Here is a 57,671-nt window from a genome sequence, read left to right as displayed (position 1 = left end):
GCGAAACTAATGATTTTGGAATATGCAGAGCCTAAGCTTTTTGAAATATTATACAATTGGCAGATATCGAATCAAGGTATTGCTACCCAATTGGAAAAACTGGAAGAGATTTGCTGTAATAGAGGTGAGGTGAAATCAACTTTCGCTGACGATTTAAAAGAATGGAATAAACCGAAAATTATTAATTGGATGAGTAGTGAACCACTGCTTTCAAAAATAGACCTTCGAGATTATTACTGGATTTCAAGAGATAAATTATCGTCAATGCAAAGTAACTTATTGGTTCCACCAATAGTTAAATCATTGATGACAAAGTTAGAGCCAGAAGGGATGCCGGAGAAGTTAACTACTAAAATCCTCAATGAAGAATTAAAGGTACTGAACGAGAATTACCAGCTCGCATTTTTTAACCTACTAAAACAACGCATCGTTACTGAGCCTGATAAAAACAGGTATTACGAAATATTTACGTTGGCATTAAAAGAAGATTTTGACTGTAAATCTATTTACGTTGATGCTTTAACAAGTGCCGGACGGAAGTTGCCACCTGCGGTAATTGAATCTTTAAAACAGTTCACAGGAACGCATGCTGAGTTTAATCAATTTATAGAAAGTAAACAAAGAGGGAAAAAATAATGGGAACATCGAAATCTTATGAAGGGGCTAAAGGTAATCCCAATTGGTCCCATTTAAGCGGAAGTGTAACAAGAGCGTGTGATACAGGAACTATTTCTAACAATAGTCTAAGTAATGTTGCATCTAATTTTGCAAAATTCTTAGGTGGTTCAAATTATGGAGGAAGGGGAAGATCTAAAATCGGAGGACGAGCTGGTATAAGAACAGCACAAAGATTAGGTGGCTTTTTCGGAGATGTAAAATCCAGCGGATTTAGGTCTGCTCTATCTGGCATTGGGTTTGATGTAACCGATACTACAAAACCGAATGAAGCAATAAACTATTTATTAGAGTATTGTGCTGGTGTTGCATCGTCATTAGACGAAACTGCGGCTAAAGCTGCCGAAAGGCAATTACTTGAAGAAATAGGTAGTGAGGCAAAAGATTTTGAGGAATTAGCAAGAAACTTTGAGCAAAAGATAGAGGAATATGGCATTGAGGAACTTTTGGTAAAATACTATGCTTATTATATCTATGAACATCTCTCTATTGACTTTTATGAGAAATTAATCGAAGAAAAAGGGAAAGCAGCGACCACTAATTTTTATACGCAATTAAGAAAATACCTTGTTGAGAAGGTGAAAAATATTTCTCGGAACCGAGACCTTAGCAAAATTGATTGGGCGGGCAAAGAAGGCGATGAGTTAGTCAAAAATATTTTTGAAGATACACTTAAAGCATTTGAGAATTATGAAAGTTAATATTACTATTCCAAAAGTTGTTCGCAGAGGTGAATTTTCCAAAATAAAATTAGGATACGAAAATTCAGAAGGGAATAATATCTCAGTTTTGTTGAATATTGACTATGTAAATTTATGCAAATTCACCAATCAAAGAAGTGGTCTTGCATTTGATATATTTTTGATTGGTTGTTATGTGTATGGAATTGACATCTTATTGCCAAGAAAAGATTTCTCAACAAATGGGTGGTCGAGAGATATTAAAGTTGAATTTCCTGTTGAATCACCCGAAATATTTGAGAATGGGAAAACAGAGTTAGAACATTTACTTTCCTTTTTGACTGGTGATGAATGGAATATCTCATTTATTAAGAGAGAAGTCACTTCATTATATGCATTTAAACCACGTGCAAGAGTGTTTACAAACAGATATCGACAATCTTTTAAAAAAGTGAGTTTATTTTCGGGAGGACTAGATTCTTTAGTTGGGGTAATTGACCATTTATCAAATTCAAAAGATGAAATTGTTCTTGTATCGCATTATGATGCTACATTTAAAGGAGCAAAGTCTGACCAAGATAAAATTCACAAAATTTTGTCACGAAAATTCTCTCACTACCATTTTATACAGACACGAGTTGATTTATCAAGTTCTGATATAAACGGAAATGAAAGAGAGAATGAACCTTCATTAAGAAGCAGGTCGTTCTTGTTTCTATGTCAAGCCATTTTTGTTGCACATTCAATTGGAGACGGAATTGAGGTCTTAATTCCAGAGAATGGAACAATCTCGTTAAATCACCCCTTAACACCTTCGAGACGGAGTAGTTGCAGTACAAGAACGGCACATCCATATTATTTGACAAGAGTTGTTAGTTTCATTTCTAAGTTAGGGTTAAATCACCTTATAACAAATGATTACGAGATGAAAACAAAAGGTGAAATGTTGAAAAATTGCAATGACAAAGATACATTATTTGCTACATATCAACATTCTTGTTCTTGTGCTAAGAGAGGGCATAAAGTACACTGGGACATAAGAACTGCACCCCAATGTGGAGTTTGTATGCCATGTATATATAGAAGAGTGGCATTGCATCAAATAGGGAGGGATAATGAAAGAGTTGGAACAAATCTGTTTAACCCTCAAAAATATCAATTAGAAAATTTACCAGATGTAGCAGCGTTTATTGACTATATGGGAAGTCCACTCACAATTGAAGATATTGAAAAGAACCTTTTAATAAATGGAACATTACCACTAGATAAAGTAAATCAATATGCACAAGTAGTTAATAGAACCCGAGAGCAAATAACAGATTGGATTCGAGATGAAGGTAGTGTTGAAATTAAAAAGAAACTAGGCATTCAATGATAGACGTACATTGCCATTTTGATATGGCAAAAAAACCCGAGATATATATTTCGGATAATGAAAAAAAAAGGGTAATAACCATTGGAATGACAAATTTGCCTAGTCATTTTCAAATGGGAATAAACCATGTGAAAAGATACAAATATATTCGACTTGCTTTGGGTTTGCACCCATTGAGAGCAAAGGAACATGAGAAAGAATATTTAAAGTTTAGACAGTATGTTAATGAAACCTCATATATAGGAGAGGTCGGTCTGGATTTTTCGCGAGAAGGATTTTCAACAAAAGAAATTCAAGTTAAAAGTTTTGAGTTTGTTTTGGATTGCATAAAGACTAAAAATAAAATATTAAGCTTACACTCCCGACGAGCAGAAAAGGAAACCTTAGAAATGCTTATTGAAAAAGGAATTGAAAATGCTATTTTTCATTGGTATTCTGGTACATTGAGTACTTTGAAAAGTATTGTTAATTCAGGTTTCTTTTTTTCAATCAACTCTGCTATGATTCAATCAGACAATGGGAAAAAGATAATTTCAGAAATACCAAAAGAATTGGTTTTGACAGAAACTGATTTCCCATTTATTGAGAATTGTGACATTGCTAATGTTCATAATTATTTGTCGGAACTGTGGGGAATTTCTAATATTGAAGTTGATAACCTCATTAATTCTAATTTTAAAAGATTAATAAGAAAAATTAAAATCTGAGTTTGCTGATTTCAGTTACTTTGACCAATGCTAGATTGTACGCCTCTTATTGATTCTTTATCAAAATATTACCAGACATCACTCATACTTTTTGTATTATTGTAATTAAACCAATTTATTTTAGCCATGGAAGAAGAAAAAACCGTAGCGGAACTGACCATTTATTACAAAAAACAACGTTTGTCAAGCCTTATCTTTGATAAGCAGGAAACAGCAGATAAATTTATAGAGGGCATAACCCATTTCTTCAATGAAAAAGGAAAAAAGAGATTCTCTTTTAGTGGAGAGATTAAGACTGTTTACACACCTGAAAGCATTGTCGGGCAACTTCATGATTATACCGAAGGGAACGCCAAACCCAAAGGCACTATACTTGAAATGATGAAGATAATCGACGGGCTGAATTGATACTGTTCCTGTACATAAGAGTTGTGAAAATCCCTGAGAGAATGCTACTACATTATAGAATGAGCAGACTGATAAATGACAAGAAAAGACAAGGAATGACACGACAACCAATGTTCATCAGTCTGTTAACATGTTTGATAGGTTTGGAACTGGATAAAAGCCAGTTCAGCCTATGCAGAAACGTGAAAACAAGGATATTGAAGAAGCAACACAGAGGGTCAAAGAAAGGATGCCCCTGGAGAAAATCCGGCGTATCCCCAAATACAGGGATTTATCTCAGGAAGGTTACGAACAGCTTATCAAAGATGCAGAAACCGTTTCCCTGCTGATTATCAGGACTTTCTTCTCAGAAAGATAGCAATCCAGTTGGTTCAATATTTGTGGGGATTTTTCATCCTGAACCTTTAATTTTACATATTTTATTGCCATGAACGATTTAAGCCTTTTTAAACAATTTGCCCCGCAAGCTCCAAAACAATTTCAGGAGGGGAATAATGCGGTTATATATACCCGTGTATCATCGGCAGACCAGGAAGATAATACCAGTCTGGCATCCCAGAAAAAATTTTGTGAGGTATATGCTCAAAAAAAAGGACTAAATGTTGTCGGTTATTTTGGAGGAACATACGAATCTGCTAAAACCGACGACCGCAAAGAATTCAACCGGATGTTAACCTTTGTAAAACGGTCTAAAAACGTCAACTATGTAATTGTTTACTCGTATGAGCGTTTTTCCCGTTCCGGTATCGCCGGGGCTTCAATTGCTGATGATTTATTGAAAAAGTACGGGGTAATTACTTTGGCAACCACACAGGAACTTGACCCCACAACCCCTGCCGGTTCTTTCCAGCAAAAAATATTATTCCTCTTTGGGCAGATGGATAATGAATTAAGGCGGGATAAGATAGTAACGGGGATGAAAGAACGTCTGACAGAGGGATATTGGGTATGGAGTACTCCCCGAGGCTATGACAACCTGAACCCGGGAAAGGGAAAAGCGTCAGAACGTAAACTGGTCGTTAACCAGGAAGGGAAACTATTAAAGAAGGCTTTTGAATGGAAAGCTTATCAACAATTGCCCAATGTTGAGATTGCAAGACGGTTAAATAGAATGGGTATGAATATATCTGAAAAGCGGATGATAGAGTTATTTACCAATCCTTTTTACTGTGGGTTAATCGTTAGTAAAATGCTCCCGGGACAAGTTATTGAAGGAAAACACGAACCACTAATTTCCAGGGAACTATTTTTGAAGGTACATAATATCCGCCAGGAAAACCGGAGCCATAGTTTTGTACACGACAGGGATAATGATAATCTACCCCTGAAAGTTTTTGTGAAGTGTGACAAATGTCGACAAACATTAACTGGCTATCTTGTCAAAAAGAAGGGACTGTATTATTATAAATGCAACACAAAAGGTTGTAAGGTAAACCGAAGTGCCAAGGCTATGCATGAGTTGTTTAGAACAGTTTTAAAATCATTTAGAATTGAAAAGGAAGAACTCTATATTATCAAAATACAACTGGAAGAGCAGATGTCTGTCTTCTTCAAAACTCAAATCGAAGAAGCAAAATCATTTAAAAGCAGGTTGACGGAAACCGAAAGGAAATTGGAAGCTATTGAGGAGCGTTTTGTCATTGGTGAAATTGACCGTAGTCTTTACGATAAATTCAGATCAAAATATGAAAAGGATTGTTTTGAAATTAAACAGGAACTCAATAAAACCGGTGGATATAAATCGAACCTTGGAAAGGTAATAGATTTTGCCATAAAAATATGTCTCAACCCATTGTTATTATGGGAGAAATCAGATTTGAACAGTAAGCGGATATTTCAAAATTTGCTGTTTCCTGAAGGAATTATCTATAATCGTGAATCTGACCAATATCGAACTTCCAGGATAAATTCATTTTTTTCCATGATTCCGCAAATAGCAAGTGATTTAAAAGGACATAAAAACGGGGATTCCATCAAATTTGATAAAATCCCCGCTTGGGTGGAGAATAGCGGAATCGAACCGCTGACCTTTTGACTGCCAGTCAAACGCTCTAGCCAACTGAGCTAATCCCCCTAAAATGCGTTGCAAATATAAAAATATTTTTCTTTCAGTCTGCCAAAAAATTCTGGTAAAGTTTTTGCTATAAAACTATTAGAGTCCATGGAAACAGAAGGTGCTAATTACTAGCACATAATGCCGGCGTTCTTTGCTTATTGTGTCATTTAAAACTTGAAGCCATGAAAAGTAAAAAATCCGATGAAGCTAATCTTGAAAACAAAAAAGGAATGCTATTTCTATTTAGTTTGGTAATTTCTTTAAGTATTGTGTTGTTCGCATTTGAGTGGAAAACCAAACCCAAACCGGTTGTTATTCCCGACATGCCTGCAAGCACAGCAATTGAGGAAATTTACAGGCCACCTGTTACAAAAGAAAAAATAGAACTTCAGAAGCCTAAAATTGAAATTCAGGAGGTTGATATAATTGGAAACGATGAAAAAATAACAGAACCATTTCAATTTTCTACTTCTGAAATAGAAGAACCTCTTCTTGATTTCACCCAATACTTGAACAAATTGCCAGAAAATAACGAAGAAGAGGAAGCTACTGTTTTTTTAAGTCCAGAACAAATGCCTGAGTTTCCGGGTGGGGAACCGGCCTTACGAAAATATCTGGCAGGTTCTGTTCGTTACCCGGTAATTGCGCAGGAAAATGGCATTCAGGGAAAAGTTTATGTAACTTTTGTTATTAATGAGAAAGGAGGAATTGAAAATGTTGCACTTATAAGGGGAATTGATCCGCCACTCGACGAGGAAGCCCTTCGTGTTGTCCGGTCCTTGCCAGTATGGAAACCAGGAAAACAAGGAGGACGAGCAGTAAAAGTAAGATACACAGTACCAATTGTATTTGAATTAAGATAAAATTTAATTTCAATGTTTATAACTTGCATTTGATAATTATTTTTTATCTTTAAACCCCGTTTTAGCGGGAGAGAATTGATATATAAAACAAATAAAAATAAGTAGTATGGATTTAAAGAAGTCACCAAAAGCTGATTTGGAAAGCAAAAAGAATGTTTTCTTTATGGTAGGCTTGGTGGTTGCTCTCGGAGTTACTCTTGTTGCATTTGAATGGACAACAAAACCTAAAAAAGCTGATTCTTTAGGACAAATTCAAACACAAGAGGTAGAAGAGGAAATCATTCCTATCACTCGTGAACAACAAGTAAAGCCACCACCACCACCACCACCACCAAAAGTTGTCGAAGTTTTGAATATCGTTGACGACGATGTGGAAATTGAAGATGAACTGGAGATTGAAGACACAGAAGCTGACGACGAAACAGTTATCGACGTTGCTCCGGTGATTGAAACTCAGGAAGAAGAAGAGGAAGAAGAAGCTCAGGTATTCTTTATTGTTGAGGATATGCCTGAATTCCCCGGGGGAGAACTGGCGTTGCGTAAATACATTGCAAATGCCATTAAATACCCGGTAATTGCTCAGGAAAACGGTATCCAGGGAAAAGTTTATGTAACTTTTGTTGTTGATAAAGACGGTGGCATTTCTGACGCACGTATTGCAAGGGGTGTTGACCCTTCACTTGACAAAGAAGCACTGCGCGTTGTAAACACGCTTCCAAAATGGAAAGCAGGAAAACAACGTGGAAAACCGGTTCGCGTATCATACACCGTGCCGATTAACTTCGTATTGCAGTAAGAAATAAAAAAGATATTTTTGTGCTCCTGATCCATTTTTGGGTCAGGAGTTTTTTATGCTATAAACAGAAAATATGATAGAAACAGCACCTATAACAGAAAAAGCCGTAATTGTTGGGCTAATTAACCAGAATCAGGATGAGAAACAGGCTAAAGAATATCTGGACGAGCTTGAATTTTTAGCTGATACCGCGGGAGCTGAGGTGCTCAAAAAGTTTACCCAAAAACTTGATGTACCCAATGCTGCAACTTTTGTTGGTCCCGGGAAACTGGAAGAGATTGGAAACTACATCAAAGTGATGGAAGCGGATACTGTAATTTTTGATGACGAACTTTCGCCTACTCAACTCAGGAATATTGAACGAGCGTTGGACTGTAAGATCCTTGACCGCACCAACCTCATTCTCGACATTTTTGCCAAACGGGCGAAAACAGCTCATGCAAAAACACAGGTTGAATTGGCTCAATATCAATATCTGTTACCTCGTTTAACAAGGATGTGGACTCACCTTGAACGTCAACGAGGGGGGATTGGAATGCGCGGCCCCGGAGAAACTCAGATTGAGACTGACCGTCGTATCATTCTGGACAAAATTTCGAGATTGAAAGACCAACTGATAAAAATTGACAAACAAAAAGCCACGCAGCGAAAAAACCGAGGAAAACTGGTTCGAGTAGCCCTGGTTGGTTACACCAACGTGGGGAAATCAACCATAATGAATATGATGGCTAAATCGGAAGTTTTTGCAGAAAACAAACTCTTTGCAACCCTGGATACAACCGTTAGAAAAGTAGTTATTGTAAATCTTCCTTTCCTGCTTGCTGACACGGTTGGTTTTATCCGCAAACTTCCCCACGGCCTGGTTGAATCATTTAAATCAACACTCGACGAGGTGCGCGAAGCGGATATTTTACTTCATGTTGTTGATATCTCTCATCCAGGGTTTGAAGAACAAATTGACACTGTGAATGAAACATTAAAAGAAATAGAAGCAGCCGACAAGCCCACAATGTATGTTTTCAATAAAATTGATGCATTTACCTATGTTAAAAAAGACGAAGATGATTTAACTCCTTCAACAAAAGAAAACATTAGCTTGCAGGAATGGAAAAATTCATGGATGGCTAAAAACAATACGCCTGCCCTTTTTATTTCGGCCACCGAAAAAGAAAATATTGAAGAATTCAAACGGGAGTTGTACGAAGAAGTTAAAAAAATCCATTCACAACGGTTTCCGTTTAACGACTATTTATATGATATTACATGGGAAGAAGACTAAATTTTTTTCCCATTACTTCCATCTTTTTTCGGATTCAAACAAACCGAGTATAAATCCGTTCGCCTGTCCTTCAAATTTCGAACCGCACCAAAAGTGTGCAGCTCTTTTAGTAAATCCAAATCTACATCTGCTACCAAAATCATTTCTGTATTTGCCGTGGCTTCAGCCTTTATTCCGTTGGCAGGAAATGAAAAATCGCTTGGAGTAAACACAACCGACTGTGCAAACTGGATATCCATATTTTCTACCTTGGGTAAATTCCCCACCGAACCGGCAATGGCAACGTAACATTCATTCTCAATCGCGCGGGCACGGGCGCAATACCTAACCCGCGAATATCCGTTCTGAGTATCAGTAAGAAAAGGGACAAATAAAATATTCATTCCCTGCTCTGCTAAAATACGCGATAGTTCAGGAAACTCTACATCATAACATATTAACACACCAACCGGACCACAATCGGTTTCAAAAACCTGAATGGTGTCTCCGCCGGAAAGTCCCCAGGTTTTGATCTCATCAGGTGTTACATGCACCTTTTCATAGGTTTCATATGTTCCGTTTCGTCTGCATAAAAAACCGGTATTATACAACCTGTCATCTTTTATCAAAGGAAAACTCCCGGTAACAATGTTTATATTATACGAAATGGCAAGGCTTAAAAAACGCTCTCTTATTTCTTCCGTGTACTCTGCCAGTTTCCGAATGGCATCAGCATAACCAAGGTGATTGTAATCAGCCATCAGCGGCGCGTTAAAATATTCGGGAAAAAGCACGAAATCGCCATTATAACTGGCTACTGCATCAACAAAATATTCCACCTGGGTAAACAGTTCCTCAATATTTTTGTAAAGTCGCATTTGCCACTGAATCAGCCCCAAACGAACAACCGATTTTTGACCGCTTACTTTGTCTGATTGTTTCTCATAATAAATGTTGTCCCACTGCAGAAGTACGGCATATTCTTTTGATTCTTTATCGCCCGGCATATAACCTTTTAAGATTTTCTTTACATGAAAATCGTTGGAAAGCTGAAAGTTCAGAACCGGATCATTGATCTCCTGGTATTTTACTTTCTGAATATATTCTTTGGGAGACAATTCGCTTGCAAACTTGTAATAGTTGGGAATTCGCCCCCCAAAAACAATGGCTTTCAAATTTAATCTTTCGCAAAGCTCTTTACGGGCATCATATAATCTTCTGCCCAATCGTAAACCCCGGTAATCAGGCCGGATAAACACATCTATTCCGTAAAGCGTATTTCCCTTCGGATTATGCGTATTAAAACTGTAACGACCAATAATTTCTTCATAAGTGTGAGAATCGCCAAACAATTCATATTTTACAATAATTGAAAGTGCCGACCCAACAACCACTCCGTCAACAACCACTGCAAATTGTCCTTCAGGGAATATTTTCACCAGCTTCCGAATATCCTTTTTTTCCCAGTAATCGTCCTGCCAGTTGGGATAGGCTTCCATCGACGATTTATGCAACTCCTCATAGTCATCAATATTCAACTGCCGCAATTCTACTTTTTCTATATTTTCCATGCTTAAAAATTCAATTTGTTTGGCACTTTAAGATATAAAAAAAGCCCGGTTTCCCGAGCTTTATATAATTTGAAAGTTTTAAATTCCTTGATTATTTAACTTCGCCGTTGGCAATTAACCACTCCGCAATTTGAACTGCATTTAAAGCGGCGCCTTTTTTAATTTGATCGCCCACGCACCAGAAAGTGATACTATTTGGATCTGTAACGTCCTGACGAATTCTCCCCACATAAACATCATCTTTACCGGAAACAAACAGCGGCATTGGGTATTCTTTTTCCGCCGGATTATCGATAACAGTAAGTCCTTCAAATTTTCCAAATGCATCCTTTACTTCCTGAACAGAGAGAGGCTTCTCTGTTTCCACCCAAATTGCTTCAGAGTGTGCCCGGGCAACCGGAATACGAACACAAGTGGCACTCACTTCAGCATCGGTATGCATAATTTTTTTGGTCTCCCAGTTCATCTTCATTTCTTCCTTTGTATAATCATTTTCAAGGAAAACATCGATGTGAGGAATAATATTCATAGCCAACTGGTAAGGGAATTTATTGATTGTTACATCCTTTCCGTTTGCTACTTCCTGAACCTGTTGTTCCAACTCAGCAATTCCCTGAGCTCCTGCCCCACTTGCCGCCTGGTATGTAGCAACACGAACTCTTTTTATTTCTGACAGCTCCTCAATAGGCTTCAGTGCCACAACCATCTGAATAGTAGAACAATTCGGATTCGCAATAATATTTCTTGGCCGAACTTTTGCATCTTCAGGATTTACTTCGGGAACAACCAACGGAACATCGTCGTCGTAACGAAATGCGCTGGAGTTATCAATCATTATCGCGCCGTGTTTCGTAATTGTAGTTGCAAATTCCTTTGAAATACCGGCACCGGCTGAAGTCAGGGCAATATCAATATCCTTAAAATCGTCGCCATGCTTTAATTCCTTTACTGTTAGTTTTTTTCCTTTAAATTCATATTCATTTCCGGCACTTCTCGCCGAACCAAATAAAACTAACTCGTCGAGCGGGAAATTCCGCTCCTGCAACACCTGGAGAAACTCCTGCCCCACAGCGCCGCTGGCTCCTACAATTGCAACTTTCATCGTAAACTCTTTAATTAAAATTAAGTCTGCTTTATTAAATTAATTGCGGTAAAATTAGTATTTTGCCTGTAAATGCAAATGTCATGGTTCAGAATATCCTCAAATTCTTAACAATCAGTTTGCTCATCTCTCCCAATATGTCAAATTCACAGGAAATATGGAGAGAAAACTTTATGGTGCCCGAAAAAGGCGTTTGGGGAAGTAACGATGCCTCTTCAATAAAAACTGATTTTAAAGGAGTTTCAACCTGGACGCTTGACTACACAAACATCCGGTTAAAAGACTCTAACGACTATGCCAAGACGGTCTCCACATCCGGTGGGCGGTTTGAATGCAAAGATATTGACGGCGAAGTCGTTTGGAGTTCTGAAGAAATTGATATTTCGAATTTCGAGAATGTTTCGATCCAACTTACAGCGCAGGAGGTAGGAAGTGGCGAAAATAAATCGACAAAATATCTGAAAGCATATTACAAATTGAATTCAACTGCTGAAATTCCTTTTGAAATAAATGGTGAAAAATATGGAGGTTGGGGAACGGATACAGTTTTTCAATCAGGATTAAATGGCAACAAGTTACAGATTGTTGTACATATTTGTAATTTCTATTCTGCCGACAAAGTTATTCTTGACGAAGTAGTTGTCTCAGCCGAAGAAAAAGAATATCCTCTGGCGCAACCGGGGGATATTGTTATTAATGAAATTTTATTTAACCCGTTCCCTGATGGCGAAGATTACGTGGAAATTTATAATACTTCAGAAAAAGAATTCCCAACGAAAGACCTGTTTCTTGCTTCTCGCGACAACGATGCTCAACTTACCCAAATCTACAGTTTATCAGGAGAAAAATACCTTTTGCAAGCGTGGAGTTATCTCGCAGCAACAAGAGATACAAATGCTGTTTTCCCTTTTTATTTTATTGAATGTCCGGATTGTTTCCAACAAGTGACAAAAATGCCTTCGTTTAACAACGACGATGATGTTGTTGTGCTGTTAAACAAAAACATGGAAATTATTGACGAATTTTTTTATTCTGAAGATTTACATATTCCCTGGCTTGCCAATGTTGACGGCGTTTCATTGGAACGAATCTCAGTTTCAACAGAAACGAACCAGCCGGGAAACTGGACTTCGGCAAGTACAGAATCGGGTTACGGAACACCCGGTTATAAAAACTCACAAGCCGGAAATCCAGATATTTCGAAGCCCCACGTAACATTTGAACCCGAGGCATTCTCTCCCAACTTTGATGGATTTAACGATGAATACAAAATACGTTACGAACTTGACAAACCCGGCTATGTTGGAAACGTAAAGATTTTTGACTCAAAAGGACATTTTGTTTTGCAGCTTTTAAAAAACGAAATTTTAGGAACAACCGGGGAACTAACATGGAACGGGAAAGACGAAACCGGGCAACGTCAGCCTTTGGGAGTATATATAACTCTTGTTGAAATTTTTGATTCCAACGGACAAGTATTTCGGTTTAAAGATGGTGTGGTTTTAACTGATTTATTGGAATAAATTGAATTTTCCTAAATATATTTTAATAATTTAAATTATATCTATTTCAACACCTAAGAAACTTATGTATTGTTTTCTATCTTCACTTTATGCAAAAAAATCAGTTATACAAAGGAAGCCTTTCAACCATAGTTTTGAAATTATTAGCCGATAATGAAAAAATGTATGACTACCAGATTACCCGCAAAGTAGAGAAAATTACAGCAGGAGAGCTGGTTATAACTGAAGGAGCCCTTTACCCCATTCTGCATAAACTGGAAGCTAAAGGATTATTAAGTGTTGAAATTTAAAAAGTAAATAATCGCCCGAGGAAATATTATTTTCTCACTGAAACAGGAAAAAAAGAAACCGTGAATTTGCTGAATAAGATGAAAGCTTTTATCCAAAATATGGATGTTCTGTTAAACCCAAAACTTACTTAAAATGAACAGAACCACAACACCTGAAGAAACTAAAAAACTGTTTGAATTCTGCCATAAACATTTTGTTTATCACTACGATTTAAAGGTTGAGCTGGTCGATCACCTGGCTTCTTCCATCGAGGAGCAGTGGAAAAAAAATCCCGATCTTCTGTTTAACAAAGCATTACATAAAAGCTTTATAAAATTTGGAATAACAGATTTTAGTAAAATAAAAGAGCAAAAACAAAAAGAACTCACCCTGAAATACAACCGTTTAATTTGGAAATATGTCCCTGACTTTTTTAGCTGGCCTAAAATTAACATGCCCCTGGCTTTTACCCTTGTTCTGGCAACAATGTTTAAGTTGGTAAAAAACGACATCTGGATCATTGCGCCTTACCTTGGGGCTTTAACACTATTTGTGGTTTACTATTATTTTATCATTTTTCCGAAAAAATTTATAACAGAAAAAATAAACGGTAAGAAATTCTTGTTATTGGAACAATTAAAACGGTCGCAGTCGATGCCAATACTAATGGTTCAGATTCCCATTCAAATTCCAAATTTATGGAATATGTCGGAAATCGCATTCATACAAAACACACTGGGTATCTTAACTATTTCGTTGCTTATAATTATTTTTACGATATTGATGTTTGACGAACTATTTTATATCCCCGAAAAAATAAAAGAACATTTCAAAGAACAATTTCCGGAATTTGCTTTAAAATAAATGTAACTTTTAAAAAGAAAAGAAACTAACAACATAAACGATTTAGAAATTCAAAAACAAAAACACTCCTCTTACAATGAAACGAAACTTTTTTTACTTTGCCTGGCGCGAACTCACCCGATCGGCCTACCTGCGAAAAAATATGGCGGCCAAGGGGGTTTTGATTTTTTTAGCGCTTTACTTTTCTTTGGTTGCACTGGCAATGGGATTTAACCTGAGTGAACACCTTTCAGCAAATTTTCCGGATCAGTCGCAAATTTCAGCTTTCAACTCCCTCATTTTTATCTACGTAGGTTTTGAGTTGGTTATCCGAATTATGGTACAAAATCTTCCAACATTTGGATTTCAGCCTTTTCTGATTATCCCGGTAAAACGAAAACGGATTGCGCGTTACATGCTTAACAAATCGTTATTGCATTTCTTTAACTTTTTGCCCTTGTTTTTACTTCTGCCATTTACCTTTCGGTCGGCAGTACATGAACTGGAAACTCCCGTTTTATTTGCCTGGCTGGGCTCTTTATTCTTTATGATTTTTGTAAATCACTTTCTGGCCATTTATATTAAATGGCGAACCAACGAATCAGATTGGTTTTTCTATGGGTTCCTGATAGTGGCAGCCAGTATTTTTGCAATAGATTATTTTGAGGTATTTGACATTACCGCAAATTTTGGCAAACTATTCGATCTTATAGTCCGGAATCCGGGTTACATCGTTGTTTTTCCTCTTGCAATTATTGCACTTTATACGCTGAATAACAGGTATCTTCTTAATCGGTTTTATATCGACGAAATTTCGCAAAAGAAAAAAGAAACAAAAGCTTACGATTTCTCCTGGCTGAATCAAGTGGGTGAATACGGAAAAATGCTGTCGCTGGAAGTAAAAATGATCGCGCGAAACAAACGTCCGAGAACCAGTGCTATCATGTCAATCCTCTTTATTTTTTATGGACTGATAATCTATCAGGATGCCGATGTCAGAGAAATTCCTGAGGCTATCATGGCTTTTGGCGGGATGTTTATGACCGGAATTTTCAGCATGACCTACGGCCAGTTTTTTCCGGCATGGCACAGCAGATATTACCCTTTTTTAATGGCCCAAAATGTAAAAATGAAACAGGTATTACAATCTGCTTTTTTCCTGATGGCAGTTACCAACATTGTATTTTACCTCCTTTCCCTGGGCTACATGTATCTTTCACCCAAAGTACTTTATATTCATTTTGCAGTAATGCTTTATAATATCGGGGTAAATTCGTTTGTAATATTTGCACTGGGACTAAATAGCCGAAAATCTATAAATCTTGATGAGCGCGGCATGTTTAATTACCAGGGCATGGGTGCAACACAGTGGTTGATTGCTTTCCCTATTATATTTGGACCAATGGCTGTTTATGGATTACTTTCATGGACTATCGGAAACATTGGAGCCTATATTGTTTTAGGCAGTCTCGGATTAATTGGGATTATTTTACATCCACGTTTAATCGACTATTTCACAAAAGAATATTTAAAAAGAAAACACCGCATGATTGCGGCATATAAAAAGAGCTAGATGCCCCACCCCTCCAAAAGAGGGAGCGAAGCAATCCAAATTTTGAAAATTTTAATCTGAAAAATTAAACATCATGATACAAGTTAATAATTTACAAAAATCGTATAAAGAAACTGTTGTTCTGGATCTTCCGGAATTAAAAATTGAAAAAGGTGAAGTTTTTGGCCTTGTAGGAAATAACGGGGCAGGGAAAACCACATTTTTCTCATTGGTACTTGATTTAATTCGTGCCTCCAAAGGAAATGTAACCATTGATAATATTCCGGTTTCAAAATCGGAAGAATGGAAATCGCTGACCAGTGCCTACATCGATGAAAGTTTTACCATCGGCTATCTTACACCCGATGAATATTTCAACTTTATTGGCGAACTGCGCGACATGAACGCCAACGATATCGTAAAATTCCTTGAAGAATTTGAAGATTTTTTCAATGATGAAATTATCGGAAAAAAGAAATTTATTCGTGATCTTTCCAAAGGAAACCAGAAGAAGGCAGGTGTTGTTGGCGCACTGATGGGCAATCCTGAACTTGTAATCCTCGATGAACCATTTGCCAACCTCGATCCAACATCGCAGTTTAAACTACGGAAAATCATCAAAGAATCTGCTTCCGAAAAAGGAAAAACTTTTATGATCTCAAGTCACGACCTTGACCACGTTGCCGATGTTTGCACCCGTATTGTTATTTTGGAAAAAGGGAAAGTAGTACGCGATGTACAAAAAACTGAAACCACACTGGCCGAACTTGAAGAATTTTTTACCGGTGTAAAAGCCGAAGCTTCATTTCACGACGAACTGTAAAAACATAATTATTGATATCGTTCACTAAGGGTTACCATTGCGTAACCCTTTTTTTCTGAAATAAACTTAAGTTTATATTTTACATTTTTAACGCAACCTTTTACGTAGAATAATAATCTTCCAACTAAACTAAATCAAATGCAAACAAGAATCACCCTTACAAGCTTTCTTTTCTTATTTTCTTATTCAATCTTATTTTCTCAGGACTTTACTTTAGGAGTAGAAAACGGAATTAACTATTCCAACCTCCGTGGCGATATTTTCAATAACAACTGGCAGGCAAACCCCGGTCCTGTAAATGGTATTTTTGCAAAGTATTCTCTCGGCAAGTGGTTTACGCTTCAGTCAGGAACCAATTTTGTTTCTTTTACATACAGAAACAGGGATGGTAACGACTATTACTATTACACTGACGAATTCCATACAACCTATAGTTCAAGCAGTTACTGGAACCCCTCTTCCATAGCGCCAACGGGAGGATACTACTACTATCCGGAGGAAACAAGCCTGAATTTTATACGACTTCCTTTACAACTGAAATTTAAAACACAGGGGAAATTACATTTCGAAATGGGAGGAGGTGCTTATTACGCTTTTCTGGTTAATGACGAATACCGTGGCAAAGATAAAGACTTGTTTATCAATAAATATGGTAAAGAATCATTGCCCTCAATGACAGATTGGGGCTGGATTTTGTCGGCGGGGTTAAATTATTCTGTATCCAACCGGCTGGAATTGAACTTAAATGCTCAAACTACTTACGGACAGAAAGTTTACCTGGATGAAAATGAGGGAAAAAACGGAGCAACAGAAATCACCTTTGGCGTTGGATACAAATTATTTACCGGAACCAAAAATCAGAAACACGAAAAAAACGATTCTACACGTAGCAATATTAGTTTGCTTCCTCACTCAGGAATATTACTTTCAACTACGGCAAACCCGAAGTATCGCGACCAATATTCATCTTCTCTTGGTTTTTCTTCAGGTGTTTCGGTGAGGTTTACTCTTGACCAAAACGTTTCCATAATTTCAGGTGCCTGGTACGAAAGAAAAGGTTATGAATTGGATTATGTAGGAGACAACATCTTCTTATACATGGAGCCCAAAGAAGGTGACAGTTATGTTCCGATATCAACCAAGGTCAATCTTGACTATGTTACCATCCCGTTCCTTTTTGAATTTGATTTAGGAGGCACTTTTTCAAAAAAAATAAATTTTGGCTTGTATTATTCTTTTATGCAAAATGCAATGGTTAAAGGAGAAATAACAGAGACCTATTCCAGCACAACACAATATTCAATTCAAAAAAGGTACATCAATCACAATATAGACGGAAGGTTTAGGCAATCCGATTTCGGATTTGCAGGTGGAGTACGGTTTGAATATCCTGTATGGCAAAATACAGAACTCTTTTTTGGAGCTAACTGTGCTTTCGGATTTGAAGATATTCTTGATAAAGAATACGCGAGAGAACTTAATGCGGGCCAAAATCAAAAAATCCTGACATCGTCGTATTCCTTTGTGTTAGGTTTTGCTTTTCAAACCCCTCAAAACTAAACAAAAATGAAAAAATCAGGACTATTTGTTTTAATGCTGGTAATACTCGGTGCTTGTGAAAAATATCCCCTTTCAAACTCTGAAACACAAGAATGGTTGGGTTTTGGTGTTTCGGGGAACTATCAATCAGCCGAAGCAGGAAATTACCTCCCCGACAGTATTGGTATTGTTTTCGATAACCAGGCGGTATTGCTTAAAAATGGCAATACATTCAAAATAGAATTTGAGGTGGTTGAAGGTGGAGGGACGGTTGATGAACCGGTTCTGTATTCCAACTTCAGCTCCAACACACAAGGAAGATTGTTTACCAGATGGAAACTGGGCACCGATTCAAACAACCAGGTAATAAAAGCCACATTTTATGATTCGAACGGAAAATACCTGACAGAAACGCAGTGGTATGCTACTGCTTATTTTACAAACGACTGGAATTCAATTACCTCCACCCCTCTTTTGGGAATCCAGGACATGGTTTACGATACCATTCTTCAAAAATCGATGTTAATTTCAAACGGCCATCTTTATCAAAGTACTGATAAGTTTTACAAATGGACTCCGGTTGCTTTTCCTTTCTATACGAACGTAAAAGAGATGGAAATAAGCACAACAGGAGAAATTTTTGTAGCGGGCTGGGACGGAACCTTATATAAAACTGAAGATTGGGGAGAAAACTGGTCGGAACTGGAAAATCCAATTCCTGACAATCACTACAACTACGAACTCACAATTACAAAGGAAGATTATATATGGGCAAACAAACAGGATTATGGTGTGTACTGTTCAAAAGACAATGGACTCACCTGGCAAAAAGATACAGCCGGCCTTGAAAATCAGGAAAGACTGGGTCGTATTTATTCTTTTGCTGATTCAGCCCATATGGCAATTTCACATTATAATATGAAGATACTTCAAACCACTAACGACGGGCTTTCCTGGGAGCCGGTAAATACTCCTGAATACTCGTCAACAATGTTTATTACTGATGAAAACGAAATAATCGCACAAAACCAAAATGGTTTTAATCTGCACAAATCGGTTGACGGAGGGGAGACGTACAGAAAAGTATTTTCCACCAGTGTTGCTTATGGCACCACCTCCATACATTGTTACCACAAGTTTGGAGATGATTATTATGTACTGGCTCCCGGAGGCGGGGTGTGGAAAACAAAAGATTTTGAAAATTTTGAAAAACAAATTCTCTTCGACCGCCAAAGTTTTTTATTTTTCGACCACAGAGGGACAATTTATGCATGCGGACATAATTATTCCAATGCGCAGGAACCAACGCTAATTTACCCGGGAAAAGATTAATTACATTTGGTTTACTTTTTTCGTAAATTAGAGTTAAATTAATTTTATCCTGCATCCGTATGTCAAATGAAGAAACAAATAAAAAACAGGTAATTTCAAATATGGCGGCATTGTGTAGTCGATCGGAGCAGTGTTCTCCCGATATTTACAAAAAAATTATTGCTGCTGGATTAACCGATGAGGAAGCTGTTGAAATACTGAACTATTTAAAACAAGAAAAGTACATTGATGACGAGCGATATGTGAACGCATACGTTGCCGAAAAATTCAAAATCAATAAATGGGGACGGATAAAAATGAAATATTATCTCCGCATGAAAGGCCTGCCCGATGACGTTATTCAAAACGGATTAGAATCAATTGATGAAAAAAAATACATTGATCTTTTGCTAAAGACCATGAAAGAAAAAGCACGGAAAATAAAAAATAAAAGCAAGTTTGAAAAAATGGGGCAAATTATCCGATACACACAAAGCCGTGGTTTTGAACCTGAATTAATTCACCGATATATGAATATGATTTTGGAATAAACAAACAACTTTTTCAATTATATAAAGCCAGGATTCGGAGCAAAGTCCCTTGTGACAATTCACTAATTCCAAACGACTTGGAATAAACGTTAATATTATAGGTATCACCAGAACAAAAATCAATGGCTCCGGACTTCCGAATATAATGCTTTAACGTATTAAGGACACCTTCTTTTGTATATTCATCTCTATTTATCAGACATTTACCATACATTATCATTGTTGTCGCAGAAGAATCAAATTCGGTGGAAGTTCCAGGAAATTGCGAATAAACTTGCTTATATTTTATTTCGTCAAGAGTTTTGATGACGCTTTCTATTGTATGTGATATCTCTACATATATTTGCATCAGCTCCTGATTCCTATAAAAATTACTTGCTGCAAGCATAAACCACCCTATTCCTCGTCCCCAATTATTTGGACCAAGAGATATGTTGTTAGTTAAATTAATAGCATGAAACGGCAAGAACGTTTTTTGATCTAGACCAAACCGAACATAAAAACTAAGCTCAGAAAACGATAATTTAAGTGCCTCTTTATTATTAAAAAGCATTCCATATTCACACAAAAATGGACAAATCATTCCTAAAACATCCACCGGCAATTGATCACTAGGCTTATCCTCATTAAATCTGTACAATATAATCTGCATATCATTTCTAACTATAATCTGGGAACTCAATTTTGAATATATAGAATCTGCTGCTACCTTGTACTTGGAATCGCCAAAATATTCATATAATCTCAATGCAGCTAAACCTATTGGAGCCTGATCTACAAATTGAAAATCAAAGGATAAGCCTTTATCATTAATATAATATTTGTCAAACTGCTCCTTTACCTTTTCGATTAAAACCGAATCATTTTTACTAATCGAATACTCAACTAACCCAAGTGCAAGGAAAGCTCGCGGGTAGTAATATATTTTCGTTTTTCTGTCTACTTTTATGTTTTTTATTTTTGAAAGAAAATTCGTTTGTTTTTTCCATGGCATTTTTAAACGAGAAGAAGCAAACATTTGCAGAGCTTTCTGAACCACTGCTTCTTCAATCACATTTATCTCTTCTGTTTTGAAGTATTCATGATGGCTAAATTTTTTATCCAAAGTAGGTAAAATATCAATTGCAAATAATAGGATAGTGATAATCACAGAAAACACAGCAATTATACTTAGGACAAGGCTTAAAAGTTTTTTCATTTTTGGAGATTTAAGGTTAACAAATATATCATAAATATCTTTATTTATATTAAAAACCCTCTCCATTTAGAACAAATGACAATAATAAAATATTTAACACACACTAAAATTACAATAAACAGTCCTTTCTCTTTCAACAATAATACTAACAGCTATGCTTTTTGAATTATTCTATTTCAATCAAAGTGTCATTGTTCCCCAACCAAAACTTATAGAGGCTTCTTGCTTTTTTAATTAAAACGTTATGTTGTTCTTTATTGCGAAACGGAACAAAATTGTCAAGGAGCAATGACGTCATTAATCCGATTTTCTATTTAGGCCTAAAAAACAGACATAAATAATATACTGTAGTGCGTAAACTTTTGTACAACCTAACGTTCAACTTCTCGTTCGGAATAAAACAAAAAGGTACCGCAATACTAAAAAAAATTCTTCTTACCTTTGTATTCCAATTAAAGAAGAAGAGAAAACAGATGATTTTAAAAGAACAGGTAAAAGACATTACAGAGCGCCGGGATGCGCTGAGGAGGCATCTTTGACTACGATGCAAAACTAATTCAGCTACAGGAAGAAGAACTCAAAACACAGGACCCGGATTTCTGGAATAATCCAAAGGAAGCCGAAGCCCAAATGAAAAAAATCCGCGCGATAAAAGTGTGGACTGACGGGTACAAAGAGGTAAACCAGGCGATTGAAGATTTTCTGGTTTTATATGAATTTTTCGAGGAGGAAGAAGCGACCGAAGAAGAAACCGATAAAGCATTTGCATACACCCTCGAAAAAATAGAAGAACTTGAAGCCAAAAATATGCTTCGGAACGAAGAGGATCGTTTGGGGGCCGTTTTAAAAATAAATGCCGGTGCCGGCGGAACTGAAAGCAACGACTGGGCTGATATGCTTTTTCGCATGTACACCCGTTGGGCGGAGCAAAATGGCTACAAACTCAAAATTTCGGATATGCAGCCCGGTGATGAAGTAGGGGTAAAAAGCTGCACACTCGAAATTGAAGGCGATTATGCTTACGGATATTTAAAAAGCGAAAACGGTGTTCACAGGCTTGTCCGGCTTTCTCCGTTTAATGCCCAAAATAAACGTATGACTTCATTTACATCAGTGTATGTCGCCCCGTTAATCGACGACAGCATTGAAATTGAAGTTAATCCGGCAGACATTACCTGGGATACTTTTCGAAGTGGCGGCGCAGGCGGGCAGAATGTAAATAAAGTGGAAACAGGCGTACGTTTACGACATGCACCGTCGGGAATTATTATTGAAAATACAGAAAGCCGCTCGCAATTGGGGAATAAGGAGAATGCCCTTCGTTTGTTAAAATCACAACTTTACGAATTGGAACTTCGTAAACGCCGAGAAAAAACCATGGAAATTGAGTCGCAAAAAAAGAAAATTGAATGGGGCTCTCAAATCCGATCGTATGTTTTGCAACCCTACAAAATGGTGAAAGATATACGCACCAGTTATGAAACCGGAAATATAGATGCCGTTTTGGACGGTGAACTTGAAGGGTTTATAAAAGCCTATCTTATGCAATTTGGAGGAGATTAGTTTTATAAATCTCTTTTTTGTTTGAAATTTCATCAGGTTTTCTGATATTCGAAAAGTTACCAATAAGTTTTATAAAAATGTATTCAGATCAGCATTTCACAAACAGGGAAATAAGTTGGCTTTCGTTTAATGAGCGGGTTTTACAGGAAGCTGAGGATCCGAATACACCCTTATTTGAACGCATCCGGTTTATCGGTATTTTCTCAAACAATCTTGATGAGTTTTTCAGGGTACGTGTGGCGACTGTCCGCAGAATGGTCGATTTGGGAAAAGATGAAGAAAATTTACTTGGAAATTACACTCCAAGGGATTTGCATGATAAAATTCAGGAAATTGTTATTTCTCAGCAAAACAAGGTTCAGGAGATTTTCAAAAATATCTTTGAAGAACTCAGGGAAAATAATATCTTCCTTATAAACGAAAAAGAACTCAACCATGCGCATGGTGTTTTTGTAAAAAAATATTTTTACGAAACAGTGCTCCCCAACCTTGTTCCGATAATGCTGAACAAAAAAAATAAGTTTCCCTACTTACGCGACCGCTCAGCATACCTGGCCGTTAAACTTTCCCAAAAATCAGACCCGGAGGATTACGCTTATTCTCTGATTCGGATACCCGGCAGATCGGTGCCGCGGTTTCTTGTATTACCCAAAAACGGCAAAAAGAAATATGTGATAATGCTCGACGATGTCATCCGGTTTTGTTTGAATGATTTATTTTTCTATTTCGATTATGATGTTCATGAAGCTTACACCATAAAAATCACAAGGGATGCAGAACTTGATATCGACGATGATATCTCGAAAAGTTTTATGGAAAAAATGAGCCACAGTCTCAAAAAAAGAAAAACCGGCAAACCTGTACGTCTGCTTTACGATCGTGAAATGCCCGATGATCTGAGAAATTTTATTTTCAAAAAGATAAAAATTGATGCTGAAGAAAATGCCATTCCCGGTGGGCGGTACCATAACCATAAGGATTTTATGGAATTTCCGGAAATTGGAAAGAAAAAACACTATTATCCGAAGCTGCCACCTTTCCTGCATAAAGATTTACGCCCCAATACAAGTGTTCTGAAAATTATTCGCAGGAAAGATGTGATGTTACATTATCCTTACCAGACATTTAATCATTTTATCGATTTTTTGCGCGAGGCTGCAATTGACCCGCAGGTAAAGGAAATTGGAATTACAATCTACCGTGTGGCATCTAATTCGAAAGTAGTTAATGCACTTTTGAATGCAATCCGGAACGGAAAAGCAGTTACCGTTGTAATTGAGCTCCAGGCGCGTTTTGATGAAGAGGCTAACATTTTCTGGTCAAATAAGCTGCAGGAAGAAGGAGCCAATGTAATTAACGGAGTACCCGGAATGAAAGTACACAGTAAACTGGCCTGGGTAAAACGTAAAGAAAATAACACATACAAAAACTACGCATACATTGGTACCGGCAATTTTCATGAAGGAACTGCACGGGTTTACGCTGACGACGGGCTAATGACATCAGATCCCCGGCTGGCTGATGAAGTGGAAAAAGTGTTTGAGTTTTTTAAACACAACTACAAACAATTCAACTACAAACATCTGATTGTAAGCCCATTTTACATGCGCGATTTTTTCAACGAATGTATCGATCGTGAAATCGAACTCGCCCGAAAAGGGAAAAAAGCCTGGATGATTTTAAAAATGAACAGCCTGATCGCCCCACGCATGATGAAAAAATTGTATCAGGCAAACCAGGAAGGAGTAAAGATTCAATTGATTGTACGTGGTATCTTTGGTATGCAGGTGGGAATAAAAGGGCTGAGTGAAAACATTTCAGCAATAAGTATAGTTGACAAATATCTGGAGCATTCGCGTATTTTTTTGTTTGGAAATGGCGGGAACGAAAGAATGTTTATTTCTTCGGCCGACTGGATGCCACGAAACCTGAACAGGAGAATTGAAGTAGCCTGTCCGATTTATGATAAAGAGATTAAAGCAGAACTAAAGGAAATGCTTCAAATTCAGTTGAAAGACAATGTAAAAGCCCGTATTCTGGACCCGGAATTATTAAATAAATACAATACAGGAACTCCCGGAAAAAAATACCGTGCACAGGAAGACTATTATAATTTTATAAAAAGCAAACACCATATCGTCATGAAAATATATCATAATCCACGCTGTGCGAAAAGTCGGGCTGGGCTAAAATACCTGGAAGAAAAGGGATACGATATTGAAATAAAAAAATACCTCATCGATGGACTTACTGAAGGAGAGTTAAAAGAAATTATTTCGAAAACCGGAGAAAAACCAGTCACCTTTGTTCGCACACAAGAAAAAGAATACAAGGAAAACTACAAAGGCAAAAATCTTTCGGATGAGGAATGGATAAAAGTGCTGGCTGAATACCCGAGATTGCTTCAACGTCCGATTGTAGTGAATGGCAACAAAGCTGTTTTGGCAAATCCTCCCGAAAATGTCGAGGAAATAATTTAATTGATTTGCAGCCGCCCCTGCAATCCTTTAATTTCCGCTTCCAACTTGCTGCGCCGCTTAATCGCTTCTGAAAGTGCCAGTGCATCACGAACGGCTTCCTTGTCATAGGTTTCAAGAATAATGTAATAGTATTCTTTCCCAAGGAAAACTGCTTTCAGGCGCCGGTCAACATTACCGGATATGAACTCCAGTACGTCGTTGTATTTGCCATTCCGGTACGACACCTTTTCCCATTTTAGCTCCATAAAATCGCTGTGGTGGTTGTTTACATCTCCCAGAGGAATGGTATCTGTTTTGGCATCATCACCCTGATCGTACACCCGCAGCGCTACATGGTTCAACCAATGATCTCCGTAATAATTGCTACTTAAGTAAATTTCTCCCCGCTCATCAAGATGAACCTGAATATACGAACGATCCCAGGCGCGTTCAAAAGTTTGGCGTTTATGAATGTATTGTGTGTACCTGTCGAATTGTGTCTTTTCTTTTTTAAATCCTTTTTCCAGAGCAACTATTTGTACTTTTACCGAATCCAGTTCAGCTTCCTTTTTTCGAAGCAAATCAAAACCAACTTCACTTGCCAGATTCTTAGCAGCATTGGCAGAGTACATCGCTTCAGGATATAATTTAGGAATACTGTCTAAGTGAAGCAAAGCACTGGCGGTGTCATTTTTCTCCAGTAGCGATTTTGCCAGGTTAAGTTTCACCCTTGCTTTTTCTTCATCCGATGGCCCGCATGCAACAAAAACAGCAAGTAAAAAAAGTGTGATAACAGGAAATTTAAACCTCATTTTTTATTGTTTTGCACAAAATTACTATTTTATCTGAATAACGAAACAAAGGCTACAATGATTACTAATTCGGTCACTTTTTTTAAAAAACAGTCGGTTGAACCGCTCAGCGAATCACACAAATTAATCGTTGCGAGTTGGAAAATCAGCAACCCAAACAACATGGGGCATATTATTCGAATGGGACATAACCTAGGTGCGGAAAAGGTTCTTTTTATCGATGATAAGATTCAAAAACGCGAATCAAAAATCAGAAAAACAGCAGGTTTTTCTTTTGAACAACAACCCTGGGAAATTATAAACGAAGAAGAATTCTCATCCGTAATTTCCGGCGGGTATCAATTTGTTGTTTTGGAGACCTGTGAAAATTCCAAAAATATTTTCGAAGTTGAACTTCCTGAAAAAATGATTTTACTGGGCGGAAATGAATCTCATGGTTTACCTGAAAACGTTATTAATAAAAGTGAACTCCAAATTTATATTCCAATGCCCGGCGGTTGTAAATCGATGAATATTTCGCATGCATTAAGCGTTGCGTCATTTGAATGGTATAGACAGAACTTTAAGAAATAGGTGCTTTCTTCCTAAATTATGGTAAACAGAGGCTTTATTTCATGGAATATTTCTAAATTTAAAACAAAATAACGCGCCATGATCACCTTAACCCAATTGGAATACATTGTTGCGGTTGATACTTACCGACATTTTGGAAAGGCAGCCGAACACTGTTTTATTACTCAACCCACTCTTTCCATGCAAATTAAAAAACTGGAAGAAGATTTGGAGATAATTATTTTTGACCGAAGCAAACAACCTCTCATACCAACCGATGTAGGCCAGCGAATTATTGAACAGGCGCGAGTGGTTCTGAAACAAACCGATGAAATAAATAATATTGTTAAGGACCATAAAAACCAGGTATCCGGGTTATTGCGAGTGGGTATAATTCCAACGCTAGCACCTTATCTTTTGCCCATTTTTATCGGAAAATACAAAAAAAAATATCCCAATATTTTTATAAAAGTTGTGGAGCAAACAACTGAAAATATTGTAGAACTCCTTAATAAAGATTTAATTGACGTTGGAATTCTGGTTACTCCTTTGAAAGAGGACAAAATCAACGAAAAACCAATTTTCTACGAAGAAATGCTGATTTATGCCAACGCTGGTCATAAACTTCATAAACAAAAAGAAATTACATTAAAAGACATAGCAACACCTGAAATTTGGTTGCTGAGCGACGGACATTGCTTCCGCGACCAGGTAATTAATCTTTGTTCATTTTTAGGAACCACTGACAGTAAACTTCCTTTCCATTTTGAAGCCGGCTCGCTGGAAACGCTAATGAATATTGTGGACAGAGAAGGCGGAATAACGTTGATTCCTGAATTGGCTAAAGACGGAATGTCGCCACAACGGGCTAATAATGTAAAGTCGTTTACTAATTTCAAACCTTTGCGTGAAGTAAGTCTGGTTTATTCAAGGCATTTTGCAAAACATAAACTTATCAACCTGCTTTGGCGTGAAATAAGGGAAGATATTCCCGTTGAACTTCAGGATGACAAACGGGGAACAATAGTGGAGTGGAAATAGAACTCACTTTTTAACAAAAACCACTTTCCCCTGATCCATTTTATACATTTGGTTTAAAAACGACCGGAAATTTTCATATTTCTCTGCCGGCCAGTGTCCTTTGTTCATAATTACCTTTCGCACATACACCAAACTGCTCTTATCAATTTTAACACAAATACTGTATTCACCGAATTCAGTTTTAAGAGAAGTGTCGTCCATCGAAGATTCCAAAACAAAATCGTCGGGAATAGTATAAGTAACAGAATCAATATCGGTATATGCAAATTCTCTTTCAAATGGAAATTTTCGGTCTCTTACTCTTTTTGGTGGCCTGGAAAACGAATTCAGAAGATTTGGTTTTAAAAACATCCTTGTTCCCGAAACCGTTGAATAAGAGGGCAAAAACAGATCCAACTCTTCCTCTACTACCGGTGAATTTTGATCTTTTCCCTGAACCCTGAAAAAATTTAATTTCGGAGAATTGAAATCCATATTTTTCAAATACCATTTTTGTTGCTCTTCTTTACTTTCGGTCAGAATAAAATTCCGATTACCATACTGCAAACCCGAAAACTCTGTTGACACCATGGCTTTTGCATTTCCTTCGCTATCCAATTTCACTTCGGCTTTCCTTATTTGCAGATTTACATCTTTGTCCAGCAAAGGTGTTTTTACTAGCTTCCCCCCTTGTTCGGTAACCAAAAGTACGTATCTGTCGTTATTGCCGGTGCCGATATAACCAAAAGGATACTCCTGACTTGTGCATTCCAGCCAGGTTGTATCGCTTTCAAAAGGAACACAAACAATTACATGGTTTGCCTGCCCCATGGATGGGAAATCGGGAAACTTTATCTTTGAATCTCCATTTCCGATTACGGAATATATTGAATGAATACCAGCTATTTTTAAAAGAGCAATCATATAATTCGATAGCGCTTTACAGTCTCCATAACCGACTTCGTCAACAACCAACGCCGGGAAAGGTTGCCAACCCCCGATTCCTAACTGAATACTGATATAACGTGTCTTATTTTGAAAGTATTCATAAATCAACCGGGCTTTTTCTTTGTCGTTTGTTGAATTCCTGATAAGTTCCAAAATTTCATTTTTTGTCTTCTCTGAAACTTCCTGTCTTCCTTCAATCAAATTCCATTTCCATTGTCCAAAACTACCCCAACTTTTAAACTCTCCGAAAGTATTTTCAAATTCAAATTTTTCAGGAGTGCTCCACAACACAGGAAAAATTTCAGTGACCGAAGGAGAATAAGGCTCCCTTTCCAGAGCTTTTTTGTTGATGATTCTCCAATGATACACAGTAGAATTCTCTTTTCCCTCCGACTCAGGATTCTGTGGTAAATTGACCGGTTTAAAATTTATTTTCTGATGACCTTCTGAAATAATTGTAAACACCGATTTTTCAACGGAAACCTTATAAGTGGGAATGGGCATCCACCGGTTTATACTAACAATTCCGTCATATACAATCTCATAATCAGAAACAATAGTATAAGGATAAGAATGATGTAAACCGTCAAAACTCAAATAACGGTCATCCTGAAAAAGTGTATAACTTCCAACCAAACTATTATCTGTAATATCATTTTTTTTTATTTTTCTTATCCGTTCTCCATGCTCATCCAAAACTTCACCGGAAAAAGAAGTGACTTTGCTATTCCTATCGTACAGAACATACATTTCTGTTAATCCTTCGGCGTGTTCGTTTAAAATAGTAATTACTTTATGTCGCTTCAAAACAGCTTTTCCCGGGCTTATCAAATGATAAGAAATACTGTCGTAGCGAATTACAGCGTTGGCATTTTCCATCAAAGAATCCGAGATTAATAAAGCCTCGAACAAAACCTCATTAGCCTTACCAACAATAAAAGATAAAAAAAGCAGCAAAAAGGGAATAACTTTCATATTGGGTCAGATTAAATTTTCTTCAAAACAATTTGCTCATTTTGCTTATCCACAAGCAGCCTGAAAAACTCTTTAAGACTCTTGTATTGCTGGGGGAGAAATATTGAATTGGAGATAGTTAACGACTGGTTAAAAATAATTCTGTTTCCCATCTGTTGAATACTATAAAGAAATTTTCCTGCATTGTCGGGCAATCCCATCGTTATATTTTCAGGAATACTTTCAACCGTCCAATTTTCGGGCACAGTAAACGAAAATGTTAATTTGTTATTTAACGGATAAGCAAAATCTACCGGGTATTTTCGTTCTTCAAGCTTAAACGGATTCTCATCGAATTTCTCAAACAAGCACGGATTAAAGTACATCATGTCTCCGGCAACGGTAGTTTTATCGCTAACAGCTCCAATTATTTCTTCCTGAAGGTATTCCTCGTATTTATCCAAATTGGTTATCTCGTAATCTTCGACAAAAAATCCGGTATGGTCTTTTTCAAAATTCTCAATAATTTCATCTTTGTCCATATCCAGGCTCTGTCGCCGGTCGAAAGCAAGATATCCGTTGCGCCTATTATTTAGTTTTACATCCAGTTCCCCATCTTCATTGATGGAGATTTCTCCAAAGGCGGTATGCGTCGAGTAACTTTTTGAACTCAAATCAAGCCACTCAAATTTTCCATCATCAAAAACCAAAAGACCTTTATCGTTTATGCACCTTTCAGGAATTAATCCAAAGGGGATTTCTTTTTCGGTGGCATCAAGCAAATAAGTTTCACTATCAATTTTTACTGCTGCTATCAGATAATTGAGTGACGATAATGAAGGGTGAAAGAAAAGTAATTTTCCGGCATATCTCGTTTTAAGTAAAACCGGGTGCACTTCTATGCCGGCAGCGTCAAGAAGATTAATCAGCATCATATTAATATCACCGCTGGTTCCTACACCTTCTTTAAAAACCTGTTTTACGTTGCTGCAGAATTTGGTATATCCTTTATTCCACGTAGCCGAATTCTTCACGTATTTAAAAATCTTTTTTGATTTCTCCATATTTGATAGTCCATCCAACCCCAATTCTGCAACAATATCTTTGGCTGCTTTAACAGCTTTTAGTTGTTTTCCAAAGTCCTCATCCTCCATCAGGCTTCTCCCAATTTCTTCCCATGTAGTTGTATATGTTTTTATTGGCTGATTCGGGAATCTCGTAGACTGTAATTCAAAAATAATAGCTGAGGTGTAATTTTCTATCGCATCAATATATGCTTCACTTTTAAAAGCAGGAATATCTTTTGATGCAAAAATCTCAGAATGGCAAATAAAATCAATCTGGCCGTTGCTGTATTGATGAGATACTCCGCTAAAACCTCCATTCATTTGTCTGGTAACCGTATTAAAAATAATTTTATCATTTTTCGATACACTTTCCTGGGCATATAAAGGGACGTAGCCCTTCATTTCCTTACTATAATTAAAATATTCCGGAATATTGGTCTCCAGAATGCTCCATCTCGACGGGATTTCGTACTGAAACCTCCACATAGGTAGATTCCACAAAAAATCGGATGTTATGGAATATTCAACTTCAATCACAGAACCCTCCACAACATTAGGCATTGTAAAGCTTACATTACTCCAGTTCTCATCTTCCTCTTCTGTAAAAATATCCTTTTTATCCAGGTCGGTCTCTCTTACTTTCCCTTCTTCGAGGTTATAAGTTACTGCCTTTATTTTAGTGACCTTTTCCTCTGCCCGACTCGATGTCGCTTCATAAACAGGTATTTTAAAGCTTGCATAGTCATAAGCCGATTTTGTCAAAATTTTGATCGCACAATGCCTGGTAAATTTTATCTGAAAACCTATTGATTGATTATACTCAATGCGTGATTCACCAACATCAAAAAGAAAAAAAGCATGTGCGGAGGTGTCGATATCACATGTAGTAATTTCCAATTCTTCTTTGTCAATTTTTCCAAATTTAAATTTAGGTAGCTCTTGAGCAAGCAAAACGTTTCCGACCATCAAAAAAAACAATAAACTGATGTACTGAGGCTTAGTTATAAACATGATTTTTGGTATTAATATGTTTGGTATTATGATTTTGCTACCGAAAATACTTAATAAAAACGTTATATCAGCACGAACAAAGATGTTTTATATCATTCGGCAAAAACATAACAAAGCCAACAAAGAGATACTCTGAAGTATTATTGAAAAATTCATAACAAAATAAAAATCACACGCATATATATACAGAAAAAGAACCATCAACTTATTACGATTTATTTTTCCTATTAAAAAAAAATAATTACATTTGCGCCGCAATTTGCGGACGTGGCGGAATTGGTAGACGCGCTAGACTTAGGATCTAGTGCCATACGGCGTGGGGGTTCGAGTCCCTTCGTCCGCACAAATAAAAAACCGCCGACCTTCCTTTACAGGTAAGTGTTGGCGGTTATTTACATACAGGCATTTGAATTTAATTTTTATCAATTATGAACATCACCAGGGAAAATATCGACGATGTAAATGCGGTAATTAAAGTTGGGATTGAAAAAGCTGATTACGAAAAAGCTGTTAACGATACGTTAAAAGATTACCGTCAGAAAGCATCTGTTCCCGGATTCAGACCGGGAAAAGTTCCGGCAGGACTTATTAAAAAAAGATTTGGAACTGCGGTTCTTGTAGAAGAGGTAAACAAAGTCCTTTCGCAGAGTTTATCAAAATACCTGGTTGAAGAAAAACTGAATATTCTGGGAGAACCACTTCCAAACGAAGAACAGCAAAAAAGCATCAACTGGGATACAGATGAAGATTTTGAATTTGTTTTTGACATTGCTTTGGCACCGGAAGTTAAAGTTACACTCGACAAAAGAAGTAAATACGACTACTACAAAATCGCTGTTTCAGAAGAAATGATCGACCAACAGGTTGACATGATAGCATCGCAATTGGGACAAAATGTTCCGGTTGAAGAAGTAAAGGATAACAGTTCGGTACGCGGTGATTTTGTTCAGTTGGATGAAAACGGAGAGCCGGTTGAAGATGGAATCCAGCCCACAGGTATTCTTTTGGGAATTGACATGATTAAAGATGAAGAAATCAAAAATGCTTTTGTTGGCCGAAAAAAAGACGACACTTTGGTTTTTGACCCGGTAAAGGCTTTTGACAACCGTCACGAAGTGGGCCACATGTTAAACATAAAACACGAGGAAGCAGACGAACTGAACAGCGAATTTAAGTTTACCATCACCGAAATTCTTCAGTTTGAAAAAGCGGAAATAAACGAGGAGTTATTCAAAAAAGTGTACGGAGAAGAAACAGAAATTAAAACTGTTGAAGATTTCAGAAATAAAATAAAAGAAGAAATAGCAGCCAACCTGGTTTACTCTTCTGATCAGAAATTTACAGTTGACACACGCGACACACTGCTTGAGAAAATAAAAGTTGAACTTCCCGAAACTTTCCTTAAACGATGGCTGATTGCAGCAAACAAGGATAATAAAGACGTTACCGAGGAACAAATCGAAAACGAATTTGAATATTTTATCAAAGATTTGCAATGGCAGTTGATTAAAGATTCTATAATCAAAGAAAACGAGTTAAAAGTTACACCTGAAGAGACCCAGGATTTTGCCAAACAACTGGCGCGTGCACAATACAGTCAGTATGGCATTCACGATGTTCCTGAAGAACAGCTCGAATCGTTCGCAAAAATGATAATGGAGAAACCTGAAGAAAGCGAACGTATTTACAAAAAACTTTATGAAGACAAAGTTATTGAGGTTGTAAAAGAAAAAGTCAATATTCAGGAAAAAGAAGTTTCGCAGGAAGAATTTAATGAAATGATGAAATAAAGTTTGCTGAAACATTCAGCAAAAAACTTTTTTGTAACTTTGTAACCCGTTATTAAAACGAGTATTACAAAGTTATTTTTTTTATATTAGTTTTATTATCATGAAAGATCATAACGAATTTAAAAAATACGCAACAAAACATAAGGGGATAAGCAGTTTAACAATGGAAAGATATTCCTCAATGTACGGGAGTTATATTTCTCCGACAATTATTGAGGAACGTCAGTTAAACGTTGCATCCATGGATGTATTTTCAAGATTAATGATGGACAGGATTATCTTTTTGGGCGTACCGATTGATGATACTGTTGCCAATATTATTCAGGCTCAACTGCTGTTTCTGGAATCGACAGACCCGTCGAAAGACATTCAGATTTATTTTAACACCCCCGGAGGATCAGTACACGCCGGACTTGGAATATACGACACCATGCAATATATAACGGCAGATATAGCAACCATTTGCACAGGAATGGCAGCTTCGATGGGTGCTGTTTTATTAACAGCGGGAACAAAAGGCAAGCGTTCTGCGTTAAAGCATTCAAGAATCATGATTCACCAGCCGATGGGAGGAGCACAAGGACAAGCTTCCGACATTGAAATTACGGCGCGTGAAATATTAAAAATTAAAAAAGAACTATACATGATTATTGCTGAACATTCCGGAAAATCGTATGAACAAGTTGAAAAGGATTCCGACAGGGATTATTGGATGACTTCGGAAGAAGCAGTAAAATACGGAATGATCGACGAAATTTTACTTCGAAATAATTAAAGATGGCAGGTAAAGATAAAATGGATAAGTGTTCCTTTTGCGGCCGCGAGAAAAGAGAAGTTAATCTGCTGATTGCGGGTATTGACGGACATATTTGTGACCGTTGTGCAGAACAAGCACACTCCATTATTCAGGAAGAAATAAAAAAAGACAGTTCTTTTGACCTTGACGGGGCAAAATTACTGAAACCCAAAGAGATTAAAGAATTTCTCGACCAGTATGTGATAGGACAAGACCAGGCAAAAAAAATTCTTTCTGTTTCGGTTTATAACCATTACAAAAGGCTTACTCAACCTTTTGATGATGATGAAACGGAAATAGAAAAATCCAATATTATTCTGGTTGGAGAAACAGGCACAGGAAAAACCTTACTGGCGAGAACCATTGCAAAAATGTTGCACGTGCCATTCACGATTGTAGATGCAACCGTACTGACTGAAGCAGGATACGTTGGCGAAGACATTGAAAGTTTACTTACACGGCTTTTACAGGCCGCCGATTATAATGTTGAAGCAGCTGAACGTGGAATTGTATTTGTTGACGAAATTGATAAAATAGCACGTAAAAGTGATAACCCGTCGATAACCCGTGATGTTTCAGGAGAAGGCGTTCAGCAAGGGCTGTTAAAACTACTGGAAGGGTCAATTGTTAATGTTCCTCCGCAGGGCGGTCGTAAACATCCGGAACAAAAGTTAATACCTGTTGATACAAAAAATATACTGTTTATATGCGGCGGAGCTTTTGATGGTATTGAACGAAAAATCGCAAACCGTTTAAATACAAAAGTAATAGGGTACAGTGCCGCCAAAGAAACAGACAGAATTGAACGTGAAAATCTCTTACAGTATATTTCACCTCAGGATTTAAAATCATTTGGATTAATACCCGAAATTATTGGACGCTTGCCTGTTTTGGTTCATCTGGATCCACTTGATGCAGAAGCTTTACGAAGAATTTTAACTGAGCCTAAAAACTCGGTTATAAAACAATACAAAAAATTATTCCAGATTGATGACATTAAACTCGAGTTTGAGGAAGATGCTTTACATTTTATAGTTGAAAAAGCAGTTGAATTCAAACTGGGAGCCAGAGGATTGCGTTCGATTTGTGAAAGCATTATGAATGATGCAATGTTTGACTCTCCCTCGGAAAAGATAGATGTGCTTACGATCTCGAAAGAATATGCCGAGGAAAAGTTACTCCGCTCAAGTCAACGCTTAAAAGCCGGATAGAAATATTTCAAATAATAATATAAAAAGGAGTCAAGTTTTGGCTCCTTTTTTGCTTTTAAGCAAAACGGGATGAAAAATCACCCCGTCTTCAATTAGAAATCAACTTATGAATAAACCCGAACTTAAATCAATGTACCATTATTCTGCCTGATTCCATCCGAATAAGATACTCAACCTATTCGACATACAAATTAGCTGCATCGTGACAAGAAGGACTTGTTTCAAAATCAGGAAAATAGCGACCTAGAATCTCATACAAATCCGGATCGTATTTTTTCATATCATCCCGTGTATTTACCCAATTGTGTTTTCCGTCAGGCTGTTTCACTTCGGCATTTACATTAAACCAGTTTTGTACTCCTTCAGCCCAATATTCCCATATATTGGTTGCGGCGTATGTATTTTTGTATTTCCCCTGCGCTATAGCTGCATCAAGTTTTTCCTGCAACAAACCGTTAAAAGCGGAATCGATGGGCATAATTCCAACGCCATGAATGGTGTGAGAAAACTCGTGAATTAAAATATCCTCAGCGTGGTATTTATCAATCTGATAGCAAAGCAAGTTTTCTTCAGCACATGTGGTCAAAGGCAAATGTACTGTTCCTCCTAACCCTCTCGCACGTACATCCCAATTTAAAGTGGTATCGTTAACCAAATAAGCGTGTTCCGGAATATCGGTGGTTCCTTCATAACGTGCCATAATTCCCACTCTTGTTTTCAGCTTAACCATTTGATTTAACACCGGCTCTGGGAGCCCATCGGTCATAAAATCAACTATCGCGCAAGCTACTACAAATGCAGAATCAGGTACCCGGTGAGAACTCATTACATGAATGCCGTTCACATTAGCATATTTTTTATAAAAAGGATCTAAATTCAATTCTTCAGGAGGTGCAGAAATCAAATATTCTCCATCGCTATTTCTATTTTTTTCAACTCGAGTATTGGCCAGCAGTTCTAACGGCAGAAAGCTTGCTGCAAAAATTACCAACAGGAAATTTGCTATTTTTTTTAAGACAGATTTCTTCATTTTTTGTATTGAATGTATTTTATTTCGGTACAGTATTCCAGTCAGGAGTCTTTTTGTTTAACAGATTTTGTATAAAAAAATCGCGCCGTTTTTGCTCGCCATATTCACCTCCCAAAGTATGATTTACTCCGGGAAGAACAACGAGTTCAAAATCCTTTTTTGCTTTAATCAGTGCATCGGCCACCTGCATAGTAGAAGCCGGGTCGACATTATCATCCACCTCTCCAACAATCAATAAAAGACGGCCTTGCAGATTTTCTGCATTTACTACATTGGAACATTCTTCATACTGAGGGCCAATCGGGTAGCCCATCCATTGTTCGTTCCACCACATTTTGTCCATTCGGTTGTCATGGCATCCACAGGAAGCAGCACCTGCTTTATAAAAATCAGGATAAAAAAGTAAACCCGCCAATGCATTTTGTCCGCCTGCTGAGCCTCCAAAAATACCAACACGACCAATATCCATGTATTTGTATTTCTTTGCCGCAGCTTTCATCCAAAGAATGCGATCGGGAAAACCTGCATCTTTCAGGTTCTTCCAGCAAACATCGTGAAAAGCCTTCGAACGGTTAGAGGTTCCCATTCCGTCCATTTGAACAATGATAAATCCCAATTCGGCTAGTCCCGAAAACGTATAACTGACAGGTCGGAAATTTTTCTGGACAAACGAACTTTGCGGCCCCGCATAAATGTATTCTATAACCGGGTAAGACTTATTTTTATCAAAATTTGTTGGACGATAAATATTTCCCCATATATCTGTTTTGCCATCGCGCCCTTTTGCGACAAAAGGCTCCGGTGCAATCCATCCCTTTTCTTTCAAGTCATCAATATCCGCTTTTTCCAGTTCCAAAACTACTTGGCCATCCTCGGCACTGCGCAAGACGGTCACAGGTGGAACTTCAACCGTTGAATAGGTATCCGTAAAATAATCGAAGTTTTTTGAGAAGGTGACATCATGCTCCATTTTCTCAGGAGTCAGGTCTAGTAGTCCGCTGCCATCAAAATTAATTTTGTAACAATGTTTAAAATAGGGATCTTCATCGTCGTTTTTGCCAGAACCATAAAAATAAATTGTCTTGTTCTTTTTATCCACATGCAATACATCTCGAACCACCCATTCTCCTTTTGTTATCTGATTTTTTAGTTTGCCTGTATTCGAATCAAACAGATACAAATGATTCCAACCATCGCGTTCCGAAGCCCAAATTATTTCGTTGCTGTCTTCCAAATCGTACCGATAGCGCTTACCGCTGTAATCGATAAAGGTTTTGCTTGTTTCGTCAATGACAACTTGTATTCTCCCGGTTTCTGCATCTACTTTTACGATTTGATAAACCTGATGCCCCCGTTGATTGTATTCAAAAGTAAAAGCCGAGCCTGTTTTATTCCATTTAGGATTGGAAAGACTATACTGAAATTCAAAAGCTTTGCTATCTACCGGAATTTGTTTTAAACTCTCCACATCGAACAAAGATGGATGTTTAATGGGGAGGGCATCACCAGGTTTCAAATAATTTCGTTTGTGTAACTCAGGTTGAAGTTGTGAATCGGGGGCTGATTCTACAAAAAATATCTCACGCGGCTCATTTTTTCGAACCTTATTAACAGCTAGTTTTTTAGAATCAGGAGACCAGAAAAAATAGGATGAATAGTAATCGCCCGGCGAACCATCGAAACTTAACTGATGTGTTTTACCACCTTTACCTTTTACATAAACATTGTAATTTTTGATAAAAGCCGTCCAAACACTATCCGGAGAAGGTACCGGATCGTTCCCCAGCTCATCAAAAGAACCTCCCCAGTATCCCCGACGTTTCCGTGGTTTTATAAGTGAATCTTTCTGAAGCGTATAATCTCTTGTGTTGAATGTCCAGAAAGCATTATCATACGAAAATTGCAAACTGTTTTTCCGGGTTCCCGGTTTTAAATCGCCCAGACGAAGGGACTGCTTTGTTTCTTTTTTATCAAGAAGTTTGTTAATTGCTTCAACCAGCCGTTCCGTATCAAATGCCGATTTTTTGGTTTTCTTTTGAGCATCTGCAAATGTATATTCCACCCCGTTTCTGGTTTTGGTTGCGTACCACAGAATTTGAGTAGAATCGACCCAATTTACATTTGAAATCTGGTTATAAACAAGATTCGACAGTTTCATTACCGAATCAGCGTGTGCATAGTCTTCTTCTGTTACCTGAGCATGTGCTTCTAAAACAAAAAAAAGTACAAAACTTAAAATAATACGTGACATTGAACTATTCATTTTTTTTCTAGTTAAGATTTACTTTTAATGGCGAATCCTGTAACTTGATTTCATAAAGATTCCGCGCGTTTTTTGAGTACGATTCTGGTTTTGGTTCACTATCTCCATAACTTTCAATTTTCAAATAGGCTTTGGGTGTAAAGTCATTTGCTTCTTTTAATTCGAAACTCACTTCTCCGTTATTTTGATTATAGAAAACCGACTCAAATTCTCCCGCTTCAAGTGTTAGCCATAATTTTAGCGGCGAAATAAAAACACGTGATTTTGCTGCAGTAGTCAGTTCTACATTAACAACACCATTATCTACATTTATATTTCCGCCAAAAGCAAGCCAACCAAACTCTTCGTCATGCGTAATAAAAGTTGAAGAATTCACTGCATAACCGTAAAAACCGGGTCCGTAATCACCCGAAATGCCATCATTTTTTAAAGTTGAAGGAAATGAGTGAAAAGCACAAGGAGCAAATCCATCCTGTGTTATATTTGAAAGTGTTCCTAAAACTCCTCCGTAACCGACGCGGAGTAGATATAAATTGTCGGGATTCTCCCGGTATTCCTTCAAAACCGGGATGGCATTCAGTCCTGACCCGTAATGGTGAATCTGTCGTTCCACCCGAGAAAGCTTTCCTCCATACAGAAAATCCCAGTACCGCCGGGCATTACCATTGTATGCCCAATGCGGAATGGTTGGCATATATGCCAAAATTGCTTTTAGAGTTGTTTCTGCCTTATCATCCAGACCAAAATAATCCGACCACATGTAAACTTCTTCCTGCCCGGTGGAATCCCAGGGCATTTCACTTCCAAAAGGATAATTAAGCGTAGCCCAATGATCGGCACGCTCTTTCATTTTTCCTTCCAGTTTGCGCGCATATTCCCATAATCCTTCCGTTTTTAAATCTTCCAGAATGTGAATAAATACAGAGCCTTCCATTTGTCCAAACTGAGCATAATAAGGTGCCAGTTCTACCATGGCCATTGACGTTTGATATGCGTTTAACAAATACCAATCCCAGTTTTTCTGTGTAACCAAACCTTCATAATTCCGGGATAACCTGTACATTACCCAATGCGCTGCTGCAACATGGGGGTAATTGTACGAACGCCCTACCGACATGGCATGTTCTTTATCCCAGGCTGCCCAGGTTCCAAAATTAACATCGCTACTGTAAGTGCCGGCCGGCATAGAGTCGGGCTGATAATAAAACATACTTTTCCTTACTCCATATTTTAATTTGCCTTCGTTGTACTGAATTCCTCCCCACAAAGTTTGCTGAATAAAATTTTCCAGTTTGGCAACCTCCTTCTTATTGGGTTCCACAAACTGTTTCATTATGGCATTTAGCCAGGCTCCGGAACCACCTTCATCACCAAGGCCACAAATCCAGGCCCTGCTATTTTGTGTAACCTTTTGTTTTGTTTCATAATCATATGTAATCACAGACGGAGAACGATCAAAAAGATCATTTTGCTTGTCAAACCACTGTTCTGTTGTGAGGAAATGACCGTTATCAGCAACCACCTGCTCTTCCGATTTAATTACCTTATAATTTATTGTTTGCTGCAGCCCGTCGGCATAGACAACCGTTAATCTTGCTCTACCCCACTTCAAACCATTTATTGTATACTTCTGCCATCCATTTGGCGTATTTTCTTTTTTAGTAATTTTCAGGGCGCCGTCCGGTTCAATCTGAATCTTCTTTACTTTTCTATCATACTTCAAAAATAAATCTGCGTTAACATCCTGTGGCAAAACATAGCCTGGAATACCGACGGCAACAGGTCGCTTGTTTTCAGCTAATGTTTTCTCTATTTTCTGTACCGAATCGGCCAACAAAAATTTCACCCCGCAAGAATGAGTTTTACCTGGCTTTAAAATTAAAGAGGTGGGTTCGTTCCATGGTGTTGCATCTTTCCATTCAGTTTCAGCATATGCTTTCGAATGAATCATCCATTCATGAAATCCTTCAAAAGTAATTCCGCGCCGGGTTGGATCATCGAGTAATGGGTTGTATGCCTCAAAAGGAGAATCTCCGTATGGTACCACCAGTAAAACCGGCCCGCTGCCTTTTAACCGAATTACTTGTAAATACCCGGCATCTTTGCCGATATAAGGATCAAAAAATACATTTTCCGAATGCGCTTCGTCAAGCGATTTTCCACTGAGGTTATTATTAAAAATCATTGGTATTCCCAACGCCCCGATTTCAAGTGTTTTTTTTGAGATATTTTTGAATTCAAAACGGAGAACAATATTCCCGTCGTGATTTTCCCAGTAACGATTTATTTTTACTGGCGTATTTTCAGGGAAAAGTGGAGAAAGATCGGAAGCTGCCAAAACATACTCATCACTTGAGGCAATTTCCCTCACATCTTTTCTTGAAGCAGCTGATGAGTAACTGCTCCATTCTTTATCTCCAGGCGCTTTCAGTTTGAAATTAATGTCACCCAAATGATAAAAACCAGCTTTCTTTCTTCGTGAAAGGAGGTTTCCTGGTGTAAAATCGAAATCAGGCTCAGATGCCGGGTGCAATCCCAAAACTGTTTGTGACGATTTCAACAACTCGATATTAAATTCAGGAGTAGAAAATTTTACCGAGCCCATCTCGAGGTTAAGTGAATCTGATGCCGGAATCTGAAGTGTGGCAATCAAAGCCGCAGACGGTGAGAAACTCCAGCTTAACATCCAACACAATAACATTACAACCATATTTCTAGATTTCATTATCGTTTCTTTTTATTATTTCCATTTAATTCCCAATGGTTTTGTTTCTTTTAATACGGAATAAATTTCATTTTGTAAAAAAGCCTTATCATAAAGCTGCACTCTCGAAATATATCCTGTGAAATTCTCGGAGGGATCTCCAGATGCTCCTATCAAAATTTCATCAGCTTTTACAAACAAGCTAATTGGTATTTGTGTGTCTAATTTTCCATCTACGAAAACCGACTCCAACATACCGTCGAAGGTAACAAGAATATGATGCCACCGTCCTTTTTGAGGAATATTTTTATAAGGAAGATCAACAGCTCCATCGCCATGAGCCATAGCTCCATAATTTCCCTTTCCGTACATCAACGCAGCATAAGACGATTGCAGCATATTTTCGCGGGTGTTCCACGCCACCACACATTCACCCTGGCCGATTTCAGGATTATAAACCCATGTACTAACTGTAAAAGGAGAATTCCAGTCCAGACTTTTGGGAGCTGTTTTATCCAGTTTCAAAAAGCTCTTTCCGTCAAAATAAAACGCTTTTACCTTTTGAATTTCTTTAATCTCAGGATTTCCTTCAAATATAAACTCTCCTTTCAAAGCCCCGGAATTTGATAAATTGCTATCCGGTTTCCCTTGCGGAAAAGTCTCTGCATTCAAATCAACCAACAACGAATTTGTGCTTTCTATGCAACCTTCGTTTAGTATTTCCTTATTCTGATACGAAGGAACTTCAAAAGTATCGTCATAAATTTTAATATTCCAAACAGCAGGAAACATGCCTGACTTTTCTGTCCCGGTAACTGTCAGTTTTACAAAACGGCTTTTTGTCGTTTTATCATCAATCATTGGAGAACCACTTCTTCTGTTTGCTGTTTTGTCGGCAAAAATTTCCCAGTTAGTCCCGTCAACTGAAACTTCAATTTTATATTGATAATAAAAAGTGGGGTATTCAAACTGAGTAGCGATTCGTTCTATCTTTTCTGTTTTTCCCAAATCGATGGTTAACGTTTGAGGCAGTTTTGCCGATGCGGCTTTCCACATGGTTCCGTTGTTGTTATCCACGGCATATTCCGGTACATATTCAAAATCGACAGGAGCACCTGTGTATCGTGTTGCCATCGATTTCAGATGATAATACGACGAGGCAGAAACGCTTGCCTCTACAGCCAGGTCTTTCGCCGAAACGGAACCTTTTCCAAGATAACCGATACCGGAATGCGTGGGAGTAATTTTTTCAATGGTATGACTGCCGGGAAAATATAATTTATCGACGCACACCTGACGGAATTCGCCTCCTGTACTGTGCGGATTGTCATGGCGGTGATACAAAATATAATAATCATCACCTTCTTTTAAAATGGAATGGTGCCCTGGACCATCAATTGTACCATCCTCGTTGCTAACCAGTAAGGGATTGTTTTTGCCATATACAAATGGCCCTTCCGGACTGTTTGACCAGGCGTAATGAACAGAGTAGCTACTCAAGCGGCAATCACCTGCTGAATACATCAGAAAGTAAGTGCTGTCACGCTTTATCATGTACGCAGCTTCAAAGGCTTCCGGAATTTGCTCTATAGGGATAAAACCTTCCTTTGCAATGGCAAAATTATCTGGATTAAATTTCACCCAGCCCATCCCGCCAAAAGACGTACACCATGTTCCGAAATAGGAATACAAATCGCCGTTGTCGTCGTTGAAAAATTGTGCATCCAGAGCAGGCAGATGTTCTCTTGACGTTCCTACCGGAATAACAGCCTCACCATCTTGAATAGGTTTCCACGGCCCCATTGGTGAGTCGGAAACATAACCATAGATATTACACCCAAACTGGCAGTTTCCCATAAAATAATAGTAATGTCCATCGCGACCCTCAACAACATCGGGCGCCCAGCAATTGGTGAGTCCTTCCGGTAATTCAATATCCATTTCATAGTTGTACCAGTTTACAAAATCTTTGCTTATCCATATTTGCGGCTCACCGGAAGCCAGTTTAATACCATCGGTTGTTGCATAAAGATAATATGTATCACCAAACTTTTTAATGGTTGGATCGGCAAAATATCCGGGGAGTAATGGATTGCTTTTTGAGGAAGAAGCATTTTCACTTCGCCCGCATGAGTAATTCAGCGTAGCAAAAGCAATTAACAACAAAAGTATGTGGTTATTTCTTTTTAGCAATGACGCTATAGCAGTCCTTGTCATTTTTCAACTTTTTACTCAAAATTAATTAACATATTCCATCTCTGCTTTCTGATAAAAGAAATTTACCTGAGTTCAGAAAAATACTTAACTCATTCGTAAAATTTGATATTCATTTACATTCCCATCTACGAATACTTAATATAAATCAGTCCTTTCGTTTCTATGTAGACAAAGTCTATTTCTTCTTATCTATATTATCCTCTCAAAAATATGCCATGATTAAAACGGAAATTGTTTTCGGTATGCGCTTCATCCAGCGTCTTATAGGTATGATTACTGTTGAAAATTTCATCGTTCCCATTCCAATATCAATAGAATCAGATTGAGAGGTATTGGCATTAACATAAAGAGTAATACCTAACAAGAGTAAAAAGAAGGTTTTTCGGTTTCATTATTGCATTATTTTATACGAGTTTCCTTTATCGTACAGGTTTGTAATCTTTATTAACAGAACGGTGTTACATTCAAATTGTCTCTATTTTATTCATAAAAGTTCCACTAAGTCTTTTCCTGACAAATACATTTATCTTATTTAACAATATGAAAGCGTAAAATATGGGCATATTAAATTAGCATAAGCCGGAAATATCCGGCCTATGCACATTCATTTTAATTGATAACTCTCCATTTTGTCAATAACCTTTTCTCTATAAAACAGCTCTATTTATTCTAAAGTAGCTGTTATAACAAAACGAAAATGATTTTCCAGATTCTCGGTATCCCGATATCCTATACTGAAAGTATAACTACTTCCTGCGGCCAAACCAGGAGCCCTGCCAATAAATAAAACATAACCGGTGGGTTTTGTATTTGCATATATATTGAAACCTTCACCTGTATTAGTCCAATTACTAACTTCCCCTTCGGCATTTAACCAGTAACCTGGCGCTTCAGCAGTATAATCACTGGTTTCGTCCCATTCTTCGGTTTCATTATCCACTACATACATGTGAATAGTTCCTTCGGTAGGTGCCCCCGTATCTCCATTGTAATCGAGGTTTGCAAAAAACTCTGTAACGCTCATTCCCATCGTAGTTTGTATGTTTTCAGCATAATCGGCAAAATTAATTCCCGTATTAACGTAGTCTCCTGCAGGGATATTTACACTTACAATTATTACAGCCGGATCGGTTACTGAAAGGTTAAAAGAGAAGCGGACATAATCATCGTAATCAGGTCCATCTAATGCAAAGCCTACGTTAAGGTTAAGTACAATCCCTGCCCTAACGGCTTCATTCATATCGACAATAATACTTTTATTTGCTTTGTCGAGTTCAATACTTGCAGTTTGAGCAGGATCGTCTGCTGAACATAGCCCCCCTGCAGAATTGTAGTACCATCCTGATGAGTTGTTTGTTTTTTCTGCTTTTGTCCAGATGTTCCGGGTAATATTAATGTTATCAAAAACAACGGATCCATCTTCCAGACTGCTTAATACCTGGTCAACCGTCATATTCATCTTTTCCTGAAATACGTCAGCATAATCGTTCAGGTTTAATGTATCTGGTTCAACATAACCTTTCTCAAATTCCATATCAGTTATTACAGTTGCACCAACATCTACCCTTAAATACGGATTCTCATTATCGCCATAAATGTGTTTACTCGTTGCATCTTCTATAACATCGTCGCATGCAGAGAACAAGAAGATGAAACTCGTTATTATGATATATATAAAATTTCGTTTCATAATGATTATTTTTTCAATATAATTACAAGAATATATTATTCACTTGCACTGGAAGAAAAACCTGGATTCTGAACAAGATTACTGTTTCCATCAAGTACTTCCTGGAATATCGGAAAGATATTACAATGAATATCAGTCTCTACTTCTTTTGCATCTTTACAAAACCATGATTTTCCATTATATACATTTTGATTTTTACCGGTTAACCTGAAACGGATTAAATCCTGACGGCGATGATGTTCGGCTACAAATTCCCAGGCAAGATCATCCAGTAAGCCTCCCAATTCAATGTCGTCTCCTCCTTCATGCGTAATAATCCAATTATCTTCTCCTCCCATCGTTCCTTTATTCTCACGGTGGCCGTATTCATAAACGCTCCCTCCTTTTAGCTGGTCAACTGTACGAATTGCTTTGGTCGGGTTATCTTTAAAGGCCCGTTGACGAACCTGTGTTACCAGGTCTGCTGCAATCTGCTGGTCTTCACCCTTGTAGCCACCAAGGCGCAATAAACACTCTGCTTTTATAAACATCGCGTCAGCAAGGCGGAAAAATGGAATATCATCGTAATATGTACCTAAGTCTCCGGAAAGAATCTCGTATTTAATAAGACGCCCTCCTTCAAATGCATAACAGCCAGGGTCATCTGCACTGTGTATTTCTTTTGTATAAATTAATGGTTCTCCTTCCACCATAATCGGATTTCCGCTACGATCATATTGTTGGCCTAATGTCCAGCAATCTGTATAACGACTGTCGTCTTCATCGTAAGTATCGAGGAATTGAGGTAAAACGGTACTGCCTCCTGTGGCCCAACCGTTAAAATCCCATACTGCTCTTCCGGCCGTATGTATCCATTTATTGGCATAATAGTTTCCTCTTGCATAATTTTCTTCCATCGGAATACCAAATATTATTTCCGGATTTACAGATATGTCTAGTTTAAAATTATCCTTATAATTTGGTGCAAGTGAAAATCTTCCACTATTTATTACTTCATTGACTTCATCAATTGCCATTCCGTAATACGAATTATCCGAAAAATCATTAAACCATGCATTGTGGTTTATATACATTTTTGCAAGAAGCATATTAACCGCATAATCGCTCATTTTCCCCATTTTATTATCTTCACCACACTTTCCTTTAATATCGTTTAGTTCATTAGTAATAAAGTCCCAGGTATCCTGAGGCGGTGCCTGAGTTGGTAACCAACCATCAGGATGATTGTATGTAGTATCTAAAGGAACATTACGGAATAAATCAAATAATACATAGTAATACAGTGCTCTGTATGCCCTTAATTGGGCAACAGCTGGCTCGGAACTTCGTACAGCTTCGTCTGCCAGCAAACTATTACAGGCATTGATTCCTGAATAACAATTAATCCATTCAGTATTTAAATGCTTTATTCCTGCATGGAATTCGTGTTTATGGAGAGACACATAATGGGTACCCCATCCGATTTCGATACGAAGCGGTGTACACCATAAATCAGATGATTCACACTGGATATCGCAGTAACCTTCCCAGCCCCAGTAAACATTTCTAAAACTACTGTAAACAGAAGAAAACAAGCTTGCGGCGTCTTTTTCAGAAAAGGTATATTTTTCTGCTGCTAATGTGTCGTAAATTGTTTCTTCAAGATCGGTACATCTTGTAAAAGTTGCTGCCGCCCATAGTCCCAAAAATGATAGCAGAATTAGTTTATATATTTTCGTTTTCATATTTTTTATTTTAGAAAGTAATATTTACACCAAATGTAAACGAACGAATTGTTGGATAACTGTCACGCCAATCGATTCCTGTTGAGAGTACATTATCGTTGGTAAGTTCAGGGTCCAGGCCACTGTACCCGGTAATACAAAATAAGTTTTCGCCCGAAACATAAGCACGAATGCTTCTTACATATTTATTCTCAGAAAGAGGTATTGTGTACCCTAGTGTCAAATTAGTCAGTTTTACAAAATCACCGTCTTCTAAATGATAACTTACAAACGTTTGCTGTTGATCTGATGCCAAAATATTTTGTCCCCCATAAGGAGCGTCAAGGACAGACCGTAGACGATTATAGGCAATAGAATTGTTTTCATAATAGGCACGAGGTTCATTTAAGATTTTAAATCCTAACTGGCTGGTCAATTGAAAGCTTAAGTCGAAGTCTTTATAACGGAAAGTATTATTCCATCCGAGATAAACTTTTGGCATTGCATTCCCCAGATATTGACGATATTCTTCGCTACCCAGCATATTCTCTGTGATTTCTTCTACTTCTCCTGTTTGTGGATTTTCAATTAACCAACGGCCATTTTCAGAAACGCCAACTGATTTTAAACCAAAAAAGTTACCTACCGACCTGCCGACTTCCAAACGCTGGGTTGGAAAGGTAATTGGTTCGCCTAACCAGGCTTCGTCATGCGTATTTGTAGTTGTATATAAATCGTTTGACAGACTGATTAGTTTATTCTGGTTATATGAAGCGGTTACAGTAGTTTGCCATTCAAAGTCGCTGTTTTGAAGCGGTGTAGCATTAATTGCTACCTCAATACCCCGGTTTCGCATTTCACCAACATTAGCCAGTGTTCTTGGATATCTGTTCGGAGGCGTTGGTACATCATATTCCCATAACATGTCGGACGTTTCTTTATTATAAACGTCGATAGAACCGCCTAAACGATTTTCCCACAGGGCAAAGTCAAGCCCAAAATTGTATTCAGTTGATTTTTCCCATTTTAAATCCGGGTTTGGATTCGACGCTATTTCTAAACCAGGTTTCCATTCTCCATCCTCATAATAAAAGGTGCTTCCTAAATTATACCGGGTTAAAGACAGATAAGGATCATTGGGAATTACCCCTGTAACACCTACACCGGCGCGTAATTTTAAATTGTCTACCCATTCAACGTTCTTCATAAACTCTTCGTTGCTGATCGTCCAGCCTAAAGAAGCAGAAGGAAAACTCCCCCATTTGTGGTTAGAACCAAACTTGGAAGAACCTTCGCGGCGAATACTAATTAAAGCATTATACTTATTTGAAAAACCGTAACTAATACGTCCGAAAAAACCTATTAATTTGGCGTCATCTTTATAACTATCCATGCCTGCTTTTCCTTCTCGCAGGGCTAAACCTGCACTTAGTTTATTATACTTCAGAAAATCATTTAAGAAATTATAATTATTTGCGTTAAATCCATTGTTCACATTGTACTGATAACTGTAGCCAACAAGTGCGTCAATCCGGTGATTGCCCAAAAGGGTATTGTATTTGGAAGTAACATCCAAATAATCATTACGCGAAGCAGCCAGAGCATGATAAGCATTACCGGTTTTGTTTTCCATTCGCTGGCTGAAATACTCCGAAGTATAATATCCTTTATCATGAGCATTCCAGCTTCGGCTAGCCAACATTAAGTTTGTTTGCCACCCTTTTATTGGCTCCAGGGTAAAGTTACCGGTCATACGGGTCCATTCTGTATTATAATTTCCCTGACGTTCTTTAATCATCTCTACTGGGTTATAATAGTAATTGATCTGGAAATTTTCGTAATACCTTCCATCTTCAGCCCAGATAGGCTCTGTAGGGTTACGTATAATAGCTTGCCGGTAAATATTAATTGCCCCATCCTCGTTGGCATTAGTAGCACTGTTTTCGTGCAAGCCTTTTACTATATTCAGGTTCACTTTCAACATATCGTTAAACATCCAGTGCGATACATCAAAACTCATCTTCTTCTCTTCATTGTAGGTATCAATAATCACACCTTCTTCTTTTCGGTAGTTAAAATCTGCCGAATAAGTTGTTTTTTCTGAACCTCCTGATACATTAAAATTATGATTGTGTGTAAAAGCTGTTTGGGTAACCGCATCCAGCCAATCGGTATCATGCCCTTTATCGGTAAAATTAGTAAAGCCCTGGCGAATTTCTTCGGGCCCCATAAAATCGAGAGTTTTACCAAACTCCGACAAGGACAAATAACCTGAATAGCTGGCCCGTGTTTGTGAGTTTCGTTTCCCTGCTTTGGTGGTGATTAAGATAACACCATTTGCACCACGGGTTCCGTATATAGCTGCCGCTGACGCATCTTTCAAAACATCTACAGAAAGAATATTTTCCGGTGCCACGGTACCAAGTCCTCCTTCAATGCCATCGATAAGCACAAGTGGCGTGGAACTTCCAGATAAAGAAATAACTCCACGCAGTCGAATAGTAGATTCAGCATTAGGATCTCCTGTTCCTTTAGCAATAGTTAACCCGGCTACTTTCCCTTTTATCAGTTCTGCAGCATCCTGAACTTTTCCCTGGATAAAATCTTCTGATTTAACACTTGTGATAGCACTGGTTACATCTCCTTTACGTTGGGTTCCATAACCAATAGCTACAACTTCTTCGATACCGATGATATCTTCTCTCATTACGACATCTATTCTCGATTTCTCCGCAACCTCAATTTCCTGTGTCTGCATTCCGACAAATGAGAAAAGCAATATTGTACCATCTTTTATATCCTGTATAGTATAAATCCCATCAATGTTGGTAACCGTTCCTCTGGAAGCTCCTTTTACCATAACAGTCACTCCCGGCAAGGGATCTCCCCTTTCGTCTACAACTTCACCAGTAACTGCTTTTTGTGGCGGGAACATGGCTGACTGATATCCTTCTTCATTCTCATCCATACTTTTCGGATACAGTAAGATATGGCGATCCTTTACCACATATTTTACGCGGTCTTCGTTAAAAAGGATCCCGAGAATTTCATCAATTGTCTTCTCACTAAATTCAACTGTTACTTTCCGTTCAACATTGATATACTCAGAACTATATGCAAAACGGAACTCCGATTGTCGCTCAATTTCTTCCAAAACATCAACAACCTTTCTGTTTCGCATATCCAGCGTCAATTTTGTTGTTTGGCTGTACACGCTCGCTGAAACCTGCATTAAGCCCAGCAATAAGAACAAAAATGTTAATTTCATAAGCCGAAAACATTTGTTCCAAACGGAAGGCTCTCCCCTTCCTCTAATTCGGATTTTTTTCATAGTTTTACTTCTGATTAAGTTTACACATTTATTTATCATTTGCTGATGATAAATAGGAAACTGGTGGTGTTGCCGCACCGCCGGTTTTTACTTACTTCTCAGCACTTCTCTATTTTTATTTTCGTCCAAATGAAAGACTATTATATCTTCTTTTTGGACAGCTTTTACCGGTGTAATTTTCTCCATTAATTGAATGATTTCACTCAATGGTTCATTTTTTATTGTAAAGGTGTAATGAAACTCACTGATATTTTCTTCAAAAGCAAATTCCTGGTTATAACGTATTTCCAGTCGCTTGATAACTTCACTTAACGACTGATTATAAATATTGATAATTCCGTTTTTCCAGGATGTAAATTTGCTTGTATTGACTTCTGAAACTTTCAGCTTTCGGTTTTCGGATTCAAACTGAGCGCGTTCTCCCGGTTGCATTGTATAACTAAAAGATTCTGATTTATTGCTCAACAATTCTACTATACCACGTTCTAAAACTACGTCTACAGTTTTATTTGCAGGATAGGATGCAACATTAAATTTTGTTCCCAGCACTTTTACCTTTAAATCGCCACAGGAAACAATCATAGGAACTTCTTCATTTTTATTTGCCTCAAAATAAGCTTCTCCGGTTAAAATAAGATTCCGATTTTCAGCACCAAAAAAATTATCGTACCTGATTTGAGACCCAGAATTCAGCCAAACCAGCGATCCATCGGGCAATACAACTTTTGATATTTGTCCATTTTCGGCTATTACATTGCTGTAATATACGGGAGCTTCTTTTAAGTTGCTTCCGGAAAGAAAAAACCAAACCAAATTACTTACTAATACAGCAAAAAAGAAGATAGCTGCATATCTGAAAATCATCTGATTTTTTTGTGATTTACGCCACCGTTTAAAACTCTTTTCCAACAGAGTCGTTTGAATTTTATTCCAGCTTTTGATTCCCTCTTCCGGAAACCAGGAGTCATCCAAGCTTTTCTTCCATTCTAATGTATATGTCTTAAATACTGATTGATTTTTCTCGTATCGGAGCCATTCCAGTAGCATAGCCTGTTCCTCGGAACTTGCTTTGCCTTCCAAATATTTTTTTACTGTATCTTTCATAAGTTTCCTTATAAGAAGTACAAAATACTTTTAAAAACCCTACCCACTTTGCCGGACATTTTTTCCGTAAAAAAGCCAGGAAAGAACAAAATGATTCAAAGCAGACGTTTAATTTAACGAATTGAAAATACGGCTTGATGACCTGCCAATTATCACTTTTCGATAATATTAGGCCAATGCTTATTTTTTTAATTATCCAGAATCTTTATATGGTATTTACAACTTTTGTCGCCACGTTGGATAGACGAAGTTACACGAGCTTCGACAGGTTTTCCGGAAACTTCTGAATACATTCTTTCAGCAAAACCTTCAGAACAGTAACAGAGAGCTGGCAATTTTGTGTTGTTTCCTTTTTTTATCAGCGGGCAAACACAAAAATCTTTATTTTCATCGATAAATATTTCACTCGCATTTTTGTCAAAAAAAATACTCCATCCCCATTCCTTTTTAATAAATTGGTTGAATTCTTCCAGGTTGCCTTTGTAAGGGCTTAAAAAAATGTTCATATTTAATTCATCAAAATGAACAGAGGAGCATTCTTTAATTAATTTTCTGATTTTTTCGTCTTCGGCAACATCACCAATATTCAACAACATTTTTGAAATCCAAGCGTGAGGAAAAGAGTTTTTATCTTCGCCGATTTCTTTTGCGTTCAGTTTTGCGAGATTTCCAAATCCACAGATGCAAGTAGCAGTGATACACGACTTTTTTATAAATTCTCTTCTGTAATTGTTCGTTGTTTTCATTTTCAGGGAATATACTTTAGCATATATATTATATTTTACTACCTGCGATTATTTCAAATTATCGATCAACAAAGAGATGAGTAAAACCATTGATGGATACTGAAACAGCAATTTTTCTCTGATATTGTGTTTTGCTTTCGAAATGTGTTTTTCAATGGCTTTTACAGTTACCCCGAGCTCTTCAGCAATCTCCTTTTGCTTTCTTCCTTCAATTTTACATTTCTTATAGACAAATTTCATTTTTTCCGGGAGTTCATCAACCGCCTGCTGAAAAGATTCAATCATCAACTCTTCGAGGCTTTTGTCCTCTTTTCCGGAAAAATCTATCTGATATAAAAATTGAGCCTCACTTGGGATATTTGTCTCTATATCTGCGTTGATTTCTTCGAGCTTTTGTTTTTTTATTCGGTTCAGACAACGATTTCGAACCATTACAAACAAAAGACTCTCGACTGAATTTTCGGGTTGAATTTTATCTCGTTTTTCCCAAAGTGTTAAAAAACCTTCCTGAATAATATCCTCTGCTTCATGTTCATCGGTAATAAATAGTCTGCAATATCCCTTCAAACGAGGATACAATAAACGGAAAACCTCTTTGTAGGCACTTGGATCTCCGTTCTTAAGTCTCCTTTTTATCTGAACATCGAACATCAAGTCAAATTTAAAATAAAAAACGTACTTTTTACATTTATTTCATAAAAAGTTAACATCCAACCAATACACGTTCAGAAAAAAATTGAGTTTTAAAAAAAGCCACTGCTTTTACAACCAATTAAGAGCCGATTTCAATTTTCACTCAGCCAAACACTCATTTTGTTTGCACCCCGGTTATTCCAAACATAATATGGAATTGCCTTAAAGACTTCATTTGAAGAAGTACCTGAAGCATTAATAACTTCTACACCGTTCAGCAACTCCGGATTAAAGCTTGACGCAAACTGGGTATTTTCAGAGATCTGCAGTTCTTCGATATTCGGGTTGTCTTTTTCTTCAACACAATAAACAATTGGTCCGCGTTCAATTGCCAGTTTCCCCAAGTCATCCTTAACTTTTTCATTTGCGCTAACTTTTTTCACTTCCATAGGAAGAAAAATTTCGACTTTATTATTTGACTCCCACTCACGTGTTAAAACGGCATACCCTTTTTCTACATCGTAATTTACTTTCTCTCCGTTAACAGTTATTACCGGTTTATTTTCCAAGGGATCCAAATAAAAATACAGGTCTCCCGGGAGTGGTTGATTTATTGACCAACCCGGGATTCTCAATTTAATTGTAAACTCAGATTTTTTCTGGGGCAAAATGGTCAATTCTACATCGCCCTCCCAAGGATATTCTGTTTTTTGTTCCACTTTCACCAAACCATTATCCAACTGCACTTCCGTTGAACTTTGAACATAAAGATTAACATACAAATCGTCGGCTTTATGCGCATAAATGTAGCCGGGAACGGATGGCATAAACCGACACAGGTTTGTGGGGCAACACGAGCAGTCGAACCAGGGTTCGCGGGTTAAACTGCCACCACTGTTAAAATGATAGTGCATATCGCATTGCAACGGATTGGGATAAAAAAAAGTTTTCCCGTCGAGCGCAACGCCGGAAATTACACCATTATAAAGACTCCGCTCAAGAACATCAATATATTTTGAATCGCCATGAAGTAAAAACATCCTGTAATTCCAATAGACATTTGCTATGGCTGCACAGGTTTCATTGTACGCAGTTAAATTTGGCAATTCGTAGTTTTCGCCAAAAGCTTCTCCGTCGTGTAACGAACCAATTCCTCCGGTGATGTATATCTTTTTTGTAACCACATTCTCCCAAATCTTATCTACAGCATTTTCATATGCTTCATCGTTATACAGCGCTGCAATATCTGTCATTCCTGCGTACATATATCCGGCACGTACAGCGTGTCCAACTGCCTCATCCTGTTCCGTCACAGGTTTATGATCCTGGTTATACGGCCCCCATAGTTCACGCTTGCTGCCGTCGCCTCTGGTGTCAAGGAAATGACGAGATAAGTCGAGGTACTCTTTTTTCCCGGTAACCAGATAAAGTTTTATTAATCCGGTTTCCACGATCTGATGACCGGGCACCTCTTCGTTTTTCCCGGCTCCAAAAACAGAAACCAGGAGGTCGGCGTTTTTTGTGGCAATATTCAGAAAACTTCTTTTCCCGGTTGCAAGATAATGTGCAACCGCGGCTTCAAACATATGCCCGCTATTGTACAACTCGTGGCTGCACGAAAGATTTTGCCATCTTCCTCCCGGCGGACACCAGCCTGCCGGAGCTTTGGTTGTATCAATAGTTTTGTAGGTAGTTAAATAGCCATCTTCTTCCTGCCCTATTGCAATAATATCAATCAGCGAATCAACGTAAGCATCCAGTTTGGAATCCGGAATTGTACTCATTGAATAAGATGCACCTTCAATTATTTTATATACATCGGTATCATCAAAAGGCATTTCACCTTTTACTGAACCCTCCATTTTTCCACCGGCAATGAGGAAATTATCAAGACGGCCTGTTTCTTCACACTTCTGAAAAGATGACGGAATGGTAGTTGTTCGGTTCGTTTCAATCTTTGGCAACCAAAAATTATCTTTGATATGAACTTTGCTAAAAGGAACTCCACTAATGGGATAGTCGGCATGTTTTTGAACCGGTTCTTCCTTTGGTGTTGAACAACCCGCAAAAAACAAAATCAATAGAATTATTAGATAATAATGTTTCTTCATTGTATTTATTTTTACTATTCTTCAATGATGAGTAAATCCCATGGGTTAATTGTCAGTTCTTCCTGTCCTCCTACTTTTTTGCCCGAAATAAGCTCAACACCTCCCTTGTAAGGATACAAAAACGTAGCTGGCTGAGATGAATAATTATAATAATACCGGGTAGTTTTGCCATCGTTATTTGTTCCTGATTTTGTAATTAGCGGCCAGTGACTATCCTGATCAGGAGTTCGTATCCCGGAACGTTTAACGGCATCCATCAATATTTTCTCCTGAATAGAATCAGAAACCATACAGCCTTCATAAAGCAATGTCCCTTCACCAAAATTATTAATGGTTATTGCCGGAAAATTTTCGAAAAACCAGTGCTTGTAAAAGGCCAGTGGTTGGGCCGTTTCAGGAATAATATATTCAGCCCATGTGTTTACTTTATTTTCTGTATTTCCTACTTTGAAAGGATCATCCTTTAAGCTCATTTCTTTGAAGTTGGTAAATTCCTGATAATAAAACCCGCACGCTTCACGAAGAGGACCGGGAGCCAACATGGGGCGAACCATCGAATTTTCATCGCAGAATCCACTTTTAAATTGCATAACAATATGTCCTCCATTTTTTATAAAATCACTTATTTGTTCAAGAAGTTTATCGCTTGCTATATATAATGAAGGAATAATTACCAGGCTGTATTTTTCAAATTCAGGATCTTCGGAAAAAATAAAATCCACACCAACATTATTCTTGTATAAAATTTTATGAAATTGTTTTACCAGGTTATTGGTATAAAAGTTATTATTGGTGCTTCCCCAGGCATTCCCCCCTTGATCAAAGGGCATGATATTAAGGGCATTATTCGAATCATGACTATACAGAATAGCCACTTCATTTTTCTTTTTCAGGTTCACCAGTTTTTCACCTATGCGTTCCAGTTCATGTGCTGTTTTTGATACTTCGGCATAAGCCCTGTTGGGCTGCAAATCATGCGAAAGCACTCCCTTCCAGTAAATCTCCTGTCCGTAATGGATAGAATGCCAGTGCCAGTATTCAACCATATTTGCTCCGGAACCAATATGAGCATAAACATTTTGTCGCATCTGCCCCGGATAAGGTGGCTGCTGAATACGCGAGTTCCACCCAATGGTTTGCGCGTTTGTTTCTGTTACCAAATAATTTTTATGTTTCACCGATCTAAAATAGTCTCCGGCAAAAGCAATCTCATTTCCGGTTAAATCATCCTGCTGGTCGTGATACACATTTACAGCCATAAGATCCATCAATTCTGAAGACTCATGTTGTTCGACATCCTGAACTGCTGGCATAAAACATTGAGTAATAAATTGGTCGTCGCGTTTATATTCCCGAACGATCTCCGATTGCCATTTTAAAAAATCGGCAACAGCTTTCCGGTTGTATCGCTCCCATTCGAGTTTATAACCTGTATTCGTGATTCCATCACGAGGAGCTAGTTCTTCCCATCCGTCAATGGTCATTCCCCAATAGTTTAAACCCCATATTTTATTGAGATTTTCAGTCGTATCAAACTTCTTTTTCAGATAATTTACAAAACCCACCTGAAAATCATAATTGTTCACACCCCTTGACGTGGTTTCGTTATCAACCTGGTAGCCAATTATTCCCGGATGTTGTGCATAGTGCTCCATCATTTTACGGATAATCCGCTCACTGTAAAACAAATACGTTGGGTTTGTGATATCCATATTTTGGCGAATACCATAATAAGCTTTTCCTCCATTTTGGTATTCCAGCAGAACTTCCGGATGTTTATGCCACAACCAGGCAGGAATCGAATAAGTTGGTGTTCCGAGAATAACTTTTATACCGGCATCGTAAAATTTGTCGATTATTCTGTCCATCCAGGCAAACTCAAATTCACCTTCGCGAGGTTCAAATAAACTCCAGGTAGATTCCCCTACGCGCACGACTGAAATACCTGCCTCTTTCATCATTTTAACATCTTCATCCAGTCGGTCTGATGGCATGTATTCGTGGTAATACGCTACGCCGTAGAGGATATTATCAAACTGAACTTGCGAAAATACATGACTTGATACAAGGACAGCAATAATTATAAATATGCGTTTCATTATTTTCGGTTTAGATTGGTATTTTTATAATACTAAATTCCTTTGTACTATTTTTTTTACAAGAGTATTTCTTTCTTATCCTTTATAATAATTGTCTTATAGTTTTAGTTCTTTGATGTTTCTAGTTCAATTGATTTTCACTCTGATTACCGAAAGTGAATACCCTGGCAATTTGTACTCAAACTCAGAATCTACTGAAATCCCAGTGATTGAAGGCACTGCACTTGCATCTTCTGGTTTTCCTTTTAAAACAGTTAAAAGAGCCTCAGAATCACCAATATTAATGTCTGTAAAATCCATATTTGCATTTACTTCTGCGGGCAATAAATTAACCAGTTTTACAATTATATCTTTTGTTGCTTTATCCTGAACCACTGAAATAGCAACTCGTTTTTTTATATCTTCCCTATTTTCAGATAACCGAATTTCTGCAGGAATATAAGTTTCACCCGAGTTTTGTCCGAAAAGCTTTTGTACATAATATCCAACAGTTGGTTTTACTTCGGTATTATTGAAATAAATAAGATCCGGATCCCAGTTTATGTGTCCTTCCTTGGCAAGTAGTGGTGCATACGATGACATTTCCACGATATCACCGTTTCTTTCAAGAGCTGTCATGTACAAGGCTTCGGACAGTGCTGTTTCGATATTGTTCGGCCTTCCGGGTAAGTGTGCTGCATATTCTCCCAAATACACTTTTGATTTTGAGCGATCGTAGCGGTCATAAAAATCCTGGTTATGAATAAACCAGCCAGG

44 protein-coding genes and 2 tRNA genes (2 of these 46 cut by a window edge) are annotated in these 57,671 nt (G+C 37.7%); 26 read left to right on the top strand and 20 right to left on the bottom strand.

Annotated elements, in window-relative coordinates; translation table 11 throughout:
• The 7 genes from K5G00_RS14685 to K5G00_RS14655 all read left to right on the top strand — a co-directional run.
• Positions 1 to 636, top strand: partial view of a KAP family P-loop NTPase fold protein gene (locus tag K5G00_RS14685; protein WP_238766933.1) — the final stretch only. It extends 1,206 nt beyond the left edge of the window; 636 of the gene's 1,842 nt are visible here — the last part of the coding sequence; its start codon lies beyond the left edge, outside the window; the stop codon is at positions 634 to 636.
• Positions 636 to 1,376: an NUDIX hydrolase gene (locus K5G00_RS14680; protein WP_238766932.1), complete on the top strand. Its 741-nt coding sequence runs from the start codon at positions 636 to 638 to the stop codon at positions 1,374 to 1,376. Before K5G00_RS14685 ends, K5G00_RS14680 begins: the two co-directional genes overlap by 1 nt.
• Entirely contained in the window at positions 1,366 to 2,730 is a 1,365-nt protein-coding gene (gene qatC, locus K5G00_RS14675) for a Qat anti-phage system QueC-like protein QatC (protein WP_238766931.1), read from the top strand. Before K5G00_RS14680 ends, qatC begins: the two co-directional genes overlap by 11 nt.
• The gene (locus K5G00_RS14670; RefSeq protein ID WP_262921371.1) at positions 2,727 to 3,437 is read left to right on the top strand and encodes a TatD family hydrolase; all 711 of its coding nucleotides are present in this window, start codon (positions 2,727 to 2,729) and stop codon (positions 3,435 to 3,437) included. Before qatC ends, K5G00_RS14670 begins: the two co-directional genes overlap by 4 nt.
• Positions 3,438 to 3,563: 126 nt before the next feature.
• Positions 3,564 to 3,845, top strand: coding sequence for a hypothetical protein (locus K5G00_RS14665; protein ID WP_238766929.1), 282 nt, complete (start codon positions 3,564 to 3,566; stop codon positions 3,843 to 3,845).
• A gap of 172 nt (positions 3,846 to 4,017) precedes the next feature.
• Entirely contained in the window at positions 4,018 to 4,203 is a 186-nt protein-coding gene (locus K5G00_RS14660; protein WP_238766928.1) for a hypothetical protein, read from the top strand.
• Positions 4,204 to 4,272: 69 nt separating this feature from the next.
• Positions 4,273 to 5,880: a recombinase family protein gene (locus K5G00_RS14655; protein ID WP_238766927.1), complete on the top strand. Its 1,608-nt coding sequence runs from the start codon at positions 4,273 to 4,275 to the stop codon at positions 5,878 to 5,880.
• Here the strand turns inward: K5G00_RS14655 and K5G00_RS14650 are convergent.
• Positions 5,846 to 5,919: transfer RNA gene (locus K5G00_RS14650), tRNA-Ala, on the bottom strand. The two genes, K5G00_RS14655 and K5G00_RS14650, sit on opposite strands and share 35 nt — an antisense overlap.
• 164 nt (positions 5,920 to 6,083) lie before the next feature.
• On the opposite strand from K5G00_RS14650, the gene K5G00_RS14645 reads away from it, so the two are divergent.
• The 3 genes from K5G00_RS14645 to hflX all read left to right on the top strand — a co-directional run bounded on the left by K5G00_RS14645 (position 6,084) and on the right by hflX (position 8,839).
• Positions 6,084 to 6,764 carry an energy transducer TonB gene (locus K5G00_RS14645; RefSeq protein ID WP_238766926.1) on the top strand — a complete coding sequence of 227 codons (681 nt, stop codon included), beginning with the start codon at positions 6,084 to 6,086 and terminating at the stop codon, positions 6,762 to 6,764.
• A 106-nt stretch (positions 6,765 to 6,870) separates the two neighbouring features.
• Entirely contained in the window at positions 6,871 to 7,560 is a 690-nt protein-coding gene (locus tag K5G00_RS14640) for an energy transducer TonB (RefSeq protein ID WP_158867505.1), read from the top strand.
• Positions 7,561 to 7,633: 73 nt separating this feature from the next.
• Positions 7,634 to 8,839, top strand: coding sequence for a GTPase HflX (gene hflX, locus K5G00_RS14635; protein ID WP_158867503.1), 1,206 nt, complete (start codon positions 7,634 to 7,636; stop codon positions 8,837 to 8,839).
• Here the strand turns inward: hflX and K5G00_RS14630 are convergent.
• Positions 8,836 to 10,389, bottom strand: a complete 1,554-nt coding sequence (locus K5G00_RS14630; protein ID WP_238766925.1) for a bifunctional GNAT family N-acetyltransferase/carbon-nitrogen hydrolase family protein — start codon at positions 10,387 to 10,389, stop codon at positions 8,836 to 8,838. The two genes, hflX and K5G00_RS14630, sit on opposite strands and share 4 nt — an antisense overlap.
• Before the next feature lie 91 nt (positions 10,390 to 10,480).
• On the bottom strand, positions 10,481 to 11,491 hold the full coding sequence (locus K5G00_RS14625) for an aspartate-semialdehyde dehydrogenase (protein WP_238766924.1): 1,011 nt from the start codon (positions 11,489 to 11,491) through the stop codon (positions 10,481 to 10,483).
• 83 nt (positions 11,492 to 11,574) lie between these two features.
• On the opposite strand from K5G00_RS14625, the gene K5G00_RS14620 reads away from it, so the two are divergent.
• The 8 genes from K5G00_RS14620 to K5G00_RS14585 all read left to right on the top strand — a co-directional run bounded on the left by K5G00_RS14620 (position 11,575) and on the right by K5G00_RS14585 (position 19,903).
• A complete protein-coding gene (locus K5G00_RS14620) occupies positions 11,575 to 13,014 on the top strand; it encodes a lamin tail domain-containing protein (RefSeq protein WP_238766923.1) in 1,440 nt (479 codons plus the stop codon).
• An 89-nt stretch (positions 13,015 to 13,103) separates the two neighbouring features.
• Positions 13,104 to 13,304 (top strand): PadR family transcriptional regulator, encoded by a 201-nt coding sequence (locus K5G00_RS14615; RefSeq protein WP_238766922.1) that lies wholly within the window; start codon positions 13,104 to 13,106, stop codon positions 13,302 to 13,304.
• Between the two features lie 133 nt (positions 13,305 to 13,437).
• Entirely contained in the window at positions 13,438 to 14,148 is a 711-nt protein-coding gene (locus K5G00_RS14610; protein WP_238766921.1) for a hypothetical protein, read from the top strand.
• A 76-nt stretch (positions 14,149 to 14,224) separates the two neighbouring features.
• On the top strand, positions 14,225 to 15,700 hold the full coding sequence (locus tag K5G00_RS14605; RefSeq protein ID WP_238766920.1) for a DUF5687 family protein: 1,476 nt from the start codon (positions 14,225 to 14,227) through the stop codon (positions 15,698 to 15,700).
• A gap of 73 nt (positions 15,701 to 15,773) precedes the next feature.
• Positions 15,774 to 16,502 (top strand): ABC transporter ATP-binding protein, encoded by a 729-nt coding sequence (locus tag K5G00_RS14600; RefSeq protein ID WP_238766919.1) that lies wholly within the window; start codon positions 15,774 to 15,776, stop codon positions 16,500 to 16,502.
• 138 nt (positions 16,503 to 16,640) lie between these two features.
• Positions 16,641 to 18,062, top strand: a complete 1,422-nt coding sequence (locus tag K5G00_RS14595; protein ID WP_238766918.1) for a porin family protein — start codon at positions 16,641 to 16,643, stop codon at positions 18,060 to 18,062.
• Positions 18,063 to 18,068: 6 nt separating this feature from the next.
• A complete protein-coding gene (locus K5G00_RS14590; protein WP_238766917.1) occupies positions 18,069 to 19,373 on the top strand; it encodes a sialidase family protein in 1,305 nt (434 codons plus the stop codon).
• Positions 19,374 to 19,432: 59 nt separating this feature from the next.
• Positions 19,433 to 19,903, top strand: coding sequence for a regulatory protein RecX (locus K5G00_RS14585; RefSeq protein WP_238766916.1), 471 nt, complete (start codon positions 19,433 to 19,435; stop codon positions 19,901 to 19,903).
• A 13-nt stretch (positions 19,904 to 19,916) separates the two neighbouring features.
• On the opposite strand, the gene K5G00_RS14580 is transcribed toward K5G00_RS14585, so the two are convergent.
• Positions 19,917 to 21,101 (bottom strand): glycoside hydrolase family 88 protein, encoded by a 1,185-nt coding sequence (locus K5G00_RS14580; protein WP_238766915.1) that lies wholly within the window; start codon positions 21,099 to 21,101, stop codon positions 19,917 to 19,919.
• A 473-nt stretch (positions 21,102 to 21,574) separates the two neighbouring features.
• Between K5G00_RS14580 and prfB the strand changes: the two genes are divergently transcribed.
• Positions 21,575 to 22,664 (top strand): peptide chain release factor 2 gene (prfB, locus tag K5G00_RS14575; RefSeq protein WP_394800865.1). Its coding sequence is split into 2 segments (ribosomal slippage): positions 21,575 to 21,628 and positions 21,630 to 22,664, totalling 1,089 coding nucleotides; the frame shifts between segments, so codons are not numbered across the junction.
• 77 nt (positions 22,665 to 22,741) lie between these two features.
• Positions 22,742 to 25,144, top strand: a complete 2,403-nt coding sequence (gene ppk1, locus K5G00_RS14570; RefSeq protein WP_238766913.1) for a polyphosphate kinase 1 — start codon at positions 22,742 to 22,744, stop codon at positions 25,142 to 25,144.
• Here ppk1 and K5G00_RS14565 read toward each other — a convergent pair.
• On the bottom strand, positions 25,141 to 25,935 hold the full coding sequence (locus K5G00_RS14565; RefSeq protein ID WP_238766912.1) for a hypothetical protein: 795 nt from the start codon (positions 25,933 to 25,935) through the stop codon (positions 25,141 to 25,143). The genes ppk1 and K5G00_RS14565 overlap by 4 nt on opposite strands.
• 57 nt (positions 25,936 to 25,992) lie before the next feature.
• On the opposite strand from K5G00_RS14565, the gene K5G00_RS14560 reads away from it, so the two are divergent.
• Positions 25,993 to 26,508: a TrmH family RNA methyltransferase gene (locus K5G00_RS14560; RefSeq protein WP_238766911.1), complete on the top strand. Its 516-nt coding sequence runs from the start codon at positions 25,993 to 25,995 to the stop codon at positions 26,506 to 26,508.
• Positions 26,509 to 26,586: 78 nt separating this feature from the next.
• On the top strand, positions 26,587 to 27,528 hold the full coding sequence (locus tag K5G00_RS14555; protein WP_158867468.1) for a hydrogen peroxide-inducible genes activator: 942 nt from the start codon (positions 26,587 to 26,589) through the stop codon (positions 27,526 to 27,528).
• A 3-nt stretch (positions 27,529 to 27,531) separates the two neighbouring features.
• Here K5G00_RS14555 and K5G00_RS14550 read toward each other — a convergent pair whose 3' ends face one another.
• Positions 27,532 to 29,430 carry a DUF3857 domain-containing protein gene (locus K5G00_RS14550; RefSeq protein ID WP_238766910.1) on the bottom strand — a complete coding sequence of 633 codons (1,899 nt, stop codon included), beginning with the start codon at positions 29,428 to 29,430 and terminating at the stop codon, positions 27,532 to 27,534.
• Between the two features lie 11 nt (positions 29,431 to 29,441).
• Complete coding sequence (locus tag K5G00_RS14545) at positions 29,442 to 31,487, bottom strand: DUF3858 domain-containing protein (RefSeq protein WP_238766909.1); 2,046 nt, start codon at positions 31,485 to 31,487, stop codon at positions 29,442 to 29,444.
• A 261-nt stretch (positions 31,488 to 31,748) separates the two neighbouring features.
• Here K5G00_RS14545 and K5G00_RS14540 point away from each other — a divergent pair.
• The 4 genes from K5G00_RS14540 (at position 31,749) to clpX (ending at position 35,284) form a co-directional block, all read left to right on the top strand.
• Positions 31,749 to 31,830 (top strand) — tRNA-Leu (locus K5G00_RS14540).
• An 85-nt stretch (positions 31,831 to 31,915) separates the two neighbouring features.
• The gene (tig, locus tag K5G00_RS14535) at positions 31,916 to 33,277 is read left to right on the top strand and encodes a trigger factor (protein ID WP_238766908.1); all 1,362 of its coding nucleotides are present in this window, start codon (positions 31,916 to 31,918) and stop codon (positions 33,275 to 33,277) included.
• A 100-nt stretch (positions 33,278 to 33,377) separates the two neighbouring features.
• Positions 33,378 to 34,052 (top strand): ATP-dependent Clp endopeptidase proteolytic subunit ClpP, encoded by a 675-nt coding sequence (clpP, locus tag K5G00_RS14530; protein ID WP_238766907.1) that lies wholly within the window; start codon positions 33,378 to 33,380, stop codon positions 34,050 to 34,052.
• A 2-nt stretch (positions 34,053 to 34,054) separates the two neighbouring features.
• Positions 34,055 to 35,284, top strand: coding sequence for an ATP-dependent Clp protease ATP-binding subunit ClpX (clpX, locus tag K5G00_RS14525; RefSeq protein WP_238766906.1), 1,230 nt, complete (start codon positions 34,055 to 34,057; stop codon positions 35,282 to 35,284).
• A gap of 175 nt (positions 35,285 to 35,459) precedes the next feature.
• Here clpX and K5G00_RS14520 read toward each other — a convergent pair whose 3' ends face one another.
• The 13 genes from K5G00_RS14520 to K5G00_RS14460 form a co-directional block, all read right to left on the bottom strand.
• A complete protein-coding gene (locus K5G00_RS14520; protein WP_238766905.1) occupies positions 35,460 to 36,314 on the bottom strand; it encodes a hypothetical protein in 855 nt (284 codons plus the stop codon).
• 19 nt (positions 36,315 to 36,333) lie between these two features.
• Entirely contained in the window at positions 36,334 to 38,577 is a 2,244-nt protein-coding gene (locus tag K5G00_RS14515; RefSeq protein ID WP_238766904.1) for a S9 family peptidase, read from the bottom strand.
• Between the two features lie 7 nt (positions 38,578 to 38,584).
• A complete protein-coding gene (locus tag K5G00_RS14510; RefSeq protein ID WP_238766903.1) occupies positions 38,585 to 41,302 on the bottom strand; it encodes a DUF5695 domain-containing protein in 2,718 nt (905 codons plus the stop codon).
• 15 nt (positions 41,303 to 41,317) lie between these two features.
• Positions 41,318 to 43,498, bottom strand: a complete 2,181-nt coding sequence (locus K5G00_RS14505) for a family 43 glycosylhydrolase (RefSeq protein WP_238766902.1) — start codon at positions 43,496 to 43,498, stop codon at positions 41,318 to 41,320.
• Positions 43,499 to 44,162: 664 nt separating this feature from the next.
• Positions 44,163 to 45,188: a DUF4859 domain-containing protein gene (locus K5G00_RS14500; RefSeq protein ID WP_238766901.1), complete on the bottom strand. Its 1,026-nt coding sequence runs from the start codon at positions 45,186 to 45,188 to the stop codon at positions 44,163 to 44,165.
• 35 nt (positions 45,189 to 45,223) lie between these two features.
• Positions 45,224 to 46,912, bottom strand: coding sequence for a RagB/SusD family nutrient uptake outer membrane protein (locus K5G00_RS14495; RefSeq protein ID WP_238766900.1), 1,689 nt, complete (start codon positions 46,910 to 46,912; stop codon positions 45,224 to 45,226).
• Positions 46,913 to 46,922: 10 nt separating this feature from the next.
• On the bottom strand, positions 46,923 to 50,159 hold the full coding sequence (locus tag K5G00_RS14490; protein WP_238766899.1) for a TonB-dependent receptor: 3,237 nt from the start codon (positions 50,157 to 50,159) through the stop codon (positions 46,923 to 46,925).
• 150 nt (positions 50,160 to 50,309) lie between these two features.
• The gene (locus K5G00_RS14485) at positions 50,310 to 51,326 is read right to left on the bottom strand and encodes a FecR family protein (protein ID WP_238766898.1); all 1,017 of its coding nucleotides are present in this window, start codon (positions 51,324 to 51,326) and stop codon (positions 50,310 to 50,312) included.
• Positions 51,327 to 51,514: 188 nt separating this feature from the next.
• A complete protein-coding gene (locus K5G00_RS14480; RefSeq protein WP_238766897.1) occupies positions 51,515 to 52,072 on the bottom strand; it encodes a hypothetical protein in 558 nt (185 codons plus the stop codon).
• Between the two features lie 48 nt (positions 52,073 to 52,120).
• Complete coding sequence (locus K5G00_RS14475) at positions 52,121 to 52,723, bottom strand: RNA polymerase sigma factor (protein WP_238766896.1); 603 nt, start codon at positions 52,721 to 52,723, stop codon at positions 52,121 to 52,123.
• A 134-nt stretch (positions 52,724 to 52,857) separates the two neighbouring features.
• Entirely contained in the window at positions 52,858 to 54,816 is a 1,959-nt protein-coding gene (locus K5G00_RS14470; RefSeq protein ID WP_238766895.1) for a glycoside hydrolase family 127 protein, read from the bottom strand.
• Positions 54,817 to 54,830: 14 nt separating this feature from the next.
• The gene (locus K5G00_RS14465) at positions 54,831 to 56,915 is read right to left on the bottom strand and encodes a beta-galactosidase (protein WP_238766894.1); all 2,085 of its coding nucleotides are present in this window, start codon (positions 56,913 to 56,915) and stop codon (positions 54,831 to 54,833) included.
• A 126-nt stretch (positions 56,916 to 57,041) separates the two neighbouring features.
• Positions 57,042 to 57,671: the 3' portion of an alpha-L-arabinofuranosidase C-terminal domain-containing protein gene (locus K5G00_RS14460; RefSeq protein ID WP_238766893.1), read on the bottom strand. The gene runs 1,968 nt beyond the window's last position; only the last 630 of its 2,598 coding nucleotides appear in the window; its start codon lies beyond the right edge, outside the window; it ends in the stop codon at positions 57,042 to 57,044.

Source organism: Maribellus maritimus (assembly GCF_022267315.1).
Taxonomy (GTDB): Bacteria; Bacteroidota; Bacteroidia; order Bacteroidales; family Prolixibacteraceae; genus Draconibacterium; species Draconibacterium maritimum.
This window is presented reverse-complemented; position numbering and strand designations above follow the sequence as displayed.

What these genes read in the sequence shown, in the direction of transcription:
- K5G00_RS14680 (WP_238766932.1), top strand. Translation starts at nt 636, where the DNA reads ATGGGAACATCGAAATCTTATGAAGGGGCTAAAGGTAATCCCAATTGG.
- qatC (WP_238766931.1), top strand. Translation starts at nt 1,366, where the DNA reads ATGAAAGTTAATATTACTATTCCAAAAGTTGTTCGCAGAGGTGAATTT.
- K5G00_RS14670 (WP_262921371.1), top strand. Translation starts at nt 2,727, where the DNA reads ATGATAGACGTACATTGCCATTTTGATATGGCAAAAAAACCCGAGATA.
- K5G00_RS14665 (WP_238766929.1), top strand. Translation starts at nt 3,564, where the DNA reads ATGGAAGAAGAAAAAACCGTAGCGGAACTGACCATTTATTACAAAAAA.
- K5G00_RS14660 (WP_238766928.1), top strand. Translation starts at nt 4,018, where the DNA reads ATGCAGAAACGTGAAAACAAGGATATTGAAGAAGCAACACAGAGGGTC.
- K5G00_RS14655 (WP_238766927.1), top strand. Translation starts at nt 4,273, where the DNA reads ATGAACGATTTAAGCCTTTTTAAACAATTTGCCCCGCAAGCTCCAAAA.
- K5G00_RS14645 (WP_238766926.1), top strand. Translation starts at nt 6,084, where the DNA reads ATGAAAAGTAAAAAATCCGATGAAGCTAATCTTGAAAACAAAAAAGGA.
- K5G00_RS14640 (WP_158867505.1), top strand. Translation starts at nt 6,871, where the DNA reads ATGGATTTAAAGAAGTCACCAAAAGCTGATTTGGAAAGCAAAAAGAAT.
- hflX (WP_158867503.1), top strand. Translation starts at nt 7,634, where the DNA reads ATGATAGAAACAGCACCTATAACAGAAAAAGCCGTAATTGTTGGGCTA.
- K5G00_RS14630 (WP_238766925.1), bottom strand. Translation starts at nt 10,389, where the DNA reads ATGGAAAATATAGAAAAAGTAGAATTGCGGCAGTTGAATATTGATGAC.
- K5G00_RS14625 (WP_238766924.1), bottom strand. Translation starts at nt 11,491, where the DNA reads ATGAAAGTTGCAATTGTAGGAGCCAGCGGCGCTGTGGGGCAGGAGTTT.
- K5G00_RS14620 (WP_238766923.1), top strand. Translation starts at nt 11,575, where the DNA reads ATGGTTCAGAATATCCTCAAATTCTTAACAATCAGTTTGCTCATCTCT.
- K5G00_RS14615 (WP_238766922.1), top strand. Translation starts at nt 13,104, where the DNA reads ATGCAAAAAAATCAGTTATACAAAGGAAGCCTTTCAACCATAGTTTTG.
- K5G00_RS14610 (WP_238766921.1), top strand. Translation starts at nt 13,438, where the DNA reads ATGAACAGAACCACAACACCTGAAGAAACTAAAAAACTGTTTGAATTC.
- K5G00_RS14605 (WP_238766920.1), top strand. Translation starts at nt 14,225, where the DNA reads ATGAAACGAAACTTTTTTTACTTTGCCTGGCGCGAACTCACCCGATCG.
- K5G00_RS14600 (WP_238766919.1), top strand. Translation starts at nt 15,774, where the DNA reads ATGATACAAGTTAATAATTTACAAAAATCGTATAAAGAAACTGTTGTT.
- K5G00_RS14595 (WP_238766918.1), top strand. Translation starts at nt 16,641, where the DNA reads ATGCAAACAAGAATCACCCTTACAAGCTTTCTTTTCTTATTTTCTTAT.
- K5G00_RS14590 (WP_238766917.1), top strand. Translation starts at nt 18,069, where the DNA reads ATGAAAAAATCAGGACTATTTGTTTTAATGCTGGTAATACTCGGTGCT.
- K5G00_RS14585 (WP_238766916.1), top strand. Translation starts at nt 19,433, where the DNA reads ATGTCAAATGAAGAAACAAATAAAAAACAGGTAATTTCAAATATGGCG.
- K5G00_RS14580 (WP_238766915.1), bottom strand. Translation starts at nt 21,101, where the DNA reads ATGAAAAAACTTTTAAGCCTTGTCCTAAGTATAATTGCTGTGTTTTCT.
- ppk1 (WP_238766913.1), top strand. Translation starts at nt 22,742, where the DNA reads ATGTATTCAGATCAGCATTTCACAAACAGGGAAATAAGTTGGCTTTCG.
- K5G00_RS14565 (WP_238766912.1), bottom strand. Translation starts at nt 25,935, where the DNA reads ATGAGGTTTAAATTTCCTGTTATCACACTTTTTTTACTTGCTGTTTTT.
- K5G00_RS14560 (WP_238766911.1), top strand. Translation starts at nt 25,993, where the DNA reads ATGATTACTAATTCGGTCACTTTTTTTAAAAAACAGTCGGTTGAACCG.
- K5G00_RS14555 (WP_158867468.1), top strand. Translation starts at nt 26,587, where the DNA reads ATGATCACCTTAACCCAATTGGAATACATTGTTGCGGTTGATACTTAC.
- K5G00_RS14550 (WP_238766910.1), bottom strand. Translation starts at nt 29,430, where the DNA reads ATGAAAGTTATTCCCTTTTTGCTGCTTTTTTTATCTTTTATTGTTGGT.
- K5G00_RS14545 (WP_238766909.1), bottom strand. Translation starts at nt 31,487, where the DNA reads ATGTTTATAACTAAGCCTCAGTACATCAGTTTATTGTTTTTTTTGATG.
- tig (WP_238766908.1), top strand. Translation starts at nt 31,916, where the DNA reads ATGAACATCACCAGGGAAAATATCGACGATGTAAATGCGGTAATTAAA.
- clpP (WP_238766907.1), top strand. Translation starts at nt 33,378, where the DNA reads ATGAAAGATCATAACGAATTTAAAAAATACGCAACAAAACATAAGGGG.
- clpX (WP_238766906.1), top strand. Translation starts at nt 34,055, where the DNA reads ATGGCAGGTAAAGATAAAATGGATAAGTGTTCCTTTTGCGGCCGCGAG.
- K5G00_RS14520 (WP_238766905.1), bottom strand. Translation starts at nt 36,314, where the DNA reads ATGAAGAAATCTGTCTTAAAAAAAATAGCAAATTTCCTGTTGGTAATT.
- K5G00_RS14515 (WP_238766904.1), bottom strand. Translation starts at nt 38,577, where the DNA reads ATGAATAGTTCAATGTCACGTATTATTTTAAGTTTTGTACTTTTTTTT.
- K5G00_RS14510 (WP_238766903.1), bottom strand. Translation starts at nt 41,302, where the DNA reads ATGAAATCTAGAAATATGGTTGTAATGTTATTGTGTTGGATGTTAAGC.
- K5G00_RS14505 (WP_238766902.1), bottom strand. Translation starts at nt 43,498, where the DNA reads ATGACAAGGACTGCTATAGCGTCATTGCTAAAAAGAAATAACCACATA.
- K5G00_RS14500 (WP_238766901.1), bottom strand. Translation starts at nt 45,188, where the DNA reads ATGAAACGAAATTTTATATATATCATAATAACGAGTTTCATCTTCTTG.
- K5G00_RS14495 (WP_238766900.1), bottom strand. Translation starts at nt 46,912, where the DNA reads ATGAAAACGAAAATATATAAACTAATTCTGCTATCATTTTTGGGACTA.
- K5G00_RS14490 (WP_238766899.1), bottom strand. Translation starts at nt 50,159, where the DNA reads ATGAAATTAACATTTTTGTTCTTATTGCTGGGCTTAATGCAGGTTTCA.
- K5G00_RS14485 (WP_238766898.1), bottom strand. Translation starts at nt 51,326, where the DNA reads ATGAAAGATACAGTAAAAAAATATTTGGAAGGCAAAGCAAGTTCCGAG.
- K5G00_RS14480 (WP_238766897.1), bottom strand. Translation starts at nt 52,072, where the DNA reads ATGAAAACAACGAACAATTACAGAAGAGAATTTATAAAAAAGTCGTGT.
- K5G00_RS14475 (WP_238766896.1), bottom strand. Translation starts at nt 52,723, where the DNA reads ATGTTCGATGTTCAGATAAAAAGGAGACTTAAGAACGGAGATCCAAGT.
- K5G00_RS14470 (WP_238766895.1), bottom strand. Translation starts at nt 54,816, where the DNA reads ATGAAGAAACATTATTATCTAATAATTCTATTGATTTTGTTTTTTGCG.
- K5G00_RS14465 (WP_238766894.1), bottom strand. Translation starts at nt 56,915, where the DNA reads ATGAAACGCATATTTATAATTATTGCTGTCCTTGTATCAAGTCATGTA.